Source organism: Pseudomonas sp. TH39(2020), assembly GCF_016650715.1.
Lineage (GTDB): Bacteria > Pseudomonadota > Gammaproteobacteria > Pseudomonadales > Pseudomonadaceae > Aquipseudomonas > Aquipseudomonas mandelii_C.
The window spans coordinates 56,717-112,279 of sequence record NZ_JAEKFF010000006.1 but is presented as its reverse complement, the minus strand read 5'-3'; the positions used below and the strand labels follow the sequence as shown (position 1 = coordinate 112,279).

Genomic DNA, 55,563 nt, shown 5'->3' with positions numbered 1-55,563 from the left:
CTGCGCGGCGAAAAGAACGTCGAGCTGCGGCCGTTGGCGTTGCTGGATTTCGAGCACCGTCCGGTGCTCGGTCTGTATTGCCAGCAGCACGGTCAGCTTATGCGTCTGGAAACCGCGCTGCGCAAGGCCGGCGTCGACATGTTCGAAGCCGATGTGCGTCCGCCGGAACGCTACATGATGGAGCGTTTCATCACCGCTCCGGTCCGGTTCAGTGGCACGCCGAACACCGAGGGCCTGCTGCTCGATGCGCAGATGAAACCCGACCCCGACTATCGCCCGAGCCTCAGGCTGGTCTCCCTGGACATCGAAACCACCGCTCAGGGCGAGCTGTACTCCATCGCCCTGGAAGGCTGCGGCGAGCGCCAGGTCTACATGCTCGGCCCGCCCAATGGCGACGACAGCGAGGTGGATTTTCAGCTCGAATACTGCGATTCCCGAACCCTGCTACTGAAAAAACTCAACGAATGGTTCGCCCGCCATGACCCCGACGCCATCATCGGCTGGAACGTGGTGCAATTCGACCTGCGCGTACTGCACGAACACGCCCGGCGCCTGGCGGTGCCGCTGAAACTGGGGCGTGGCGGTGAAGAAATGCAGTGGCGCGAACACGGTAGCCGAAACCATTACTTCGCCTCGGCCACCGGCCGGCTGATCATCGACGGCATCGAATCCCTGCGCTCGGCGACCTGGAGTTTCCCCTCGTTCAGCCTGGAAAACGTCGCACAAACCCTGCTTGGCGAGGGCAAGTCGATCGACAATCCGTACCAGCGCATGGACGAAATCAACCGCATGTTCGCCGAGGACAAACCGGCCCTGGCCAAGTACAACCTCAAGGACTGCGAGCTGGTGACGCGGATTTTCGCCAAGACCGAGCTGCTGACCTTTCTGCTGGAACGGGCCAGCGTCACCGGTTTGCCGGCGGATCGCAGCGGTGGCTCGGTGGCGGCGTTCACGCACCTTTACATGCCGCTGATGCACCGCCAGGGTTTCGTTGCGCCCAATCTCGGCGGCAAGCCCGCTGAAGCCAGCCCCGGCGGTTTTGTCATGGACTCGCAACCGGGCCTGTACGAGTCGGTGCTGGTGCTCGATTACAAAAGCCTCTATCCATCGATCATCCGAACCTTCCTCATCGACCCGGTGGGTTTGATCGAGGGGCTTAAACATCCCGATGACAGCGAGTCGGTGCCAGGCTTTCGTGGTGCGCGTTTTTCCAGAACCCGGCATTGCCTGCCCGCCATCGTCGCCCGGGTCGCCGAAGGTCGCGAAACCGCCAAACGCGAACACAATGCACCGCTATCCCAGGCCCTGAAGATCATCATGAACGCCTTTTACGGCGTGCTCGGTTCCAGCGGTTGCCGCTTCTTCGACACACGCCTGGCGTCGTCCATCACGCTGCGCGGTCACGAGATCATGCTGCGTACGCGACAGCTGATCGAAGCCCAGGGCCACACGGTGATTTACGGCGACACCGACTCAACCTTCGTCTGGCTGCGCCGGGCCCATGGTCAGCAAGAAGCCGCGCAGATTGGCGGCGCGCTGGTGGATCACGTCAACCAGTGGTGGCGCGAGCATGTGCAGCAGCAATACGGTCTGGAAAGTGCGTTGGAGTTGCAGTTCGAAACCCACTACAAACGCTTTCTGATGCCGACCATTCGCGGCGCCGAGGAGGGCAGCAAGAAGCGCTATGCGGGGCTTGTGACTCGCGCCGATGGCACCGACGAAATGGTCTACAAAGGCCTGGAAACCGTGCGCACCGACTGGTCGCCGCTGGCCCGGCAATTCCAGCAGGAGTTGTACCTGCGCATCTTCAATCGCAAACCCTATCAGGAGTATGTGCGCGACTACGTGCGCAAGACGTTGGCGGGGGAGTTCGACGATCGCCTGATCTACCGCAAGCGCCTGCGCCGCACCCTCGATGACTATCAGCGCAACGTGCCACCCCACGTGCGGGCCGCGCGAATGGCCGATGATTACAACGACCAGCAGGGCCGTCCACGGCAATACCAGAACGGTGGCTGGATCAGTTACGTGATCACCGTCGCCGGGCCCGAGCCGCTGGAAATCCGCAGCGCGCCCATCGACTACGACCACTACGTCACCCGGCAACTGCAACCGGTGGCGGATGCCATTCTGCCCTTCGTGGACGATGACTTTTCAACCTTGATGGGTGGGCAGTTGGGCCTGTTTTGAGTCCAGCAGCAACAACGTCCAGTCATCCAGGATGCCGTGGAAATACTGGTCCAGTGCTTGATGAAAGTCGCTGTTAGCGCCGGCAACCTGGGCGAACAGCGTCATGGAAGAGTGAAACTTGAGATTGTCGGGGTGACCGAAGATGGCCGCAATTGAGCTGTTTTCGATGTTCAGCACCAATTGCGTGCAGGTACGCAACCGTGAACCCAGCAGCGGATGATTGAGGTACGCCGCGGCTTCCTCTTTGGAACGTATGGCAAAGTGGCGGGACATCTCGCTGCCGCCCAATCCTGAGAGTTGCGGAAAGATGAACCACATCCAGTGACTGCGCTTGTGGCCGGCGTTCAGCTCGGCCTGGACCCGTTTGAACACCGGGTCCTGTGCCTGGATAAAGCGTTGCAGATTAAAGGAATCGTCCTGATCAGTGCTTCTCATGCCGAAGCCCTCTGACAGACTGCGATGGCTCAGACCATGGCCAACCGCTGTTTGCGTTGTGGCGCGCGAAACGCCTGGTCCAGCGCCTCCAGATCCCCAGCCTCCAATTGCAATTGCGCGGCTTGCGCGTTGAGTTGCACGTGCTCGGGTCGGACCGCTTTGGGGATGGCGATCACACCTTCCTTACGCAGCATCCATGCCAGCGCTACCTGGGCCGGCGTCACACGGTGACGGGCGGCTATTTGCTTGAGCGTTGTATGGTTCAGCATAGGCCCACCCTGACCGATCGGACAGTAGGCCATGACCGGCATTTGATGCTGATGGCTCCAGGGCAACAGATCAAACTCGATGCCGCGCTCTTCCAGGTTGTAGAGCACCTGATTGGTGGCACAGGCGGGTGAGGCCAGTTCTTCCAGGTCGTCGACATCAAAATTGGAGACGCCCCAGCGACCGATCTTGCCTTCTTCGCGCAGGCGTTCGAAGGCTTCGACTGTTTCTTCGAGGGGGTACTGGCCGCGCCAGTGCAGCAGGTAGAGATCGATGTAATCGGTATCCAGCCTCCGCAGACTGCGTTCGCACGCCTGGGGGATGCCTTTGCGGCTGGCGTTGTGCGGGTACACCTTGCTGACCAGAAACACTTCGTCTCGTCTGCCAGCGATGGCTTCACCGACCACTTCCTCAGCGCCGCCCTCGCCGTACATTTCAGCGGTGTCGATGAGGGTCATGCCCAATTCGATGCCCAGGCGCAATGCCGCCACTTCCTGGGTGTGCCGGGAACGGTCTTCTCCCATGTGCCAGGTGCCTTGACCGATGACCGGTACGTTGACGCCGGCCAGTTCGAGGGTCCGCATTCAAACCTCCATATTTTGAATCGATAAGTACTCATCGGTTGGCAACAGAATACCCCGGTGGTTCCATCGACCTGTAGCAGCTGCCGAGCCTGCGAGGCTGCGTTCGGCTGCGAAGCAGTCGCCGACTCAAACAATGAAGTGTTTCAGGAACACCGCGTGCGCAGGAATTGCGAGGACTTCGGTCGAGCGCAACCCCGGCTCGGACGCAGCCTCGCGGGCTCGGCAGCTGCTACATAGATGGCGTTGGGCCGGAATGTTTAATTGGCAGAAAACTTCATCACCGTGCTCTGGGTATAGGTCTTGCCCGGGCCCAGGCGCGTGGACGGAAAGGTCGGCTGATTCGGCGAATCCGGATAGTGCTGAGTCTCCAGCGTGAACGCGCCCCAGTGCGGATAGACCTTGCCAGCCTTGCCCTTGACCGAACCGTCGAGGAAGTTGCTGGTGTAGAACTGCACACCGGGCTCGGTGGTGTAGAGCTGCAAGCGACGACCGGATTGCGGATCGCTGACCTCGGCGGCGAGTTGACCCACATCACCCATGGCGTTCAGCACCCAGTTGAAATCGAAGCCGCCCTGTTTCGGTTCGGCAAATTTCAACTGTGGGTGATCGGCTTTGATGTTCTTGCCAATGGCGGTCGGTTGGGTGAAGTCCATCGGTGTGCCGGCCACCGGGGCCAGTTCGCCGGTCGGGATCAATTTGCCGGTGACCGGCGTGTAATGGCTGGCGTGCAGGGTGGCAAGCTGTTTCAGCACATCACCGTTACCGGCGCCGGCCAGGTTGAAATAGCTGTGATTGGTCAGGTTCAACACCGTGGCTTTGTCGGTGGAAGCCTTGTAGTCGATGCGCAACTCGTTTTGCTCATTGAGGCTGTAGGTGACCTCGGTTTTCAGGTTGCCGGGGAAGCCCATTTCACCGTCCGCCGACAGGTACGTCAGGGTCACGCCGACCGAATCCTTGCCATTGCTTGGTTGGGCTTTCCAGACGTCTTTGTCAAAACCCTGAGGGCCGCCGTGCAGCGAATTGGAACCGTCGTTGAGCGGTACCTGATAGCGCTTGCCGTCCAGTTCGAAAGCACCGTTGGCCAGGCGATTGCCGAAGCGCCCGATGGTCGCACCGAAATACGCCGTGCCGCTCTGATAGCCCTGCACGTTATCGAAACCGAGCACCACATCGTCGAACTTGCCGTGTTTGTCCGGCACTTTCAGCGACTGCAAAATGCCGCCGTAGGTAATGACCGTGGCGGTCAGGCCATGGCTGTTGCGCAAGATGTATTGCTCGACGGGCGTGCCGTCATTGGTTTTGCCGAAGGCCTTGTGTTCGCTGGACAGGCTGGCGGCCTGTGCGGAGAGGGTGGCAATCATCAGGGACAGTCCGAGGCCGCAGAGTAGGTGTCGGGATTGAAGCATGGTTGACCTTCCTTTTTGTTGTTTTTGTAAAAGTAGTCATACTAATAATCGGGTTTAAATGCGATCAAGGAAGGATTTATAGCTTATGTAGGCGATGTTGCAATTATAAAGTATGACTAATGTGGTGGCGCCTCTTAACCGGTGCCGACGCTTACGGACCGTCGGCACTGCACTTTTTCAGGATTCACGGCTCTATCCTTGGCCAGCCTGCGGCGAATCCCCACCGCCGGCCCATGCCCAAGTTCAATAACCCATGGCTCGAGTTTTACCCCGCACCACCCCGCCAATCCGCCGCCGTTGCCTGCTGTTGGCCTGCTTGTCGATGCTCGCAGCCTCCGGGTGCAGCCAGCAGCAGGGCAGCGACATCGTCAGCCAGTTCCGCGAAGGCAAACCCCAGGAATTCCTCCAGACCAGCGTCGATCGCATGGCGACCCTGACGATGCGCGACAACCTCGACAGCCTCTACCTGCTGATGAGCAAGCTCTACCTGCGCAACCCGGACGAGTTGAAAAAATCCGGCTTCCTCGACGCCCGCACCGCTGGCAAGCAAGTGCGCATGGCCATCGAACAGCAACAACCGCTGCCAACCCTGGGAGGCAAAAAAGACCTGGCAGCGCTCAGTTATGCCATGAGCCCGGAGTTTCTCGGCGACCGGGTCGGTGCTTTCATCTATGCCATTGGCAGCATGCTCGTCACCGCCCAGGGCAATCGGCTCGAGTTCTACATGACGGATGCGATCAATCCGACGTTCGTCAGCAACGCTGCCCGCAACATCGAGAAAGCCACCTGGATACTCAGCCAGCGGCAAAACAGGAACGGCGAGCCTTTACTGTTCTCCAACGAAATCTCGGAGGAGGGCAGCAACCTGAGTTTTGCCGTGGAGTTCGGCAAGATCGTCGCGCGGCTGGACCTGCTGACGCAGATGCTGGACGAACGCTACCGTCGAATCGGCTTGAATTACGCGCAGAGTTTGCTGTTCCTGAATTTCCTGCCCGTGCAGTGAACCCACCTTGTGGGAGCGAGCCTGCTCGCGAAGAGGCCGGACCGACAGCTTTGCAGTGTCTGCCAAACCGCCTTCGCGAGCAGGCTCGCTCCCACAAGGAACTGTCTGCACAGGAGATACTGCGTACTTCAGGCATAACGATAGTTCGCATCGATATAACTGGTTATAAGAAAAATCGCTATGCTGCGGGGCAGATTTTTCATGCGTTTTTTGTGGGCGTGTTAATGGAATTCGGTAATTTCGGTTTAGTCGTAGCAGGTCTGGTCGTCGGCTTTATTGTCGGGATGACTGGGGTTGGTGGCGGTTCGTTGATGACCCCCATTCTGTTGTGGTTCGGTGTCAATCCGGCCACCGCAGTGGGGACGGATTTGCTGTACGCGGCGATTACCAAGTCCAGTGGTGTGCTGGTTCATAGAAAGAACCAGAACATCGACTGGGCCATTACCGGTTGGCTGACCCTCGGCAGTGTGCCGGCAGTGGCGCTGACGTTGTGGTTCCTGAGCACCTTGCAAACGTCGCCCGAGGCGATGAACGCGGTCATCAAGCAGGCCTTGGGCTTTGTTCTGTTTGCCACGGCGCTGGCAATTTTCTTCAAGAAACGCCTGCTCGATTTCGCCCACAAGCGTGCGGGCGGTCATTACAACCCTAGCGGCAAGCGCTTGAATGTACTGACCGTGATCACTGGCCTGGTCCTCGGCACCATGGTTGCCCTGACCTCCATCGGCGCTGGTGCCCTGGGCACCGTCGCATTGTTCATTCTCTATCCGCTGCTGCCTACCCGCCGCCTGGTGGGCACGGAAATCGCGCACGCCGTACCGCTGACCCTGGTGGCAGGCCTCGGCCATGCGAGCATGGGCAACATGGACTGGCACGTGCTGGGTTATTTGCTGGTCGGTTCGCTGCCGGGGATTTACCTGGGCAGCCACCTGACTGGCCGCATCTCCGATGAAGTGCTGCGTCCTTGCCTGGCCACGATGCTGGTGCTGATCGGGTACAAACTGGCGTTCTGATTCCGCCCGTTGCAGAAACAAACCCAAAAACCCGCCGCTGATTCTCAGTGAGCTACGTACCGCCACGAAGGTTGGCTCGAGCACTGCGAGCGAGGGGCGGACGCGGCTTAGGGCCGGGTCAGAATTTCCAGCAGGTGCCCGTCCGGGTCATCGAAATAAACCCGCCGGCCACCGCCGTAATCGTTGATCTCGTTTGGTCGTTGTTTGCCGGGGTCGGCCCACCAGGGTTGCTGTCGGGCTTGCAGGCGGGCGAAGGCCGCATCGAAATCGTCGTCACCGATCAAAAACGCGTAGTGCTGGGAGGCTATCGGCGGGTCATTGTCGTAGAAGTCCAGCGACACACCGTTGTCGAACTTGACGATCAGCATCGGGCCGAAGGGTTCGGGGCTGGGCAGGCCGAGGATATCTGCCAGATAGTTGGCTGATATTTGCTTGTTGCGGCACCAGACAATGGTGTGGTTCAACTGAGCGCTCATGCAGCGGTCCTCACGGCGGATCAGGGCGTTGTTGTTCAGCGATGAGATTAGCTCAGGCTGTTGCGCAATGACCGCCCTGACCTAAGCTTGGGGCAAGGCGAGACATAATTGCGGTGCGTCACCCGGAACGAACGCCGCGATGCGCAATCATTAGAGCGTGGATATCAAAAGGAGATGCGCATGCTCATCAGGTCATTGACCCTGACTACCTTGCTGGCTTTCGCCGGCCCCTTGTTCGCTGCCGATGACGGCTCACCGCTGGATATAGACAAGGGCAGGGCCCGGCCACTGATTGTCATTGCTCCCAGCACCGCAGACCCGGTTTGGGTGGGCCTGAAAAAGTCGCTGGGCGATCCGGCCAACAAGGAAGGTATCGCCCAGCGCAATATCAGGGTGTACAGCGTGCTCAACATGTTCGGTCAGCTCGACGGCAAGGATCTCGGCCAACAGGACACGATGGCACTCATCCGCTCGCTGAAACTCGGTGCGGGGGCGTTGCCCAAAGTCATCCTGGTGGGCAAGGACGGCGAGAAGAAGTTTGAGAGTTCGGGGGATGAATCAAAATCGGTCGATTTGAAGAAAATTTTCGACACGATCGACGCCCTGCCAGCGACCGAGAAAGAAGCCGCAGCGCCGACGGTCGCGGCGCCTGTTGAAGCGGCTGAACCGGTCAAAGGGGCGAAGGGCGCCAAGGGTGCAAAACCAGGCAAACCGGCGAAGCCCGCCAAGCCGCCTGAAATGCCCGACGATTAAACGCAGTTTTTGTAGAGCAGGCTGCGCCAGCTGCTACAAGTCAGTGTTGCGCCGCATAGGCCTGGCTTTTCAGCCCCGTATGCACCAGCACCCGAGCCGGACTGCCACCGATGCGCAACCGGTCGATGACGGCCATGCCATCGAGCTGCGGAATGTCCAGGTCGAGCACGATGGCGTCAGGCTTGAGCTCGAACGCCTTGCTGAGGGCGTCCACGCCGTTGTCGCACTCGCCGACGATCTCATGGCCTTTACGGGCCAGAATCATCCCGATCGCCATGCGCACCACCGCGTGATCATCGACCAACAGCACTCTCATCGATCAGCCCTCATGCCCTGATTGAGCATAGTCCCTGAGCCAAAAGCGGTTTGGAGGGGCGGATGCGTGGCGGGGTGGGTTAAAAAGGGCGCGATCGTACGCGGTTTGTGCAGCGATGTAATGGTATCCACTGGTTACCCCATTGAAATCGACATCCAACGTAGCAGCTGCCGAGCCTGCGAGGCTGCGTTCGGCTGCGCAGCAGTCGTAAAACCTGTATCTGCGGTCTACCTGAAGCACCGCATAGTCTGATCTCACGACTGCTCCGCAGCCGAACGCAGCCTCGCAGGCTCGGCAGCTGCTACAAAAAAAACGGGGGTTCCGGGGGGAGATGTATCGGCTTCTATTGGTCTCGGAAGTTTCCTGCAAGTCCTGTCGGTTTTTATGAACTGGTTTCTGTCAGAGCGCACCGCTAGCCTTCGTCAGCCACCGCGAAATCGCGGTCGGACGTGGGAATCCGCGACACTGAGGGATCCAGGGACGAAAACACCAATGGCACAAAAAGGAGCCTCGTCTGTGAAAAAGTTCAGCAAGCATCAACCGCAAACCCTGACCGACGCCGATCATCTCGATCCCGCGAAGCCGTGTGAAACCGCAAAAGGCGCAGTCACCCCAAGCCCCAGGCGTACCGCCACAACCCAGCGGATTTTCACGGTTGCTCCTGGTGTCGACACACTAACCCTGCTAAATCAGGCCTGCGAAAACCTTGCCTCCCTGAATGTCCTGATTGCGAATTTTGCCGGGAAACTGGAAGGCTCGAACCGCGATGTGCTGCTGTCGATTCAGCAGTTGGCGACGGTCACCGAGTTGTTGGTGAATCAGGCACGGGAAAATCTTTATCCGAGAAGCGATGCACCTGACGCTCAGCCGCCGACTCGGCATTGAGCTGACGCAGTAACGACAATGGGCGACCTCAAAGGGGTCGCCCATTTTGTTTGCCCGCTAGAGATCTGTAGCAGCTGTCGAGCTTGCGAGGCTGCGTTCGGCGGCGAAGCCGTCGTAAAACCTGCAACCGCGGTCTTTCAGGAAAACCGCACTTGCCAGATCACGACCGCTGCGTCCGAACGCGGCCCGAGCCGAACGCAGCCTCGCAAGCTCGACAGCTGCTACGAAAAATCGTGTTTCTCAGCTACTTGGCCAGTGCACTCAATATCGTATGAGCAATCTTGATCCGCTCAGGGTTCGGGTAGTTTTTGTTGGCCAGGATCACGATGCCGATGTCTTTCGACGGCACGTACGCCACGTAGGCACCGAAGCCGCCCGTTGAACCGGTTTTATTGATCAGCACGTTGTCTGGTTGAGGTTGCGGCGGGGTCAGCAACTGGACTTCGTGAGCCTCCATCGTCATCTGTGTCGAATTGCCAGCAAGCAACTTATCGAGGCTGACCGGATAGTGGTAGAACTCCCAACCCAGCCCCTGAGTCATCTCGCCCACCTTGTAGTAACCGGTATGCGTCGCGGCGATTGCCCGTTGCATCGGATCTTCCAGGCGGGTCGGTTTCATGTTCGCTTCAACATAACGAATCAGGTCTGCGGCGCTGGTTTTCACCCCATAGGCCTCCGAATCCAGCGCCCCCGGCCCAACCCGTACAGGCTTGTCTTCCTTGTTGTAACCCTGAGCGTAAAGCTCCATTTGAGCTTGCGGCACCTTGAGGTAAGTGTGTTTCAGCCCGAGTTTCGGCAGCAGCGTCTTTTCCATCACCTCATCAAACGGTGCGCCCATGCTTTTGGCTGCCAGGTAACCGAACAACCCCAGGCTCGGGTTCGAATACAGCCGATGGGTGCCCGCGGCATAAGTCGGTTTCCACTGCTGGAAATAGCCGAGCATCTTGTCCGGTGCATCGGCATCGTCGGGGAATTGCAGCGGCAGGCCGCCGGCGCTGTAGGTGCCCAGTTGCAGCACGCTGATGTTATCAAACGCGCTGCCACGCAGTTCCGGCAGCACGCTACTGGCCTTGTCCGACAGGGACAGTTTGCCGGTGGCCTGAGCATAGGCGGCGAGGGTGGCGGTGAAGGTTTTGCTCACCGAGCCGATTTCGAACAAGGTGTTTTCAGTGACGGGTTGTGCGCTCTCTTTCGACGCTACCCCGTAGTTGAAGTAATACGGCTTTCCGTTGACGGTCACGGCCACGGCGATTCCAGGAACAGCCTGGGCTTGCATGACCGGTCGTACGGCAGCATTCACCACCGTCTCGATTTGATCCTGTGCGACGCATTGGCCGGTGGCGAGCAGCGCCACGCAAACGGCGAGAGTTTTCAGCCTATCCATGTTGGTTTGGTCCGTCATTGATTCGATTGCGCGCCATTTTAGAGTGTTAACCGCTACACTCCGAGCGGTTTTTAAACCCGGCCCCCTATAGGCGGGCCGGGCTGATGGTTAACAGGTCAGGCGCGACCGCTGAATCAGCGCACCAGACACGGCCGCTTGTTATCGAACTTCCAACCCAGAATCAGAAACTGCATGGCCCCGCTGTCATCCCGCGCGCCCAGTCCCATGCCTTTATACAACTCATGAGCCTTGGCCAGCTGATCCATGTCCAATTCGACGCCCAACCCAGCCTTCTTCGGCACCTGCACGCAGCCACCAACGATTTGCAACGGCGCTTGGGTCAGGCGCTGACCGTCCTGCCAGATCCAGTGGGTGTCGATGGCGGTGATTTCACCCGGAGCGGCGGCCGCGACGTGGGTGAACATCGCCAGGGAAATATCGAAGTGGTTGTTGGAGTGCGAACCCCAGGTCAGGCCCCACTCATGGCACATCTGCGCCACGCGGACCGAGCCCTGCATCGTCCAGAAGTGCGGGTCGGCCAGCGGAATGTCCACTGATTGCAACTGGATCGCGTGGCCCATTTCCCGCCAGTCGGTGGCGATCATGTTGGTGGCGGTTTTCAGACCCGTGGCACGACGGAATTCAGCCATGACTTCACGTCCGGAATAACCGTTTTCCGCGCCGCACGGGTCTTCGGCGTAAGCCAGTACGTGATGCTGATCCCGGCACAGGCGAATGGCTTCCTTGAGTGACCATGCGCCATTCGGATCAAGGGTAATGCGCGCGTCGGGGAAGCGTTCGGCCAGGGCGGTGACGGCTTCGATTTCTTCATCGCCACTGAGCACGCCGCCCTTGAGTTTGAAGTCCTTGAAACCGTAGCGGGCGTGGGCGGCTTCGGCAAGGCGGACCACGGCGTCGGCGGTCATGGCTTTTTCGTGACGTACGCGGAACCAGTCGTTGTCGGCGTCCGGTTCGCTGCGGTAGGCCAGATCGGTTTCGTTGCGATCACCGACATAAAACAGATAACCGAGCATCTTCACTTCATCGCGTTGCTGGCCTTCGCCGAGCAGGGCGGCCACCGGCACGTCAAGGTGCTGACCCAGGAGATCAAGCAGGGCGGCTTCCAGGCCGGTGACGGCGTGGATGGTGATGCGCAAATCGAATGTCTGTAACCCACGACCGCCGGCATCGCGATCGGCGAAGGTCTGGCGCACTTGATTGAGGATCTTCTGATAGGTGCCGATCGGACTGCCAACCACCAACGAGCGAGCGTCTTCGAGGGTCTGGCGAATGCGCTCGCCGCCCGGTACTTCACCGACGCCGGTGTGACCGGCGTTGTCCTTGAGGATCACGATGTTGCGGGTGAAAAACGGCCCGTGAGCGCCACTCAGGTTGAGCAACATGCCATCGTGGCCGGCCACCGGAACAACCTGCATGCTGGTGATGATCGGGGCTTTGGCGGTTTCTTGTGTGTTCATTGTTGTGTCCTTCAAAACAGATGTTCAGGCGTGGTTGGACGCTGGTTTGGCCAGTGCAACGGCAGGTGCGGATTTCGGTTTATTGCGTGCGGCGAAGACGATGATTGCGGCAATGATCGAGGTCGCGGCCAGGCCGTACAGCCCGCCCTGAATCGAGCCGGTGCGTTCTTCCAGCAGGCCGAACGTGGTCGGCGCGACAAAGCCGCCGAGGTTGCCCACCGAGTTGATCAGCGCGATTACGCCTGCCGCGATCCGTGCGTCCAGATAGGCCTGAGGAATCGGCCAGAACAGTGACGACGCCGATTTGAATCCCAGCGCAGCAAAGCAGATAGCAACGAAAGCGAAGATCGGCCCGCCGGTGGTGGACATGAACATCCCGGCTGCTGCGATCAGCAGGGCAGCGGCGACCCAGGCTTGTTGATGCTTCCATTTGGCCGACAGCGAAGCAAAGGCGTACATGCCGACGATCGACAGCAACCACGGAATCGAGTTGAACAGCCCGACTTGAATATCGCTGAGGTCGCCCATCTTTTTGATGATGCTCGGCAGCCAGAAGGTCGCGGCATAGATGGTCAATTGGATGAAGAAATAGATCAGGCAGAACAGGATGATCTGGCGGTCCTTGAGCAGCTTGCCCAACGACGGTTTGATCGGTGTTGCGGCTTCGCGGGCCAGTTGTTCGTCGTCGATGGCCTTGACCAGCGCGTCCTGTTCTTCTCGGCTCAGCCATTTGGCGTCGTGGGGTTTGGAGTCCAGCCAGAACCAGACAAACACGCACAGCCCGACCGAGAACATCCCTTCAATGAAGTACATCCATTGCCAGCCGTGCATCCCGAAACCGCTGATTTGCAGCAGTAACCCGGACAGCGGGCCGGAGATCAGCGAAGCAATCGCCGAACCGCTGAGGAAGATGGCAATCGCCTTGCCGCGTTCAACGCCAGGCAACCAGCGGGTGAAGTAATAAATCACCCCGGGAAAGAACCCGGCTTCGGCCACGCCCAGCAGGAATCGCAGGATGTAGAAGTGGGTTTCGTTCTGGATGAAGGCCATGCAAGCGGCGACCAGGCCCCAGGTCAGCATGATGCGGGTCAGCCAGATTCGCGCGCCGACTTTTTGCAGGAGGATGTTGGAGGGGACTTCAAACAGCGCGTAACCGATGAAGAACAGACCGGCGCCGAGGCCGTAGGCGGCTGCACCGATGCCCAAGTCATGTTCCATGTGGGCGCGGACGAAGCCGATGTTCACGCGGTCGATGTAGTTGACGATGAACATGATCACGAACAGCGGCAGAACATGGCGTTTCACTTTCGAGATGGCGGACTTCAGGACCGAATCGGCGCCATCGTTCATCCCGGATATGGATGTATTCACTGCGTTATCTCCCACTGATTATTTTTATGCGGGGTGTGACGGGGTGTTGCGATGTTGATAGACATCATACAACTACGTTTTTTCGTACTGCAAGAGTCTTCGCCCAACAAAATGGCGCTTGATGGCGGGTTTGTTATTCATTTTGCATTAATGGATGACCTTCGCGGAGTCTCGTCTGCCCGGTTTGTTGAGTGTTGTCATACAAGTTGATCGGCGTTTTCCTGAGATTCCCGTCCAGCGCAGTGCTACGATTCCGGTAGCCCTGCTCCGGATGATCGCCATGCAAGAAGACCTCGACGCGCCTGCCCGCAAGCGCACCCACAACCTGGCCCATGACCTGGTCGCCAAGCTGACCCAGAGCATCTTGCTCGGCCAGATGCTGCCCGGCGACAAGCTGCCGTCCGAGAACACGATTGTTCAGGAGCACGGTGTCAGTCGCACGGTGGTGCGCGAGGCGATCTCGAAATTGCAGGCGTCTGGTCTCGTGGAAACCCGCCATGGCATCGGCACCTTTGTTATCGAGCGAGCACCGGAGCAGGGTCTGCGGTTGAACGTCGATACCGCGCTGGGGGTGCGCAGCATTCTGGAGTTGCGCATGGGCCTGGAAACCCAGGCGGCCGCACTCGCTGCAACCCGTCGCACGGATCATCAATTGGTGCAGATGCGCGAAGCGCTGGACGACTATCAAAGCCTGCTGGCCAACAACGACAGCTGCGTCGAAGCCGACAAGCGCTTCCACTTGCTGATCGCCGAAGCCACCGGCAACGTGTGCTTCACCGAAATCATGCAGCACCTGGGCAGCGCCATGATCCCACGCACCCGCGTCAATGCCGCCGAGCGCGGCGCAGTGGACTTGAGCAAGCTCGGGCAACTGGCCAACCTGGAGCACGAGGCGATTCTCAATGCGATCAAACGCCAGGACCCGGATGCGGCGCGGGCGGCCATGTGGCTGCACCTGACCAACAGTCGCGACCGATTTTCGGCGGATGGCTGACCATCCATTTTGTGGGCGGCAGTTCTACCGCGTCATCGTTCTTCGTCGGAACGCCGTCCGGAGCAGGCTCGCTCCCACACTGATCTGATGAACACTGGAAATCCCCTGTGGGAGCGAGCCTGCTCGCGAAGGCGTCAGTCGCATTGGCGCTAGTCCGGATCAGGCACTGGTGACTCGAGCAACCATCGGCCTGCGCTCCAGGTTCAAGGCCAACACGCTGACCAGCACCACCAGTGCGCCCCCAACGATCATCAACGTCGGCCGCTCGCCCAGCGCAAAAGAGGCAATCGCCATGGCGGTCGGTGGAATCAGATACAGCGTCATCGTTGCACGGCTCAGATCCACATGAGTCAGCACATAGGCCCAGGCGAGATACGCAAGGGCACTTGGAAAAACGCCCAGCCCGATGACCGCAAACTGCACTTCAACCGGAGCGGTGATGACCTGGCTCACCAGCCCCGGGAGATAAACCAATAGCAGCAGCGTCCCGAACCAAACCGTGTAACACACCAGCGTCAGCCCGTCGTAGCGCCGCGAGTGATGCTTCTGCAAGGCAAAGTAGAAACTCCATGACACCGCCGCCAGCAGGATCAACAAACCATGGGCGTCGATGCTCCCCAGTCCGTGATCCCCGGCCACCACAATCACCACACCGATCAATCCCAGAAAAACGCAGCACCAGCGCCACACGCTCACCCGGTCCTTGAACACGAAACGCGCCAGCAGCGTGCTGAACAACGGCGTCGATTGCGCCAACACACTGGAGGCTCCGGCGCTGACACTTTGCTGGCCGAAATTCAGCGCGACATGGTGCAGGCTCACGGCAAAGAAACCGAGTGCGAACAGCAGCGGCAGGTCACGGCTGTTCGGCAGGCTGATGCCTCGGAACACCGCGATCACCGCCATGAATGCCGACGCGAGCAGAAACCGCAGCAAGGCCAGATGACCAGGATCATAGGCCTGCAAACCGATGTGAATGCCGGTCGGCGAGTAACCCCAGCAGGCGACAACAAATGCCATGGCCAGGATGAGTTTGACGGGAGAGCCGGGGGAGGGCGTGAGTGGCTTCATGATCGGGCACCTGTAGGCGGATGCACCCAGTATCAGAAGCCTGACTGTTCTCCACAACTGACTTATAGTGCCTCAACTCTTCACTTTTGGTGATGTATGGAGCTGGCACAGATACGCATGTTCAAGACCGTCGCCGAGGTCGGCAGCATCGCCCGGGCGGCAGAGATGTTGCATTGCGTGCCGTCGAACATCACGGCACGGATCAAGTCTCTGGAAGCGGAGCTGGGTGTCGCGCTGTTTCTGCGCGAAGGCCGAGGGCTGCGAATCAGCCCGGCGGGGCAAACCTTTCTGGCTTATGCCTCGAAAATTCTCGCCCTGACGGCTGAAGCCAAACGCGCGGTGGACCCTTCGGCCGAGCCGTCCGGGCCGTTGCGCATTGGCGCCATCGAGTCGTCGGCGACCGGTCGATTGCCGCGGTTGCTGGCGAAATTCCACAAACGTTTCCCGGCGGTGGCGCTGGAGCTGACCACTGGCGCCTGGGGCCAATTGCTCGACGACACCCTCAACCACCGGCTCGACGGCGCGATCGTCGCGGTGGATGTCGAGCGCTCACACCTCAAACGCACGCCGATGTACCGCGAGGAGCTGCTGCTGATTGCCTCGACGTCCCTGGGGCCGGTACGAAACATCGCGGACTTGCAGGACAAGACCGTGTTCATGTGGCCTCAGGGCTGTCCCTATCGGGCGGCGCTGGAGCATTGGTTGCTGCGGCAGGGGCAGGCGTTGCCGATTGTCAGCCTGGCCAGTTACGGGGCGATTGTCGGCTGCGTCAGTGCCGGGGCGGGTGTCGCGCTGGTGCCAAAAGGCGTGTTTGATCAGTACGCCAAAGGGGCGGGTTGCGCGGGGTATGAGTTCCCCGAGCTGACGGCGATCGACAACCTGTTTTACTGGCATGAAAACGCCGGGGTTCACCCGGCGCGGGAGGCGTTTGTGGCGATGTTGCGAGAAGAGTTCGCCTGAGTTCCTGTGGGAGCGAGCCTGCTCGCGAAAGCGGTTCAATATTCAACAATGATGTTGGCCGAAAGTCCGTCTTCGCGAGCAGGCTCGCTCCCACAGGTTTTGTGTCGCTTGATGATATTCAGCTCACGCTGACATCCCGCATCAACAACCCAAACTGCAAATCCACCGCATCCGGAATCGGCAAATACACCGTATGCCCATCCCCCGGTGCCACTTCGATCGGCTCGCCTTTGGCGTTTTGCAGTTGCTGCAAGTCGAATTGGAAGTTGCCCTTGGGCGTCATCAGTTCCATGTGGTCGCCCAGGCCAAATCGGTTCTTTACCTTGATTTCCGCCATCCGGTCACGCCGCTCACCGGTCAACTCGCCAACAAACTGCTGCCGTTCCGACACCGAGCTGCCGTGCTGGTAGTTCTGGTATTCGTCATGCACATGCCGCCGCAGAAAACCTTCGGTGTAGCCGCGCTGGGCGAGGGATTCCAGATCCGTCATCAGGTTGCGGTCGAACTCGCGACCGGCCACCGCGTCGTCGATCGCCCGGCGGTAAACCTGAGTGGTGCGTGCGCAATAAAAATGGGATTTGGTCCGACCCTCTATTTTCAGTGAGTGCACGCCCATCTGCGTCAGGCGCTCGACATGCTGCACCGCGCGCAGGTCCTTGGCGTTCATGATGTAAGTGCCGTGCTCGTCTTCGAAGGCCGGCATCAGTTCGTCGGGCCGATTGGCTTCCTGCAACAGAAACACCTGATCGGTCGGGGCGCCGATGCCCAGGGTCGGTTCGGGCTGGAAGGTCTGCACGATTTCGCCGAGCTGGTTTTCCGTGGCCTGCTGCGCCGAGTACTTCCAGCGACAGGCATTGGTGCAACTGCCCTGATTGGCGTCGCGCTTGTTCATGTAACCCGACAACAGGCAGCGACCGGAATAGGCCATGCACAACGCGCCGTGGACGAACACTTCCAGTTCCATGGCCGGCACCTGTTCGCGGATTTCGGCGATTTCTTCCAGGGACAGTTCCCGCGACAGGATGATCCGGCTCAAGCCTTGTTGCTGCCAGAACTCGACACTGGCCCAATTCACTGTGTTGGCCTGTACCGAAAGGTGAATCGGCATCTGCGGATAATGCCGGCGGACCAGCATGATAAGGCCTGGATCGGACATGATCAGCGCGTCCGGCGCCATAGCAATGATCGGCGCCAGGTCTTTGAGGAAGGTTTTTAGCTTGGCGTTGTGCGGGGCGATGTTCACCACCACATAGAAGCGTTTGCCTTGAGCCTGGGCCTCGTGAATGCCGAGGGCCAGATTGGCGTGATCGAATTCGTTATTGCGCACCCGCAGGCTGTAGCGCGGTTGACCGGCGTACACCGCATCGGCGCCGTAGGCGAAGGCATAACGCATGTTTTTCAGGGTGCCGGCGGGGGCGAGCAGTTCTGGAGGCAGGAGAGTCATGGCAGAGTCGGTCACAAAAGCCGCCGAGAGTAAGCGGCTTGCCCGCGGGGTTCATTGATCTGGATCTATGCTTGATGAACAAACGGATGGCACTCGCGCGAACCGTGGCGGACTAAGCATCAGGACGCGACATTGTGTCCTTGCGGACTGACATGGATCGGACATGAACGAAGAGAAGCTACAAGACAAATCACTGGTGATCTTGCTGGGGCTGGTCACCGCCGCTTTCGTCTGGATTTTGCTGCCGTTTTATGGCGCGGTGTTCTGGGCGGTGATCCTCGGCATTCTCTTCGCGCCCCTGCAGCGACGACTGCAACTGAAGTTCGGCTGGGAGCGCAATCTGACGTCGCTGCTCACCCTGAGCATCTGCCTGGTGATCGCGATTCTGCCGGTGATTGTCCTCAGTATCCTGCTGGTTCAAGAAGGGGCCGCGCTGTACAAGAGTATCGAAAGCGGCGAACTGGACATCGCCGGGTATGTGACGCATTTCAAACACAGCCTGCCGCCGTACTTCCAGCACTTGCTCGACCGGTTCGGGGTCGGCGAGCTGGACGGGCTGCGGGAGAAAATCATCAAGAGTGCGGTGACAGGCAATGAGTTTATCGCCACGCAGGTTTTCAGTGTGGGGCAGGGCACGTTCGATTTTGTGGTGAGTTTTTTCATCATGCTCTATCTGCTGTACTTCTTTCTGCGGGACGGCGCCGAACTGGCCCGTAAAGTTCGCGCTGCCGTGCCGCTGCAGGATCACCAGAAACGTCGCTTGCAGCTCAAGTTCAATCGCGTGGTGCGGGCGACAGTGAAGGGCAACCTGCTGGTGGCGATCACTCAGGGCGCATTGGGCGGGTTGATTTTCTGGTTTCTGGATATCCCGAGCGCGTTGCTCTGGGCGGTGCTGATGGCGTTTCTGTCGCTGTTGCCAGCGGTGGGGGCGGGGATCGTCTGGGCGCCGGTGGCGGCGTTTTTCCTGTTCGCCGGGGCAATCTGGCAGGGCGTGGTGCTGGGGCTGTTCGGGATTTTTGTGATCGGCCTGGTGGATAACGTGCTGCGACCGATCCTGGTGGGCAAGGATACCAAGATGCCGGACTATCTGATCCTGATCTCGACCTTGGGCGGTCTGGCGATCTTCGGCCTCAATGGCTTTGTGATCGGACCGCTGATCGCCGCGCTGTTCATGTCGAGCTGGGCAATCTTCATTGAAACCAAGCCGCGGGTGCAGCTGCCTTAAGCGCCGATCTGGCCTTGGCCGATGCGTTGCGACAGTGCGTGGGCGGCCGGCAGCGAGGTGAGCGGACCGCTGATCGGTTCGCCGTCCTGCACCAGGTACCAACAGGCGAGCAATCCTAGCTCTCTGAGCGGTGCGGGAACGGCGCTGCCGATAACGGACATAATCTGAACCTGGGACATAAGTACCTCCATCAATCTGTGGAGCTACCTTACGGACTGGACACTTGAACGGACAATCAACGCTTTCGATAGTCGTCATTGATGCCAATGAGTCATCGGTTCAGTCGACCACCAGATCCAGCATATGAACCACTTCCTGCTCGTTGAGCAGGCCTTTTCGCACCAGGTTTTCTGCCAGCAGCGAAAGAAACTTGGCGCTGCGATGGCCTTCCAGGTGCTTGAGTTCGGTCAGTGCGTTGTACACCTTGCTGGAAGTGCACAAGCCGACAATGCGGTGCGGGTTTTGCGTGGGCATGAGGTCGTCCTTGTTTTTATCAACCTGTTGTTAACGGACAGATCCAAGAGTGCGGACCCGACATGACATAAATATGACCGTTTTCCCCAACGCGGGGGAAGGATGGCGAGTCAATCTTGCCAACTTGCGCCGCAAAGACTGTCCCGACAGCGACCTTGGCGAGATTTATCCAGACCTCTGCCGACGGACGGTCACAAAAAGGCCCCGCTGTTGAGGCAGGGCCTGATGAATCCGTTACCAGCGGCCATAACCGTGGGGAGGGCCGTAGTAACCGCGCGGTGGACCGTAATAACCACGTGGCGGGCCGTAGTAAACCGGTGGCGGGCCGTAATAGACCGGTTGTTGCACGTAGACCGGTGCCGGCTGGTAATAAACCGGTGGCGGTTGCACATAAACCGGTTGTGGCTGAGCGTAAACCGGTTGCTGTACATAGACCGGGCGGTTGCTATTGATGATGGCCGAACCGACGATGGCCGAGCCAACGATCGCGCCAAATACCGCCGGCCCTTCCCAACCGTGACCGCCGTGACCGCCGCCAGCCTCTGCCTGCCCTGCGATAGCAAGAGCACCGATCAGCAAGGCTACTGTGGGGATTTTACGGATCATGATAGTTCCTCGGTTCTTCGCCCCGACGCTTGTGTCTGCAATAGACCCAAGGATTGTCGCGGGGATACTTCTAAGACAGCGTTTTTTTCAAAATCAGCACAGCCGTTGGGTAAATTTTGTGTAAGGTCTGTACTCGTTTCTTTACGGTTCAGTGAGGCCGCGCGCAGACACACCGTTATGATCGATCAGACCCGATGGATTGGCTAATCCCGTCCATCTGAAAGTGTTATTCGAGGAGATTTTTCATGCAGATGAACCCCAACAGAGACACCCAGCTGTGCATGTCGCTTTCCGCACGTCCGGGGAACTTCGGTCTGCGGTTTCACAATCATCTGTATGAGCAACTGGGCCTGAATTTCTACTACAAGGCCTTCAGCAGCCAGGATCTGCCAGGCGCCGTTGGCGGCATTCGCGCCCTGGGCATTCGTGGTTGTGGTGTGTCGATGCCCTTTAAAGAGGCCTGCATTGCCCTGGTCGATGAACTGGACGCCTCCGCAGCGGCCATTCAATCGATCAACACCATCGTCAACACCAATGGTCATCTCAAGGCTTACAACACCGACTACATCGCTATCGCCCAGTTGCTTGAAACCCATCAGGTACCGAAGGACTCGACCTTTGCCCTGCGCGGCAGCGGCGGCATGGCTAAAGCGGTGGCCAGTGCCTTGCGCGATGGTGGCTACAAAAATGGCCTGATCGTCGCCCGTAACGAGCGTGCCGGCCGGGCGCTGGCCGAATCGCTGGGCTATCGATGGCAAGCGGAGCTGGGCTCGGAGCTGGGCTCGGAGCGGCCGAAAATGCTGATCAACGTCACCCCGATTGGCATGGCCGGCGGCCCCGAGGCCGAACAGCTGGCGTTCGAGGCTGAAACCATTGCGGCGGCCGAGACTGTCTTCGATGTGGTGGCGATCCCCTCGGAAACACCGTTGATTGTGCGCGGTCGTGCCGAAGGCAAACGCGTGATTACCGGGCTGGAAGTGATCGCGATCCAGGCGCTTGAGCAGTTTGTGCTGTACACCGGCGTGCGCCCGACCGATGAGCAGTTTCACCAGGCCGTGGAATTTGCCCGCCGTTAGCCTTGCCTATACGTGCCGCCAGCCCGCGAAGACGTGCCGCCCCATCAAATCGTGACTGAGGTGACTCATGCATCCTGCCATTCTTAATCTGGATCAGGCCGCGCTTGAACCGCTGCCCGAAGCGTTTGCCCCGACGGGAGACACCGCCGACCGCTATCAGCAACGGCAGGCGCGCATCGGCCAGCAACTCGGCGCGCAGAAGCTCGGTTATCGCCTTTACGCACTGGAGCCGGGGATGCGTGGCAGCCCGTTTCACAGTCATCGGGTCAACGAGGAGATGTTTTACATCGTGGCCGGGGAAGGGGAGATTCGCTTGGGTGCCGAGCGCTTTCCCGTTCGCGCCGGTGATGTCATTGCCTGCCCGCCGGGCGGCCCTGAAGCCGCGCACCAGATCATCAACACCAGCGATGCTGAACTGCGCTACCTGGCGGTCAGCACCCAGCAATCACCCGAGATTTGCGAGTACCCGGATTCTGGCAAGTATGCGGTGATGGACGACTTCAAGGTCGATGCCGAGGGCAATACCTCGGGCTTCGTCGCCGTCGCCAGGCCGGCCGACGGCGTGGATTATTGGGACGGCGAGTAACGCAGGGTTATTCGAGGCGGGCCAGGCGCTCTTCCAGCGCCGCAATTCGCGCCTCAAGCTCTTCGATCCGCTCAACCGATACACCGCCACCCGTACCACGTTCGATCGGGTTCTGCCGTGCTGCCAGGATCACTTCGATGTCCGCCGGGTCACCCAAGGCGTGCATATAGCGGTCTTCACGCTGACCGGCCTGGCGCGGGATCAACAGCGCCAGACCTCGAGCAATCAAGCGTTCCAGCTGATGCACCACCTGCTCGGCATCTTCAAAATCGTGCATGCGGCCGCTGCGGGTCAGCAGTTCATTGACCGTTTGCGGACCGCGCAGGAACAGCAGCCCCGCAAGAATGACCTGAGCGGGCACCAGTTCCAGTGCCTTGTCGACTTTGTGTTCCCAGCGATCCGCCCGACTGCCCATCACCAGTTTGGTAAAGCCGCGTCCTTCGAGGGCGCGCAGACTCTGGCCGACCTGACCCTGGGTGAGGTTCATCACCGGTTCACGGCTGGTTTTCTGGTTGCAGGCAATCACCAGCGCATTGAGGGTCAGCGGATAGGTTTCCGGGCTGGTGGCCTGTTTTTCGATCAACGAACCCAAAATGCGGATTTCCGTGCTGTTAAGCCGCGGCTCGTCGAACGTTGTCTCTTGCTCAGTACTCATCGTTCTGCATCCTTCCCGGGGTCAATTTTTTCTCCTGCTGGCATGCACTTTAGATTGACGTGCGTCAATGGCAACTGAATTCGTCACGCCATATTGGCAATTGTCACAAAACCTAAATGAATTATTAACGCTATTTTGACAATCCGACGAGCAACGTATGCATGGCTGAGAAATGCCGGGACTCCTTGTGGGCATCTGGTAGCTCTGCCATCGACGATACTAGCCTTATTGACTGGACTATGGAGCAAAGCATGAAGCTGACGTGGGTATGGGCCAAGAACAGTGCGCTGACCGGCGCGAACTCCCTATGACTGTTCTGGTCACTGGCGCTGCCGGTTTCATCGGGTATCACACTGTCAAGCGTTTGTGCCTGGAAGGTCTTGACGTCATCGGTATCGACAACCTCAACGACTATTACAGCGTTGAGCTTAAACGCGCACGGCTCGACGAGCTTGCATCCTTGCCAGGCTTTCGTTTTCAGACCCTGGATATCGTCGACAAACCGGCACTGATGGCGTTGTTCAAAGAGCATCGCTTTACCGAGGTTGTGCATCTGGCGGCCCAGGCGGGTGTTCGCTATTCACTGGACAACCCGGACGTCTATGCGCAATCGAACATGGTGGGTTTTCTGAATGTGCTGGAAGCGTGCCGTCACTATCGCCCCAAGCACCTGATCTATGCATCAAGCAGCTCGGTGTACGGTACCAACAGCAAAATGCCGTTCAGTGTCGAAGACGCTGTCGATCACCCCATTTCACTGTACGCGGCCAGCAAACGTGCCAATGAGTTGATGGCGCACAGCTACTGTCATTTGTTTGGCCTGAGGGCCAGCGGCCTACGCTTTTTTACCGTTTACGGACCTTGGGGGCGCCCCGATATGGCGCTGTTCAAGTTTACCGAAGCGATCCTCAACGGTTTGCCGATCGATATCTATAATCACGGCCAGATGGCGCGCGACTTCACTTATATCGACGACATTGTCGAAAGTGTCGCCCGTTTGCGCCTTCGGCCGCCGATCCCGGACGGGGAGGGCGACGGCGTTAACCGGATTTTCAATATCGGGCGTGGCAAGCCGGTAGCACTGCTGGAGTTCGTCGATTGTCTGGAATCGACACTGGGGATCAAAGCGCAACGCAACTTTCTACCACTACAGCCTGGCGATGTGGTCAAGACCTGGGCTGACGTGTCGGCATTGACCCAATGGGTCGACTTCCATCCTCAGGTGACGGTGGAAGCGGGTGTAGCGGAATTTGTGAAGTGGTATCGCCACTTTTATCAGAGATGAAATGTTCGCCCTTGATAATAAGAAACCAAGGATTAAAGGGGGGACCCTATGAGTCATGAAATATTTGTATCTGTACTGATTCCGGCAAAAAACGAAGCGAACAACCTGAAGCCCTTGATTGAAGAAGTTCGCGCGGCCTTGGCCGACGAGGCGTACGAAATCATTGTTGTGGACGATGGCAGTACCGATGCCACCTTGCACGAACTGCGGCAGATCAAAAACAGTGGCCTGAGCACGCTGCGTATCCTGCGTCATGAGCGTTCGCTTGGGCAAAGCACCTCGCTTTACCATGCGGCACTGGCTGCCAAGGGGCAGTGGCTGGCCACGCTCGATGGCGATGGCCAGAACGATCCTGCGGACATCCCCGGGATGTTGGCGTTGGTGCGCGGCGAGCAGGGGCAGGCCGGCATTCAGTTGGTGGCCGGGCACCGGGTCAACCGCCGCGACAACGCGAGCAAGCGCTGGGCTTCGCGGTTCGCCAATGGTTTGCGCAGCCGTATGCTCAAGGACCTGACACCGGACACCGGTTGCGGATTGAAATTGATCGAGCGGGCGGCGTTTCTGCGCCTGCCGTACTTCGATCATATGCATCGGTTTATTCCTGCACTGATCCAGCGCCATAACGGCCGAATGATCACTCATCCGGTCAACCACCGTCACCGCACATCCGGGGTCTCCAAATACGGCAACCTCGACCGTGCCTTGGTGGGCATTCTCGACCTGATCGGCGTCTGGTGGCTGATCCGGCGCACGCGCCTGAACGCCAATGCGCAGGAAATCGAAGGATGAATCTTTCCCGTGAAACCCTGTGGCTGGTGGTCGGCTTCGCCGGCCAGATAGCCTTTACCGGTCGCTTCGTCTTGCAGTGGCTTTACAGCGAATACAAGAAACGCAGCGTGATTCCAGTGAGTTTCTGGTACCTGAGCATCGTCGGTAGCGCACTGCTGCTCGCTTATGCCATTTACCGGGAGGACCCGGTATTCATTGCCGGTCAAGCCTTCGGTTCGATCGTTTATCTGCGCAATTTGCAGTTGATTGCTCGCAGCAAACACTTAAAGGACTGAGTCATGCGCAGAACGTTATCACCCCGGGTCGAATGCCTGGGTTTGATGTTGCTCGCCCTGGTTTTGATCGGTGCCGGGCTGGGGCTACGTCAGCCGCAGAATGTCGACGAGGAGCGATTCCTTGGCGTTGCGCTCGAGATGTTGCAGCACGGCTCGTGGCTTATTCCGCACCGTGCGGCCGAGATCTACGGTGACAAGCCGCCGATTTTCATGTGGACGGTGGCGTTCTTCGCCTGGCTCACCGGGAAACCCTCCATCGCTCTGTATCTGCCGGGTCTTCTATCGGCCGTGACGGTCACCGCCGTGGTCTATGACCTGGCGCGCAGGTTATGGCATCAACGTGCCGGTCGGATGGCGGCGCTCTTGTACCTGGCGACGTATCAGACGTACAGCATCCTGCAGACCGGCCAGATCGACAGCTTTTTGATTCTGTTCACCTCCGTGGGTATGTACGGTCTGGCGCGGCACCTGTTGCTCGGGCCGGCCTGGCGCTGGTTTTACCTGGGCTGCGCCGCCATGGGCATTGGTGTGATCACCAAAGGGGTTGGCTTCGTCCCGGCCCTGATGCTGATTCCGTATGCCTACGCGGTGCGCAAAGGTTGGCCCGGTGTGGTGGCCATGCCGGGCGAGGCGCGCAAGTGGCTGCTGGGACTGTTGGTCATGCTGGGCGCCATCGCGATCTGGTTACTGCCCTTGGCCTTATCCATCGCGCTCAATGGCACTGCTGACGAGATCGCCTATGCGCGAGAGATTCTGCTGCGCCAGACCGCGGGACGTTATGCCGCCGCCTGGGACCATCGCGAGCCGTTCTGGTATTTCTTCGTTCACGTGATCCCGCAATATTGGCTGCCGCTGGTGCTCGTGTTGCCGTGGCTGGTGCCCGCTTGGCGCCGACAACTGCGCAAGCACGACGGCCGAGTGCTGGTGCTGCTGGGTTGGGTCGTGCTGGTAGTACTGTTTTTCTGTATCAGCAGCGGCAAGCGCAAGTTGTACATCTACCCGGCGTTGCCCGGGCTGGTGCTGGTGGCTGCGCCGCTGATTCCCTGGTTGCTCAAGCGCTGGTTCAGTCAGCGTCCGCGGGGTCGGCGAGTATTCCAGGCGCTGGTCGTGACCTGGTTTGCGCTTTGGATTGCCCGCGGTTTCATCGAACCGATCAAGGACGGTCCCAACCCTCATGAGGCGATCATGGCGCAGGCGGCGACCATGACCCAAGGTGCCGACCTGGTGTTGGTCAATTGGCGCGAGGGCCATTGGCTGTTCGCACGACAACCGATCGTGCACTTCGGGATGGTCGGCTCCACAGTCGAGCAGGCGGCACTGTGGTTGCGCGAACACCCTCAGGCGTACGCCTTGGTCCCCGACGAACTGTTGAGCCAGTGTTTCAATCCTCAGGCCGCGCGTGAGTTGGGCGAAACCTCCCGAGCGCACTGGTCGATCGTCGGCGCCGATGCCGATAACGGCCAATGTCATCCGGGGCAACCCGTCAATGTCTATCGATTTACTTGGGACCGAGAAAAAGTATGAGCAAGGCAAGGAAGGCTGGAATTGTTCTGATCGCGGCGCTGGTCGGCGTTAGTGGGGTTTTCGTTCATTTTGGCTGGCCCGGGCAGTTGTACGCGCACTGGCATAACAGTTGGTATGGCAATCAGGCGCCAGGCAAAAATATCTGGCTGCCAGACTACAAGGTCATGGTCGAAGCCAAGCCGATCCCGGGCATCACCGATTTGTCCGGTATCGCCTATGACCCTGATCACGACCGCATGTTGGGTATCACCAATGGTGCGCCGATGGAAATTCTGGCGCTGACCCGTGACGGCGATTTGATCGAACGCTACCCATTGATCGGTTTCGAGGACACCGAAGGCATTGCTTACCTGGGCAAAGGGCGAGTGGCCATCGTCGATGAAAGGTTGCAGCGGCTGCACATTTTCACCCTGCCGGACACCGCTGGCCCCATCCGTGCGGAGCAAACCGAGTCACTCGCCATTGAGATCAACCTGAGCGAGCATAACAAGGGGTTTGAAGGTGTGACCTATGACCCGGCCAATGACCGCATCTTCGCCATCAAGGAGCGTGATCCGCGGCAACTGTACTCAATCACCGGCATGCTCGACTCCATTGGCAACCGAATGCAGATCCGTATCAAGGACTTGACGGCCTGGGTCGACCGCGGCGTTTTCAGCAAAGACCTTTCCGAGGGTTACTACGATCCTCGGACCGGCCACTTACTGTTGCTAAGCGAACAGTCCAGCAACCTGACCGAACTGGACCAGCAGGGTAAGTTCGTCAGTATTCTCTCCCTGCGCGCCTTGGCGGGTGACCTCAAGCATACGCTGCCGCAAGCCGAAGGCATGACCATGGACAATAAAGGCGAGCTTTACATTGTGAGCGAGCCCAACCTGTTTTACCGGTTCAGCCAAACGAAGGCCGGTCTCTCGGCGAGCGCAGAAAATCACTGATAACGTTGAAGTTTTCATGCCAGCGGGGGACTCACTTACGCAGATCGTTCAGAGCTTGCGCTGCGTTCCCCCTACCGGATAAAAGACCCGCCGCAGGGGGCTGAGCATGGCTATAATCGCCCCACGTTTCCCTCCTGTCACAACACGAGACTGCCATGACTATTTCCCTGTACGCCGCTTCCGTCCCGGTTTTCAAACAAATGCTCAACGCCCTGAGCGACGTTTTGAACAAGGCCGAAGCCCACGCCACTGCCAAGAACATCGACCCAAATGCTTTCCTGCAAGCCCGTCTGTACCCGGACATGTTCCCGCTGGTCCGTCAGGTGCAGATCGCCGTTGATTTCGCCAAGGGCGTTTCCGCGCGTCTGGCCGAAGTTGAACTGCCAAAATACGACGACACCGAAACCACCTTCGCCGAGCTGCAAGCGCTGATCGCCAAAGTGCTGGCCTTCATCGGCGAGATCAAACCGGAACAGATCGACGGCAAGGAAGGCATCGAAATCATCACCCGTCAGGGCACGCCGAAAGAGAAGCGCTTCACCGGCCAGGCTTACCTGCTGAGCTACGGTCTGCCGCAATTCTTCTTCCACGTCACCACCACCTACGCACTGCTGCGTCACAACGGTGTGGAAGTAGGCAAGCGCGATTACATGGGCGCGTTCTAAACCTTCCGGATATACAAAAGCCCGCCAAGGTTCGCACCTTGGCGGGCTTTTTTTTATGAATCAAAAGATCTTTGTTACGCCAGACGCTGAGCTTTTTCGTCTTCCCCCAGGCAAGCGGCGGCAGTGAACAGCACGTCGGTGGAGGAGTTCAGCGCGGTTTCCGCCGAGTCCTGCAGCACACCGATGATGAACCCGACGGCCACCACCTGCATGGCGATTTCACTGGGGATGCCGAACAGGCTGCAGGCCAGTGGAATCAGCAGCAACGAGCCGCCCGCCACGCCCGAAGCGCCACAGGCACAGATCGCGGCGACGATGCTCAGCAGGATGGCGGTCGGAATGTCCACGGCGACGCCCAGCGTATGCACGGCCGCCAGGGTCAGCACGGTAATGGTGATCGCCGCGCCGGCCATGTTGATGGTCGCGCCCAACGGGATCGAGACCGAGTAGGTGTCTTCGTGCAGGCCCAGGCGCTTGCTCAATTCCAGATTGACCGGAATGTTCGCCGCCGAGCTGCGGGTGAAAAACGCCGTGATGCCGCTTTCCCGCAGGCACATCAGCACCAGCGGATAAGGGTTGCGACGCAGTTTCCAGAACACAATGACCGGGTTCATCACCAGCGCTACAAACAGCATGCAGCCCAGCAAAACCGCCAGCAGATGCACATAGCCGATCAAGGCACCGAAACCGGAGGTGGCGAGGGTCGAAGCCACCAGGCCAAAAATACCCAGCGGCGCAAAACGGATCACCAGGCGCACGATCAGGGTCACGCCGTTAGACAAGTCGCCGAGCACCTCGCGAGTGGTGTCACCGGCATGGCGAATGGCAACGCCCATGCCAATCGCCCACGCCAGAATACCGATGAAGTTGGCATTCATCAGCGCACTGACCGGGTTGTCGACCACACTCAACAGCAGACTTTGCAGTACTTCACTGATACCGCCCGGCGCGGTGACCGCAACGTCGTGAGTTGCCAACACCAGGCTCGACGGGAACAACGTACTGGCGACAACGGCCACCACCGCCGCCGCGAAAGTCCCCAGCAGATAGAGAAACAGAATCGGCCGGATGTGGGTTTCCTGGCCGTGCTTATGGTTGGCGATCGACGCCATGACCAGCACGAACACCAGAATCGGCGCGACAGCTTTAAGCGCCGATACGAAGACTTTGCCGATGAACGCTGTGGACTTCGCCAGCTCCGGCGCGAACAGCGCGAGGGCAATCCCGGCGATCAGGCCGATGATGATTTGTGTGACCAGGCTTGAGCGTTTCAGGCGTAACCATAGGGAAGGGGATGAAGCAGTCATAAAACGGCATCTCTGATTTTATTAGGTGCGGGGTATCGCGACATCAATGCCAATCAATGGCCGATGAACAGGGTGTACGTATCGCAGGGCGCGGACTTTATCACAGCGTAGTCTTCATCCTTCAGACCTGTGACGATCTGCCGCCTGCGGAGGCAACGAGATCGGCAGGTTCGTGCAACCCTGATCGGAAACACTCTGTTAAGATTCGCCATCCTCATTTTCAAGTCATGCCAGTGGGCCTTCGGGCTATCGCTGGTGTCGTCGTTTTCTGGAGTTCTGCATGCTGTTGCCCATCCTTCTGTTGTCTGCCGCCGGTTTCACGGTGCTGACCACGGAATTCATCATCGTCGGCCTGTTGCCGGCGATCGCTCGAGACCTTGAAGTCAGCGTCCCTCAGGCGGGGTTGCTGGTGACCTTGTTCGCCTTCACGGTCGCCGCATTCGGGCCGTTCCTGACCGCCTATTTCGCCCGGTTCGAGCGCCGCAAATTGTTCATCTCGGTGCTGATCATGTTCGGCCTGGCCAACACCCTCGCGGCGTTTGCGCCGAACATCGGGGTGATGGCCATTGCCCGGCTGATCCCCGCGTTGGGGTTGCCGGTGTTCTGGGCGCTGGCCAGTGAAACCGCGGTGGACATCGTCGGCCCGGACTATGCCGGTCGCGCCATCGCCAAGATCGGTTTCGGCATTGTCTGCGCCACCGTGTTCGGCATTCCGGTGGGCACACTGATCTCCGATGCGTTCGGCTGGCGCAGTGCCTTCGGCATTCTGGCGGTGATCGCGTTTGCCAAGGCGTTGCTGCTGTTTATCTACCTGCCGAAAACCAATCTGCATCAGCATCAGGTGAGCTTTCGCTCGCAGTTCAGAATCCTGCGCAGCCCGCTGATGGTGGGGCATGTGCTGCTGTCGATCCTGGTGTTCAGCGGCATGTTCACCGCTTATACCTACCTGGCGGACATTCTTGAGCGACTGGCCGGTTTCAACGGCACGGTGGTCGGCTGGTGCCTGATGGGCTTCGGCGCGGTGGGATTGATCGGTAACTCACTGGGCGGTCGCGCGGTGGATCGTCATCCGTTGATCGCTTCGATGATGTTCTGCGCGTTCATGATCGCCGGCCTGGTGGCGTTGGTGCCGAACATTCATTCGCCGCTGGGTCTGGCAGCGGCGATGGGGATCTGGGGCGTGACTCAGGCGGCGTTGTTCCTGGTCAGCCATGTGCGATTGATGAAGGCTGCACCCGAAGCGCCGGCGTTCGCGGCATCGCTGAACATTGCCGGAGCTAACCTCGGGATCGGCCTGGGCGCCATGATCGGCGGTAGGGTCATCGACGGTGTAGGCCTGCAAGGTCTTGGTTTTGCGGCGGCCGCTTTTATCCTCGCCTCGATCCTCCTGGCCATCGCGCTGATGACCTTCAAGCCTCGCGAAGTCTGCGCCTGACACCTCACATCTCGGTGAACAGCTCGCGTCGGGCACCTTCGGTAATGGCGACAATGCCGGGGTGCTTGACCTTGCGTTCCACCGAAATGGCGTAGAACGACTCGGTCACCGCGTCGGTCTGGCCGATCAATTCCACGCCGTATTGGCGTATTACTTCATCGGCAATCACGCTCGGGCCGATGAAGATCCCGCTGCCGGATTGGCCGAAAGCCTGCATCAAGGCGCTGTCGTCGAACTCGCCGACGATGCGCGGCTGGATCTGCTGCTCGGCAAACCAGCGCTGCAAGCGACTGCGCACCACGGTCTCCGGCCCTGGAATCAGCAGCGGTGCGCCGTGCAGGCTGCGGGGGAAATCCTGACCGTATTGCGCCGCCAGTTCAGCAGTGGCGAAGAAGCTGATCCCGCATTCCCCGAGTTTCTGGCTGTAGCCCTTGATGTCCAGGTGCGAGGGCATCGGGCTGTCGGAAATCACCAGGTCGAGCCGCTGGATCGCCAGGTCGGCGAGCAGGCGTTCGAGTTTGTCTTCGCGACAGGTGATGCGCAGCGGCTCGCTCAATTCCATGGTCGGCGCGATCAGGCGATAGACGATGGATTTGGGCACCACGTCTGCCACACCTACCCGAAACAGAATCTGCTGTTCGTTGGGCTGTGCTCGCAGCATCAGCTCCAGTTCGCCGCCCAGCTGAAACATTTGCTCGGCGTAGGGCAGGGTCTGGCGGCCGGCCTCAGTGAGTTCCAGTTGTCGGCCGACCCGGCGAAACAGCTCGATGCCATAGGTTTGTTCGAGCAGGGAAATCTGCCCGCTGATGGTCTGCGGCGTCAGGTTCAGTTGCTCGCAAGCGCGCACGATGCTGCCGGTCTTGGCCACCACCCAGAAGTAATGCAGCTGTCGATAGTTGAGCATGGCGACCTACAGTTCGTTAAAACCGAAGTATAACCGCTAAAAATACGAATTTTCCTGAAGTGTTTGCCTCCTTAGAATGCCCCGCTATCGACGGGTGGCCTTTTCGGCCCTGTCTGTTCTATCGAGGAAAGCATCATGAAGCTTAAAACCACGGCACTGCTGATCACGTCTTTACTGGTATTGGCCGGTTGTGACCAGGCCGAAAAAAGCGCTCAGCAACTGATGGGCAAGGCTGCCGAAACCGCCAAACAAGCGATTGACGACACCCACAAAGCCGCAGAGCAGGCAATCAGTGACGCCACTGGCGGGCTGATCAGCAAGAAAGAACAACCGGCCAAAGAAACGGACAAAACCGAATCTACGTCCCAGGAAATCTAAACCGTCTTAAAAGAGTCAGGACTGACCCATGGAATACCTTTTAGAACTTGCTGCAAGCCCTACCGCCTGGGTCGCCCTGGCTACGTTGATCGTCATGGAAATCGTACTCGGCATCGATAACCTGATCTTCATTTCGATCTTGACCAATAAACTGCCTGAGCAGCACCGGCAGAAGGCGCGGCGCATTGGTATCGGCATGGCGCTGATCCTGCGATTGGCGCTGCTGAGCACCATCGCGTTCATTGTCCAGTTGACTGAGCCTGTGATCGATATCTTCGGCCAGACGTTCTCCTGGAAGGACATGATCCTGATTGCCGGCGGCCTGTTCCTGTTGTGGAAGGCGACCACCGAAATCCATCACAGCATGGACCCGGCGCCGGATGATCCGACGTCGGCCACCTCGACCGTGACCCTGGGCTTTGCCGCCGCGATCGGTCAGATCCTGCTGCTGGACATGGTGTTCTCCATCGACAGCATCATTACCGCTGTCGGCATGACCGAGCATTTGCCGATCATGATCATCGCGGTGGTGGTGTCGGTACTGGTGATGTTGCTGGCGGCTGATCCCCTGGCCAAGTTCATCAACGACAACCCGACGGTGGTGATGCTGGCGCTGGGCTTCCTGATCATGATCGGCATGACGCTGATCGCCGAAGGCTTCGGTGCCCACGTACCGAAAGGCTACGTGTATGCGGCCATGGCGTTCTCGGCGACGATCGAGGGTTTGAACATGATGTCGCGACGGGCGAAGCAGAAGCGTTTAGCCGCTGAAGCTTAATCTGCGTTAAACGAAACGGCCGCCTGAGCTCGAAAGAGCCCAGGCGGCCGTTTTTTGTTTGTATACAGAAGGGTGTCGGTCAGTGCGCGGTAGCGTGCTGTTCAGCGGTTGTATCGGGTTTTGCCACTGGCGCCGACTGAGCCGGATGATGGTGCCGGCGGGTAATGCGCAGGACCCCCCATAGCATGGCGGCGGCAACGGCCAGCCAGCCAGAAATCAACATCACAATGGTCATTGTCAGGCTCATCAGTGCCTCCTCTTCGCCCTGCTGCGGGCACATACTCTTTGCACATGACAGTCTAGTCGCTGCTGTGTTTCAGACTATGGACCAAAGGTCGGCTGTCACCAATCAGTTCGCTCTATCGAATGCCATCATCTGCCGGTTAAGGCTATACCGCTGCCGCGCGGCGTCCTATGATCGACGGCCAAGCCGGGAGCGTGAATGCCTGGCGTCTAAATCAAGTGAGTGATGATGGTGCGGGTATTTTCTCGAGTTCGATCTTTTGTGCTGGTCGTTGGCTGCGTTGCTGGTCTGGCTGGCTGCGCGGGGAGTGTGGCACCTGAAATCAAGCGCCTGCCGGAGCGAGTCGAGCTCAGTGGTACGTTCTACCGTGGCGTGGCGAATCAGAGTGGGCCGCAAGTGCTGGCCAGCATGTTGTCCCAGCAAGGCATTGTGATTACGCCAGGTTTGCTCGAAAAGCCGTTGCATTTGCCGGGTGCCGAAGCCCAGTTGCAGCAGAACATGCAGAACCTCGCTCGCGAGTACGGCATGGTCGTCTATCCCCTCGACAGCAATTTGCCTGCACTGTTGACCCAGGTTGCGGCCGGTTACCCGGTAATGGTGCGTTTCACCGAAGGCTCGGCGTTCTGGGCTGAACCGCGTTACGCCATTCTTGCCGGGTACAACCGTCAGAAGCAGACAGTGCTGCTGCGCTCGGGCATGAATCGACGGGAGTTGATGGGCTTCGGTTCGTTTGAATCGGCGCTCAAGGATGCCGGTGGCTGGGCCGTGCTGATTCAGAAACCGAATCAACTGCCGGCCAATGTCGATCAGCAGCGATGGCTCAAGGCAGCGAGCGACCTTGCCCAGGCAGGTCAAGAACAGGCGGCCGCCAGAGCGAAGAAAGCGCTGAACGCGCAATAAGTCCGTTCGTCATCTGTCGGGCACCCTTGCACGTTGCCGACCTCTAACAAAGTAGGGCCCGGATTTCTCCGGGCCAGACTCAAAGGAGGCGTCCATGGCTCATTCCACTACCCCCGTCGGCCCGCACTCGTCTGAGCATTCTTCGGGTGATGAGTTGGGCTTCGATCCCGATTCGCCGGACCTCGCCGATCCTCAGGTCGACCCCATCGGACCTGCCAAGGCGCCCAGGGATGTGAAGCCGGGCGACAATCCCAAGGCTCCCGCGAAGCCTTATGATCCACTCGCCGATCTGAAACCCTAAGCCTGAGTGAGGTGCGTATGTCTACCGATTCGAGTTTCAACGACAAACGTCCGGACAGCGTTCCAACCACGCCGGAAGAGGGTATTGACCCCGTGATGGATCCGAACGATCCGTTAAGGGATCCCTTGGCGCGTCCGATGGTAGTGCCAACGGAACATCCCCACGGCACGAGAGATCCGAGTGCCGGGGACGGTATTCCAGATGACGACCAGATGCCGCTGCCCAATGACTGACGCTGGACGAAAAAAAGCCCCGAATAGTCGGGGCTTTCTTTTATCTGTAGTTAATTATTTCGACGCTTCAACCACGCCGCTTTGACGATGCTTGAGATTCTTGTCGGATTTGTACTGCAAGGCTACAGACGGCACGTCCGCGCCTCTGCCGGTTTCAACCCAGCTGCGGATGCGAGTGGCATCGGCAAAGTGTGTGTACTTGCCAAAGGCATCGAGGATGACCAGCGCAACGGGGCGATTGCCCATGCTGGTGACCAGCACCAGGCAGTGACCTGCCTCGTTGGTGAAGCCGGTTTTCGTCAGCCTGATGTCCCAGTTCGGCTTGTTGATCAAATGGTCGGTATTACGAAAACCCAGGCTGTAGTTGGGTTTACGGAACGAGACGGTTTTTTCCTTGGTGGTACTCAGCTCGGTCAACAATGGGTATTTGTGCGCAGCGATCAGCAGTTTGCTCAGGTCGCGGGCTGTGGACACGTTGCGAGGGGAGAGACCGGTGGGTTCGACGAAGTGCGTGCTGGTCATGCCCAGTGCTTTAGCTTTGGCATTCATTGCGGCAATGAACGCGACGTAGCCACCCGGATAATGATGGGCCAGGCTCGCGGCAGCGCGGTTTTCAGAGGACATCAGGGCAATCAGCAGCATTTCCTTGCGCGGCATTTCGCTGTTGAGTTTCACCCGGGAAAACACACCTTTCATTTCCGGGGTGTCGCTGATGTTGATGTTGATGTATTCGTCCATGTTCTGCCTGGCTTCAACCACGACCAGGCCGGTCATCAGTTTGCTGACGGACGCGATCGGCACAACCACGTCAGGATTGCTGGCAAAGATGACTTTGTTGGTCTGCAGATCCATCAGCAATGCGCTGCCGGAAGCGATTTTCAGTGTTGACGTATCTCGCGGCGCCGAAGTGGTGTCGGCAGCGTTGACCATTGGCGTGGTGAAAGTCCCTGTAAATGCAAAAAATAGGCTCAGGATGGAAAGACGGATTTTCACGCTGGCGAACTCATAAGGGTGGATATGCCGTTTTGTTACGGGCTGTTTCTTAAAAACGACGCATTTTAGGAGTATGAGCTACGAAAGCGCTAGGCGCCTGTATGGCGAGAGCATTATATGAAAAAAAATTTACGGTTTTTGATGCCTGCCCTCGGTGAGCAGGCGCCGGATTGACTTACTTTTGATCGTTGCGCCGTGGGTCGGGTTTACGTTTGGTCAGAGGCACCAGCATTGCGACGTTCTGCTGATAGCGTCGGTATTGCTCCCCAAACAGATCCACCAGATCTTTCTCTTCAAAATGCACCCCAATCAGGATGTAGAGAGTGTTGAGTAGCGCAAAAAGTAGATGTCCGGCTGTCATGTCGGGTGTCGCCCAGAACACCATCACAAACCCCAAGTACATCGGGTGGCGAACCAGCTTGTAGAGTAAAGGGGTTTTAAAGGCAGGGTTCTCGGGTCTGGCGGGGTAAAAGGCGTTGAGTGCCTGCTTTATGCCGAACAGTTCGAAATGGCTGATCAGGAACGTCGCGAGCACGACCAGGCCCAGGCCCAGCCAGAATAAAGCCATGAGTAATCCGTGGCCCCATACAGACGTTACGCGCCAGATGGACGTTTCCATGGGTTGCCACAGCCAGAACAGCAGCGCGAGCGGCAGGCACGTGGACAATACGTAGGTCGCGCGCTCGATGGGGGGCGGGACGAACCGGGTCCACCAGCGCTTGAAGCGCTTTCGCGCCATGCCGCTGTGCTGTACGGCAAACAGCGTAATCAGCAAGGTGTCGACGAGGATCGCCACGGGCCAGTCGAGGCTGGAGCCGGAGTTAATGTCTTTGGGCACTCCGATGCCTGAGAGAAAACCTGTCAGGTAAAGCGCGGTGAGCAGAAAACACAGGTAACAGAAGAGGCTGTAAAGCAGGCCAGCGAGTTTTCCAGTGAAAACGAAAAAGCGATGTTGAGTCAGGCCGCGGGGGCTCATAAATGATGCCTTTTCAGCGTCGCGCGTACTTCCCGATTCGCGTCTACGGTTTATGGGATGTTTCGATAATCAGTCTAGGACGATTTAAGGTTTTCGCCGTTGCTCTGTCCGGCAGTCCTTCAGGGGTATTACTTCTTCCATGGCTGAAAACAAGAAACCCCACCAGAGGCGGGGTTTCTTGTTTGTTCGGCGTGGTGTGGAATCAGCTGTGCAGTGTTTCGGCCGCATACAGCGTGTTTTCCAGCAGGCAAGCGCGGGTCATCGGGCCAACGCCACCCGGGACTGGAGTGATCCAGCCGGCGCGGGGCAGGGCGGTGTCGTAGATCACGTCACCGACCAGTTTACCGTCTTCCTGGCGGTTGATGCCGACGTCGATCACGATCGCGCCTTCCTTGATCCACTCGCCTTTGACGAGGCCCGGCTTGCCGGCAGCGACGACAACCAGATCGGCACGACCGACGTGGCCTGCCAGATCCTTGGTGAAGCGGTGGGTGACAGTCACGGTGCAGCCGGCCAGCAGCAATTCCATTGCCATCGGGCGGCCAACAATGTTGGAGGCCCCGACAATCACTGCGTCCATCCCGTAGAGATCGACACCGGTGCTTTCCAGCAACGTCATGATGCCTTTCGGGGTGCACGGACGCAGCAGCGGAATACGCTGTGCGAGACGGCCGACGTTATAAGGGTGGAAACCGTCGACGTCCTTGTCTGGACGAATGCGTTCCAGCAATTTGGAGGCGTCCAGGTGTTCAGGTAAAGGAAGCTGAAGCAAAACGCCATCAATCGCCGGGTCGTCGTTCAGGCGATCGATCAGATCGGTCAGCACTTCTTGAGTGGTTTCGGAAGGCAGGTCGTAGGCTTGGGAAATGAAGCCGACCTCTTCACAGTCTTTACGCTTGTGCGAGACATAAACCTGAGAGGCGGGATCGCTGCCGACCAGGATCACCGCGAGACCGGGCGTGCGCAGACCTTGCTGGCGACGCTCGTTGACGCGTTTGGCGATCTGCTGGCGCAGGCTGGCGGCGATCGATTTGCCGTCGATTAGTTGTGCAGTCATTGCGCGTGATTAACCATCGAGAGGGGAAAAAAAGAGAACGCATTCTCGCATGTCATGAGGTGAGGGCAAAGGCGCTTGGTCTGCAAATTCCCCTAACCCCTTTAATTAAATGAATTTTTTTTAAAAAAGAGTTGACGACCTTCAGGGTCACCTATAACATTCGTCGCACTTGTCGGGCACAGCCTAGCACTGGTTAAGAAGGTCGAGCAGAGTTGATGTTTAATTCGGTGAGACTGAAAGCACTTAGTTTGTAATCGTCCAAGAATACAGATTAACAAGGCGCCCGTAGCTCAGCTGGATAGAGCATCCGCCTTCTAAGCGGATGGTCGCAGGTTCGAGTCCTGCCGGGTGCGCCATTAGGCAGCTTTGGCACAAGTAGCAACATGGCAATATGGTGGGCGTAGCTCAGTTGGTAGAGCACGGGATTGTGACTCCCGTTGTCGAGGGTTCGATCCCCTTCGTCCACCCCATATTTAGAAAGGCGCCAGATTAACAGTCTGGCGCCTTTGCTTTAAAAGCTTGATGCGGATGTGGTGGAATTGGTAGACACACTGGATTTAGGTTCCAGCGCCGCAAGGTGTGAGAGTTCGAGTCTCTCCGTCCGCACCATTACAAGTAGCTATTTAATAGCAGAAAACGGCGCAGCACCTGAAAAGGGCTGCGCCGTTTTTGTTTTAGAAGTCTGAATTTTCAAAGCGGCCGCAGGTTCTGGGTCGAGAGGGCGGCTCGGATCGTCGGATTTATGTTTCTCGATGATGCTGATTCGTCCGTTGGTCCCCTTGTGGGGTCGACTGTCAGGGATGGATTGCCGATGCCTTCTATATATAGAAGGATTGGTACAGAGCCTTGGCATGATTGGCTGTATTTGCTAACAGGGCGAGGCACAACCGTTTGTCCCCGCCTATAAATTGCCTGCTGCTTTTTTACCCGTTTTCAGTAGGGTGACTTCTTGAGTTTGACCCACTAGAATGCATGCCCTTGATTCTGGGGTCGGAAACGGCCGGCTAACGTCTGTGCAACGAGGAATATCCATGCAAGTTTCTGTTGAAAATACTTCTGCTCTTGAGCGCCGCATGAGCATCACCGTGCCGGCTGAGCGCATCGAGACTCAGGTCAACAAGCGTCTGCAGCAGACTGCCCAAAAGGCCAAGATTGCTGGCTTCCGTCCAGGCAAAGTGCCAATGAGTGAAATCAAGCGCCGTTTTGGTGCTGATGCACGTCAGGAAGCGGTCGGCGACGTGATCCAGTCCTCTTTCTACGAAGCTGTCGTTGAGCAGAAGCTGAACCCGGCTGGCGCTCCTTCGATCGAGCCGAAATCGCTGGAAGCAGGCAAAGATCTGGAATACGTCGCGATTTTCGAAGTGTTCCCTGAGTTCACCGTTGCCGGTTTCGAAGGCATCGCGGTTGAGCGCCTGAGCGCTGACGTGGCTGATGCCGATCTGGACAAAATGCTGGAAGTGCTGCGCAAGCAGAACACCCGTTTCGAAGTGGCCGATCGTGCTGCTCAAAACGAAGACCAGCTGAACATCGATTTCGTTGGCAAGGTCGACGGTGAAGTGTTCGCTGGCGGTTCCGCCAAAGGTACTCAGCTGGTTCTGGGTTCCGGCCGCATGATCCCTGGTTTTGAAGACGGTCTGGTTGGCGCTAAAGCCGGCGAAGAGCGCGTTCTGAACCTGACCTTCCCAGAGGACTATCAGAACCTCGACCTGGCAGGCAAAACCGCTGAGTTCACCGTAACCGTGAACACTGTTTCCGAGCCAAAACTGCCAGAACTGACCGAAGAATTCTTCGCTCAATTCGGCATCAAGGAAACTGGTCTAGAAGGCTTCCGCACCGAAGTTCGCAAGAACATGGAGCGTGAACTGCGTCAGGCGATCAAATCCAAGGTCAAGAATCAGGTAATGGACGGTCTGCTGGCCACCAACCCGATCGAAGTGCCTAAGGCTCTGCTGTCCAACGAAGTTGACCGTCTGCGCGTGCAGGCTGTTCAGCAGTTCGGTGGCAACATCAAGCCTGAGCAACTGCCGGCCGAGCTGTTCGAAGAGCAAGCCAAGCGTCGCGTTGTGCTGGGTCTGATCGTGGCTGAAGTGGTCAAGCAATTCGACCTCAAGCCTGACGAAGCCCGCGTTCGTGAAATGATTCAGGAAATGGCTTCGGCTTACCAAGAGCCTGAGCAGGTTGTGTCCTGGTACTACAAGAACGACCAGCAACTGAACGAAGTCCGTTCGGTTGTGCTGGAAGAGCAAGTTGTGGATACTGTTCTGCAGAAAGCTAGCGTGACCGACAAATCGGTCTCTTACGAAGAAGCAGTCAAGCCGGTAGAAGCTCCACAAGCCGACTGATCGTTTTTGCGGTAAGAAGTACACACCATAAGCCAGCCTTCGTGCTGGCTTATGCGTATTCAAGACATAACTATTTGGGAGTGACTGCAGAGCATGTTCCGTAATTCGTATATTCAGCAGAACTCTGATATCCAGGCCGCAGGCGGCCTGGTCCCGATGGTTGTCGAGCAGTCTGCTCGTGGCGAGCGCGCCTATGACATCTACTCGCGCCTTCTCAAGGAGCGAGTGATCTTTCTGGTTGGCCCGGTAGAGGACTACATGGCCAACCTGATCTGTGCGCAACTGCTGTTCCTTGAAGCGGAAAACCCGGACAAGGACATCCATCTCTATATCAACTCCCCGGGCGGTTCGGTGACGGCGGGCATGTCGATCTATGACACCATGCAGTTCATCAAGCCAAACGTGTCGACCACCTGTATCGGTCAGGCGTGCAGCATGGGTGCGTTCCTGCTGACGGCCGGTGCTGCTGGCAAGCGTTTCTGCCTGCCGAACTCGCGTGTGATGATTCACCAGCCATTGGGCGGTTTCCAGGGCCAGGCTTCGGATATCGAAATCCATGCCAAGGAAATCCTCTTCATTCGTGAGCGTCTCAACACGCTGATGGCCAAGCATAGCGGGCACACTCTTGAAGAAATCGAGCGCGATACCAACCGCGATAATTTCATGAGTGCAGAAGCAGCGCGTGAATACGGGTTGATCGATGAAGTGATCAGCCAGCGCCCCGCTTAAAATAAGCAGCTCAAAATAGGCTTGGTCGGCGCGTCTGATCACTAGCGGGCTTGAAAAAGCCCGCAATAGCCTTCATCTTGTGTTGCAAGCCTATCGGATTTGGATCGAACGAATGACTGACACCCGCAACGGCGAGGACAACGGCAAGCTGCTCTATTGCTCCTTCTGTGGCAAAAGCCAGCATGAAGTGCGCAAATTGATTGCCGGCCCCTCGGTCTTTATCTGCGACGAGTGCGTCGACCTGTGCAATGACATCATCCGTGAGGAGGTGCAGGAAGCCCAGGCCGAAAGCAGCGCGCATAAATTGCCTTCGCCTAAAGAAATCAGCGGCATCCTTGATCAGTACGTGATTGGTCAGGAGCGTGCGAAAAAGGTTCTGGCCGTAGCGGTGTACAACCACTACAAGCGCCTGAACCAGCGTGACAAAAAGAATGACGATGTCGAACTCGGCAAGAGCAACATTTTGCTGATCGGCCCGACCGGCTCGGGTAAAACCCTGCTTGCCGAAACACTGGCCCGCTTGCTGAACGTTCCGTTCACCATCGCCGACGCAACCACCCTCACCGAGGCAGGTTACGTGGGTGAAGATGTCGAAAACATCATTCAGAAGCTGCTACAGAAGTGCGATTACGACGTAGAAAAGGCCCAAATGGGCATTGTCTACATCGATGAGATCGACAAGATCTCGCGCAAGTCTGACAACCCGTCGATCACCCGGGACGTTTCCGGTGAAGGCGTGCAGCAGGCCCTGCTCAAGTTGATCGAAGGCACGGTCGCTTCCGTTCCACCTCAAGGTGGTCGCAAGCATCCGCAGCAGGAATTCCTTCAGGTTGACACCCGTAACATCCTGTTCATCTGCGGTGGTGCGTTCTCCGGTCTGGAAAAGGTTATTCAAAACCGTTCCACCAAGGGCGGCATCGGTTTCAACGCGGAAGTGCGCAGCAAGGAAGAAGGCAAGAAAGTCGGTGAGTCCCTGCGTGAAGTCGAGCCTGACGATCTGGTCAAGTTCGGTCTGATCCCGGAGTTCGTCGGTCGTCTGCCGGTACTTGCCACGCTGGACGAGCTTGATGAGGCTGCGTTGATGCAGATTCTCACCGAGCCGAAAAATGCTCTGACCAAACAGTATGCCAAGCTGTTCGAGATGGAAGGTGTGGACCTGGAATTCCGGGCCGACGCTCTGAAATCGGTCGCCAAACGTGCCCTGGAACGTAAAACCGGTGCCCGTGGACTGCGTTCGATTCTCGAAGGTGTATTGCTCGACACTATGTATGAAATTCCCTCGCAATCCGAGGTGAGTAAAGTAGTGATCGACGAAAGCGTTATAGAAGGCAAGTCCAAGCCACTGTATATCTACGAAAACAGTGAGCCGGCTGCCAAGGCAGCGCCAGACGCCTAAGCGTCACGCTGCTGGAATAAAGAAGGGGCCTTCGGGCCCCTTTGCTTTTTGCGCGTTTTAACACCTTCTTTAAGCTTGTTTTTTTCGAAGGTAGCCCCCATCTTGGTTTCAAGCTCACTTCCATCTGTTTACGGCCTTATGGCCGCCGTAGAGGCGAAATCATGAAGACAACCATCGAATTGCCTCTCCTGCCATTGCGTGATGTTGTGGTTTATCCGCACATGGTTATCCCGCTGTTCGTGGGGCGCGAGAAATCCATCGAAGCCCTCGAGGCCGCGATGACGGGCGACAAGCAGATCCTTCTGCTGGCTCAGAGAAACCCTGCTGACGACGATCCCGGTGAAGAAGCACTTTATCGCGTAGGTACCATTGCTACCGTTCTACAGCTGCTCAAGCTGCCTGACGGCACGGTCAAGGTCTTGGTCGAAGGTGAGCAGCGGGGCGCCGTTGAGCGTTTCAGCGAAGTGGACGGCCACTGCCGTGCCGAAGTCTCATTGATCGACGAAGTCGACGCACCAGAGCGCGAGTCGGAAGTGTTCGTACGCAGCCTGCTGGCTCAGTTCGAACAATATGTGCAACTGGGCAAGAAAGTCCCGGCTGAAGTCCTGTCGTCGCTCAACAGCATCGACGAACCAGGCCGCCTGGTCGACACCATGGCCGCACACATGGCCCTGAAGATCGAGCAGAAGCAGGAAATCCTCGAAATCATCGATTTGTCGGCCCGGGTCGAGCACGTTCTGGCGTTGCTGGATGCCGAGATCGACCTGCTGCAAGTCGAAAAACGCATTCGTGGTCGCGTCAAAAAACAAATGGAGCGCAGCCAGCGCGAGTACTACCTGAATGAGCAGATGAAGGCCATTCAGAAAGAGCTCGGCGACAGCGATGAAGGCCACAACGAAATTGAAGAGCTGAAAAAGCGCATCGATGCCGCCGGTCTGCCGAAAGACGCCTTGGCCAAAGCCCAGGGTGAACTGAACAAGTTAAAACAAATGTCGCCAATGTCTGCGGAAGCGACCGTGGTGCGCTCGTATATTGACTGGCTGGTTCAGGTGCCGTGGAAGGCACAGAGCAAAGTTCGCCTGGATCTGGCGCGCGCTGAAGACATACTCGATGCAGACCACTATGGTCTGGAAGAAGTCAAAGAGCGGATCCTCGAATACCTCGCCGTGCAAAAGCGAGTGAAGAAAATTCGTGGTCCGGTGTTGTGCCTGGTCGGTCCTCCAGGAGTGGGTAAAACCTCTCTGGCGGAGTCAATTGCTCACGCCACCAACCGCAAATTCGTGCGCATGGCACTCGGCGGTGTGCGTGATGAAGCGGAAATTCGTGGTCATCGCCGTACTTATATCGGTTCGATGCCAGGAAGATTGATTCAAAAGATGACAAAAGTGGGCGTCCGCAACCCGCTGTTCCTGCTCGATGAAATCGACAAAATGGGCAGCGACATGCGTGGCGATCCGGCGTCGGCGTTGCTGGAAGTGCTCGACCCTGAGCAGAACCACAACTTCAACGATCACTATCTGGAAGTCGACTACGACCTGTCCGATGTGATGTTCCTTTGCACCTCGAACTCCATGAACATTCCACCCGCCTTGCTGGACCGGATGGAAGTGATTCGTCTGCCGGGTTACACCGAAGACGAAAAGATCAACATCGCCGTCAAATACCTTTCGCCAAAGCAGATTACTGCCAACGGTTTGAAAAAAGGCGAGCTGGAATTCGACGCCGAAGCGATCCGCGACATCATCCGCTATTACACCCGCGAAGCCGGTGTACGTGGGCTGGAGCGCCAGATTGCCAAGGTTTGCCGCAAGGCGGTCAAAGAGCATGCAATGGAAAAGCGCTTCTCGGTGAAGGTCACTGCCGAGATGCTGGAACACTTCCTGGGCGTGCGCAAATTCCGCTATGGTCTGGCCGAATCGCAGGATCAGATCGGTCAGGTCACCGGGCTGGCGTGGACTCAGGTGGGTGGCGAATTGCTGACTATCGAAGCCGCCGTCGTGCCGGGTAAAGGCCAGTTGATCAAGACCGGTTCCTTGGGTGACGTCATGGTCGAGTCGATCACAGCGGCCCTGACTGTTGTTCGCAGTCGCGCGAAGAGCCTGGGGATTCCCCTGGACTTCCATGAGAAGCGCGACACGCACATCCACATGCCGGAAGGGGCGACCCCGAAGGACGGCCCTAGCGCCGGTGTGGGCATGTGCACGGCTCTGGTGTCGGCATTGACCGGGATCCCTGTGCGCGCGGACGTCGCCATGACTGGCGAAATTACGCTGCGTGGTCAGGTGCTGGCGATTGGTGGTTTGAAAGAAAAACTGCTCGCTGCTCACCGTGGCGGAATCAAGACGGTGATCATTCCTGAAGAGAACGTACGCGATCTGAAGGAAATTCCTGACAATATCAAGCAAGATCTGCAGATTAAACCGGTTAAATGGATTGACGAGGTCCTGCAAATTGCGCTGCAATACGCGCCGGAGCCCTTGCCAGATGTAGCTCCAGAGATAGTTGCAAAGGATGAAAAACGCGAGTCTGACTCTAAGGAAAGAATTAGCACGCATTAGTACGCATTTGCCTGGGTGGCTTGTTGACAGCTTTTTAGAGCCCTTGTTATAAAGCGGCTCTTAAGTGTCTGTAGGCCATTCAGCACTCGTTTTTGCTTTCACCAAAAAACTTAGAATCATACTCAAATAGATATAAGGGGACTTAGAGTGAACAAGTCGGAACTGATTGATGCTATCGCTGCATCCGCTGATATCCCGAAAGCTGCTGCTGGCCGTGCGCTGGACGCTGTAATCGAATCCGTCACTGGCGCTCTCAAGGCTGGTGACTCTGTTGTTCTGGTTGGTTTCGGTACTTTCTCCGTAACTGATCGTCCAGCTCGCATTGGTCGTAACCCACAGACCGGTAAGACGCTGGAAATCGCAGCAGCCAAAAAACCAGGTTTCAAAGCCGGTAAAGCACTGAAAGAAGCTGTCAACTAAGTTCGATTCAGGTTTTTGCCTATCCGGGTCGGGGTCATGCCTGACCTGGCAGCGGAGCGGTAGTCCAGTCGGCGAGTCGCCGATTCGAGACGCCGAGGCTCGCAAGTTCGAGTCATCGGTCCGCTCCGCCAGTTACGAGAAGGCGCATCCTCGGATGCGCCTTTCTTCTATCCGGATTCTACCCACGCTCCACGGTTGCCTAATTTTGAAGTTCAACCGTTTCTGGGGGACGCATGCTGCAGAATATCAGGGACAATTCACAAGGCTGGATTGCCAAGACCATTATCGGGGTCATCGTTGCACTGATGGCTTTGACCGGTTTCGACGCCATCTTCAAGGCCACGACGCACAAAAATGATGCGGCCAAGGTCAATGGCGAAGAAATCAGCCAGAACGAGCTGAGCCAGGCGGTCGATATGCAACGCCGTCAGCTCATGCAACAGCTGGGCAAGGATTTCGATGCTTCCTTGCTCGACGAAAAAATGCTGCGTGAATCGGCTCTCAAAGGCCTGATCGATCGTAAGCTGCTGCTGCAAGGCGCAGAAAAATCGAAGTTCGCATTTTCCGAAGCTGCTTTGGACCAGGTGATCCTGCAAACGCCTGAATTCCAGGTTGATGGCAAGTTCAGCTCTGAGCGTTTCGACCAGGTTATTCGCCAACTCGGTTACAGCCGCATGCAATTCCGCCAGATGCTGGCTCAGGAAATGCTGATCGGTCAGTTGCGCGCTGGTCTGGCAGGTAGTGGTTTCGTCACCGATGCACAGGTTCTGGCATTCGCCCGTCTGGAAAAACAGACCCGCGACTTCGCTTCCCTGAACGTCAAGGTTGACCCGGCGGCTGTGAAGCTGACCGACGATGAAGTCAAAGCCTACTACGACGAACACGCCAAGGAATTCATGACGCCGGATCAGGTGGTCATTGATTACCTGGAGTTGAAGAAGGCTTCCTTCTTTGATCAGGTCAGCGTCAAGGACGAAGACCTGCAAGCGGCGTATCAGAAAGAAACCGCGAACCTGTCTGAACAACGCCGGGCCGCGCACATTCTGATCGAAGTGAACGACAAGGCGACCGAAGCGCAAGCCAAGGCCAAGATCGAAGAGATCCAGGCACGTCTGGCAAAAGGCGAGAAGTTCGAAGTTCTGGCCAAGGAGTTCTCCCAGGATCCTGGTTCGGCGAACAACGGCGGTGACCTCGGCTATGCCGGTCCTGGCGTCTACGATCCAGCCTTCGAAACAGCGCTGTATGCGCTGGCCAAGGATCAGGTCTCGGCGCCGGTCCGCACCGACTTCGGTTTCCACCTGATCAAGCTGTTGGGTGTCGAAGCGCCTGAAGTGCCGACGCTCGCCAGCCTGAAAGACAAGCTGACCCATGAACTGAAAACCCAGCAGGTCGAGCAGCGTTTCGTCGAGGCGACCAAGCAACTGGAAGACTCGTCGTTCGAAGCCTCCGATCTGGCTCAGCCGGCGCAGGACCTGAAGCTCACTGTTCATACGTCCAAACCGTTCGGCCGTGAAGGTGGCGAAGGTGTTGCGGCCAACCGTGCCGTGATCACTGCTGCGTTCAGCCCTGAAGTGCTGGATGAGGGTGCCAACAGCACCGCCATCGAGCTCGATCCGGAAACCGTGATCGTGCTGCGCGCCAAAGAGCACCTGAAGCCTGCGCAACTGCCGCTGGAAAGCGTTGCTGCAAGTATTCGTGCGCAATTGACCAAGGAACACGCCAGTGCCGCCGCCAAGACCAAGGCTGAAGAGCTGATTGTCAGCCTGCGCGATGGCAAAACGCCGCTGGACAAAGCGATCGACGGCCAGAACTGGAAAGTGACCCAGGCAGCTACTCGTGGCCAGGAAGGGGTTGACCCAACCGTGCTGCAGGCGCTGTTCCGCATGCCGAAGCCCGCCGCCAAGGACAAGCCGACCTTCAGCAGCGTGACCCTGGCCGATGGTAGCCTGGTGATTGTGCGTCTGAACGGTGTGAACGAAGCGGCTGCGCCGACCGAAGAAGAGAAGGCTCAATACCGTCGCTTCCTCGCTTCGCGCATTGGCCAGCAAGACTTTGCGGCCTACCGCAAACAGCTGGAAAGCGAGGCTGAGATCAAGCGCTTCTGATGCCTGACTAAGCTTTGCGCTACACAAAAAACCGGCCGAAAGGCCGGTTTTTTTATGGGTGAAACGAAAGCAGCGCGGGTTACCCGTCGCCTGAGTATTTACCGTGCGACTTTTTCCTGTAAATGACAGTCAGTACACTTGTAACTGTTTTAAGACACTAATCGATGCTCCGCTAAGCATCGATCTGTTGCACAATACGCCCCGGACCGTTTTCCTCAGGATGTTCAATGTTTAAATCATTTCCCATGCGTGTTGCAGGGCTGGCGTTGGTGCTGGCCGCCGCGGCCGGCTGCTCGTCGAAGAAAGCCCCTATCTACGAGCATGAGAATTTCGCTGACTCCGGTACGTTTTCGCGCAGCTACCCAGTGACGGATGCACAGACGTGCGAAGCCGCCCGTCGGGCGTTGCTCAGCCAGGGCTACATCATCACCAGCTCCGACCCGAAACTGGTCAGCGGACACAAAAGCTTCCAGCAGACCGGCGAGAGCCACATGGAGATCAGCTTCAGTGTGGTCTGTGCCGATGACGGCAGTGAGGGGCACCACGCGACCATGTTCGCCAACGCCCTGCAGGACCGTTATGCGCTGAAGAAGACCAACAACTCCGCCAGCGTTGGTGTGGGCGTGTTGGGCTCGGTGTCGATGCCGATCGGCTCGTCCGACGACTCGATGGTCAAGGTTGCCAGCGAAACCGTATCGTCGCCCAAGTTCTACGAGCGTTTCTTCACCCTGGTCGAGTTGTTCCTGCCGCCGGAAGCGAAAAAGGCCGCGCACATCAAGGATAAGCCGAAACCGGATCTCGGCGTGCCTGAAGCCAAGGCCGCACCGGCTCCGTTGGCACCGCCTGCGGCAGAACCTGCGCCGGCACCTGCCGAAGCTGCTCCAGCAGCCTCTGAACCTGTTGCACCGCCGCCTGAAGCCGCTCCGATTGCTCCGGCCGAGAATGCCGAACCGGCACCGACCACGGAAACCGTTACTCCACCGCCCCAATCAAGCCTGCCTCCACCCACCGAGCCTATTTCGGCCATTCCTGTTTCAGGCGAGTAATCGGGTTCCTGCACTACGGGATCGGGTCAGATGACACCGATTCCGCAGCGTCTTTAAAGATTGATCCACGTCAACCCAGGCCGTAGTCCTGCGGCCTGTATCGAAAAAATCCTGTGATAAATTCCTGACTGCCTGCTACGTTTTATCAAGTAGCTGCTGAGCGGCGTGCCTGCGTCATTTTTCTTTCACGTGGGCACTTTATGCTCGGGGCGCTGGTCATTTATTCAGGCGTTTTTTCAACGAGCTGTGGGGGATTCAAAATGGACGAATATCAAGAAGAGCTGCTCGAGTATCAGGCGTTTGAACTGGACCCGCTGGAACCGGCCGAAGACGCTACCGAGCTGTAAGCGTCAAGCGGATTGGCGATGACTGCGGCGAAACTCGCCGGGAGTCTGGCCGTTCCAGCGTTTGAAGGCCCGTTGAAAGGCTTCGGCTGAGGCAAAGCCCAGCAGGTAGGCGATTTCTCCGAACGCCAGTTCGGTATCGCGGATGTAGGTCATGGCCAGGTCGCGACGTGTGTCATTGAGGATCGCGCGAAATTGCGTGCCTTCCTCGGCGAGTTTGCGGCGCAAGGTCCAGGTCGGCAGCTTCAGGCGTGCCGCCACTTCTTCCAGGTCGGGTTCCCGGCCACCATTGAGCAATGGCCCCAGTAACTGAGTGATGCGTTCACGCAGGCTGCGGGTGCGTGTCAGTTGCTCCAGTTCCCGCTCACACAGTTGCAGCAGGTGTCGCCAGGTGCTCGGGCAGTGTTCCGGGTTGCGCTGGGCGAGGCTGGCAAGGCTCAAGCGCAGTTGATTGTGCTCGCAGCCAAACTGGATCGGGCTGTCGCCCAACACTTCATAAGCCGTGCGGTAATCCGGCTCTTCGAACTCGATCTCTATGCGTTCGGCCCGCAACGGGGCAGGGCTGACGCTGGACAATTGCTGCAGCCAGCCCGCGATGATCGAATCCACCACGAAGCGGTTGTAGGCGTTGTAAGGGCTGATGGAATAAAACCGCAGCCAAGCACCTTGGGCGTCTTCGTGAAAGCTCGATTGACCGCGATAGTTGGAGCCATACAAGGCTTCGAAGCGAATCAGGCACCGCGCGGCTTCGCGTACCGTTGGCGCCTGAGCGGCCGTGACCCCGGCCAGGCCGACCTGGCTCAGGCGACTGAGCTGACCCATGCGCAAGCCAAGTGCCGGGTTGTCGGTCAGTTGAATGGCGCTGTGGCCCAGGCGCATGTAACGCGGGATCGAGAGCCGGGCGCCCGCTTCGCTGAGGCGAGCCGGGTCGAGGCCGTATTGTTCGAGCAGCGGCTGAGGGTCTGCACCGTGGCTGCGCACGGCGTCGGCCAGGCTGTGAACAAAGCCCACCGACAGATCGCCGAGGCGCATCGGCAACGGTTTCATCGGTTACAACCAGAGGTTCAGCAAACGCGCGCCACGGGCATTGCCGTCGGCGAACTGCTGCCCGTTGCTGCTGAGAAAACTTTGACCGGCGCTACCCTTATCCCAGAACTGACCACGCAGGAACACGCTCATGCCGGCGATTGCCTGGCTGCTGGGCGGTTGAGCGGTGAGTGTCAGACGATGCCAGGCCTGGCCCTCGCTGAGCTCCCCGGCCTTGAGACTGACCGAGCCAGGCGTCGACAGCCCCTTGTAACCGCGCCACGGTTGGTCCCAGGTGCCGCGCCCGACCACAAACGCCGGGACCGCGACGAACTTCGCACCCTGGTCGTCGAGCTTGCGGTAATTGTCCGGGTACCAGCTGTCGCTGCCGATCAGCACGCCCAGGCGTCCGGCCGGGGTGTCGACGACGTTGAGCGTATGCTCGCCATTGGCGGCGATGACGTCATGTTCATCGAAAATCGGGTGCATCTGGCGCTGGGGTTGGCCGATCGGAAAGCCATCGCGACCGAACACCACGCTGCTGTTGTACAACGCGCCGCGGCCGATTTTCAGGGTGCCGTCGATGATGCTGGGCTCGGGTAGCACGATGGAGCCCGCCACCAACGTCACGTGGAATTCTTTCGCCAGACCACCAAACAGCGCCTGGTAGTCCTTGGCCATGCCTTTGGCCTTCATGCGCAGGTGCGCGTCGTCCAGACGTTTGTCGCCCTTGGCGTTGATCAGTGCGCGGACGAACTTCAAGGGATTGCTCACCGCCAGCCAGTTCATGGCCTCCTTGAGCGTGGTGGCCTGATACAGCTCATCTTTCTCGCCGCTGACCATCAACCAGGTGCCGACATGTTCGGGCAGGACGACGATGGTTTTTTCATTCAGCAGGCCCTGGTCCTGGGCCTGCTGCAAGTAAGCCGCCAGCTTGCGGTGCAGGCGCTCGGGGCTTTGATAGTCGGTGGGAAACAGCTCGGGCTGGATGCCCAGCAAATTGCCGCGATCAGCGGGTGTGCCTTGGTCGACCGCGAGGTTGATACGCAGGTCCGACAGGTAATGACCCACCGGGCGGTCCGCGGCCCACATGGCGTAGGTCGTAAGGGCGGCAATCAATGCCATGGAGAAGGTCAGGTACAGAAGTTTGCGCATGGGGAGACAGTCAACGGCCGTGTGCAGGATTCGCGACTAGGGTAGGGCGCATGCCGGCCCTTGCCAAGGGGCGCTGCACATTTGGATCAATAAGTTGTCAGTTACGGTCATTGAGTGACGGCGGCGCGACTCTTAGTCTGTCCAACATGACTGACGGGGGCCGAAGAGCTCCTGCATTTTTTCCGTGATCGCTCGATGTGGAGTTACCGATGGCCGCCGCTCATTACCCGCACCTGTTGGCCCCGCTGGACCTGGGTTTTACCACGCTGCGCAACCGTACCCTGATGGGGTCGATGCACACCGGTCTTGAGGAAAAGCCCGGCGGTTTCGAGCGCATGGCGGCGTACTTCGCCGAACGTGCCCGCGGCGGCGTTGGCCTGATGGTCACTGGCGGTATTGGCCCGAACGACGAGGGCGGGGTGTACTCCGGCGCAGCCAAACTGACCACCGAGGAAGAAGCGCTCAAGCATCGGATCGTCACTCGCGCGGTGCACGAGGCGGGCGGCAAGATCTGCATGCAGATCCTTCACGCCGGGCGTTATGCCTACAGCCCGAAGCAGGTCGCGCCGAGTGCCATTCAGGCACCGATCAACCCGTTCAAGCCTAAAGAGCTGGACGAGGAAGGCATCGAGAAGCAGATCAGTGATTTCGTCACCTGTTCGACCCTTGCGCAACAGGCCGAGTACGACGGCGTCGAGATCATGGGCTCCGAAGGTTATTTCATTAACCAGTTCCTCGCCGCCCATACCAACCACCGTACTGACCGCTGGGGCGGCAGCTATGAAAACCGCATGCGCCTGCCGGTGGAAATCGTCCGCCGGGTGCGTGAAGCGGTAGGCCCGAATTTCATTATTATCTTCCGCCTGTCGATGCTCGATCTGGTGGAAGGCGGCAGCAGCTGGGAAGAAATCGTCCAGTTGGCCAAGGCCATCGAGCAGGCCGGTGCGACCATTATCAACACTGGCATCGGCTGGCACGAAGCGCGGATTCCGACCATCGCCACCAAAGTGCCGCGCGGCGCGTTCAGCAAGGTGACGGCCAAACTGCGTGGTTCGGTGAGCATTCCGCTGATCACCACCAACCGTATCAACACCCCGGAAGTGGCCGAGCAGATTCTGGCCGAAGGCGATGCCGACATGGTCTCCATGGCGCGGCCGTTCCTCGCCGATCCGGATTTCGTCAACAAGGCCGCGGCGGGTCGTGGCGATGAAATCAACACCTGTATCGGCTGCAACCAGGCGTGCCTCGATCACACCTTCGGCGGCAAGTTGACCAGTTGCCTGGTGAACCCGCGCGCCTGTCACGAAACCGAACTCAATTACCTGCCGGTGCAACAGATCAAGAAAATCGCCGTCGTCGGTGCCGGTCCTGCCGGCCTGTCGGCTGCCACTGTGGCAGCCGAACGTGGCCATCAGGTGACACTGTTTGATTCGGCCAGCGAAATTGGCGGCCAGTTCAACATCGCCAAACGCGTGCCGGGCAAGGAAGAGTTCTTCGAAACCTTGCGTTATTTCAACCGCAAACTGCAGACCACCCATGTTGAGGTGTGCCTGAACACTCGCGTCGACGTCGCACAGCTGGTCGAAGGCGGTTACGACGAGATCATTCTCGCTACCGGCATCGCCCCAAGAACTCCAGCGATTCCGGGTATCGAGAACGCCAAGGTGCTGAGCTACCTGGACGTGATCCTTGAGCGCAAACCGGTGGGCAAGCGCGTCGCGGTGATTGGTGCCGGTGGTATCGGATTCGATGTCTCGGAGTTCCTGGTTCACCAAGGCGTGGCCACCAGCCAGAATCGCGAGGCGTTCTGGAAGGAGTGGGGCATCGATACGCATCTGCAAGCGCGCGGCGGTGTCGCGGGCATCAAGGCTGAACCTCACGCACCGGCGCGTGAAGTGTTCCTGCTGCAGCGCAAGAAATCCAAGGTCGGCGATGGTCTGGGTAAAACCACGGGCTGGATTCACCGCACCGGTCTGAAAAACAAGCAGGTACAGATGCTCAACAGCGTCGAGTACCTGAAGATCGACGACGAGGGTTTGCACATCCGCATCGGCGAAACTGGCGAGCCGCAAGTGCTGCCGGTGGACAACATCGTGATCTGCGCCGGACAGGATCCGCTGCGTGAATTGGAGGAGGGTCTGGTGGCGGCTGGGCAGAACGTGCATTTGATTGGCGGCGCGGATGTGGCGGCGGAGCTGGATGCCAAGCGCGCGATCAACCAAGGGTCCCGGTTGGCTGCTGAGTTGTAATAAGCAGGCTCAGCGTGCCAATGGCTTTCGCGAGCAGGCTCGCTCCCACACTCGATCCATGTCGCACTGAAGATCTACTGTGGGAGCGAGCCTGCTCGCGAAGGCGTCCACAGAGCGACTAGAATGCCGGCTCTTCACCCAGAGCCGGTATCGATGCTTCTCCCGCCCAACGAATGGCTACCCCAAGCCCCCCTCGAACCCCTTCATCTTGATTGGCTCACCCGATCAAGCATCGAAGTCGCGATCCTGCGCCTCGACCAAATCGACCCACTGATCAGTGGCAACAAGTGGTTCAAACTCATCGAGCACCTGAAAGCCGCTGACCAGATCGGTGCCAAAGGCATCATCAGTCTCGGCGGTGCCCACTCCAATCATCTGCATGCACTGGCGGCGGCGGGTAAACGTTTTGGTTTTCGCACCGTTGGCCTGCTGCGTGGACATCCACAAGAAACGCCGACGGTGAAAGACTTGCTGGCGTTCGGTATGCAGCTGCATTGGCTCGGTTATGGCGGTTATCGAGCGCGGCACGAGCCGGGTTTCTGGTTGCCATGGCAGGCGCAGAATCCCGATCTGCATCCGGTGCCGGAAGGTGGCGGCGGTTTGCAGGGAGCAAAGGGCTGCATGCCGCTGAGGACAATGGTCTGTGAGCAGCTGAACGGTCTGGGCTGGAACGGCTACGACGGCTGGTGGCTGGCCTGCGGAACGGGTACCACCCTGGCTGGCCTGGTGCTGGCCGAGGCGGGTGAACACCCGGTGTATGGCGCACTGGCCGTGCCCGACGATCATGGTGTGGCGCAGCAAGTCGAATCAATTGTGCAAGAGGCGGGTTTACAGGATCGCGCTTATGAATGGTTCGACGCCAGCCGTGGTGGCTTTGCCAAAGTCGATCCGCTGTTACTTGAATTCATCGATCAGGCCGAACAGGCCAGCGGCGTTCCCCTCGAACCGCTGTACACCGGCAAAGCACTGTTGGCACTCCAGCAGCAAGTAGAAGCGGGAAAATTCGAAAAGGGCACGCGCTTGATCTTCGTCCATACCGGTGGTTTGCAGGGCCGCCGGGGTTTCCACTGAGCGGCGGGATTCACCCGCGCTTGGGCATCATCCGCAGCAAGGTGTCATCACCCACCACATAGTGGTGATAAATCCCCGCCACGGCGTGCAGGCCGATCAGCCAGTAACCAATGGTGCCGCCGAGTTCGTGCCAACCCTGAATCTGCTTGGCCAACGCCTTGTCCTCCGCGATCAGCAACGGCAAGTCGAAGCCGAAGAACATCACTTGGTGACCCTTGGCGCTGGTGACCAGCCACCCCAGAATCGGCATGGCGATCATGAAAATGTACAGCGCCCAGTGCATCAATTTGGCCACCACGATCTGCCAGTGAGGCGAAGCCGGGAAGATTTTCGGTGCCGGGCCCAAGCTGCGAGCGAACAGCCGCAGCCAAACCAGAACAAACACCAACAAACCCAGCATGAAGTGCGATTCGGTGATCAGCGTCCGGCCGCCACTGCCTTTTGGAAAGACCCCGCGAAATTCGATACAGGCATAAACCAGCGCCAGCAGGACCAGCATCAACCAATGCAGCGCGATCGATACGGTGCTGTAGCGTGAATCGGAATTCTTCCAGGGCATACGGTGTTCCTCACAGGTCAGGTCGAGCACCGTTCTTGTCCGACGGTGTGCTTTAACTGTAATCCGCTTACTTTCTTTCTGCTTGACTGAGTCAGTTTTTTTTATCAGATGTCGTCAGTGATGTGCGGACATTGCATCAGTGTTTGCTGGGTGAACCTGGATTCACCCATGCAATGGTTGTAAGTAAGTTGTAGATGAATTAGCGGTAATGAGGGGGTGTTTAATGGGGGGTGTAACGGCTTGTTGTTTATGTTTTGTATTTAGGCGGACGTTGCGCTGGTAAAAAATTTGTTTATTGTTGGGTTGTAAAGTTTGTCAGGGAGACAAACTAATAAGGCTCGAAAATCATAGTGTTTGTCGAGCAGCTAAAGGAGTTTTTATGAGTGTTAAAATGACAAGTAATAACAAGATCTATGCCGGTGTTGTAAAAAAGATGATGGCTAAAGCGCCGATCCCCAAACCCAAACCAACGACCAAACCACCCGTGACCAAGCCTCCTGTCAAGCCACCGGTAAAACCGACAGTGCCCGTCAAGCCACCGGTCAAACCGACAGTGCCTGTCAAGCCACCCGTAAAACCGACCGTTCCCGTTAAACCACCGGTCAAACCTGTCTTGCCCCCCGTGAAGCCGCCAATCCCGCCTACCAAACCCGTGGGGCCTGTCAGGCCGCCGCTGCAGTGGCCAACCCTCAACATCAACATTGATCCGATTGCCCTCATTAACCTGCTGAACACCCTGGGCAGCATTCGAAACGGTGACGGGACGACTTCCTTGCCCGATGGCAGTCTGATCAGCGCCGATAAAAACTCGGTGAAACGCCCGGACGGCATTATCCAGCACGCGGACGGAAGGGTAGAGTACCCGGACGGTCGCATCGTATGGCCGGATGAAACGATTGAGTATCCGGATGGTCGCCTGGTCTGGAAGGATGGCA

At 58.2% G+C, this 55,563-nt stretch carries 55 protein-coding genes, 3 tRNA genes and 1 pseudogene (2 of these 59 only partly in view); 36 read left to right on the top strand and 23 right to left on the bottom strand.

What is annotated here, in order from left to right; genetic code table 11:
- Positions 1-2,190 carry the 3' portion of a DNA polymerase II gene (locus tag JFU47_RS08380; RefSeq protein WP_201182448.1) on the top strand. Its footprint begins 171 nt before the window's first position, so the window shows 2,190 of its 2,361 coding nt (coding positions 172-2,361); its start codon lies beyond the left edge, outside the window; its stop codon occupies positions 2,188-2,190.
- Here JFU47_RS08380 and JFU47_RS08375 read toward each other — a convergent pair.
- The 3 genes from JFU47_RS08375 to JFU47_RS08365 form a co-directional block, all read right to left on the bottom strand.
- Positions 2,155-2,625: a DUF1810 domain-containing protein gene (locus JFU47_RS08375; RefSeq protein WP_140680223.1), complete on the bottom strand. Its 471-nt coding sequence runs from the start codon at positions 2,623-2,625 to the stop codon at positions 2,155-2,157. The two genes, JFU47_RS08380 and JFU47_RS08375, sit on opposite strands and share 36 nt — an antisense overlap.
- Positions 2,626-2,654: 29 nt before the next feature.
- The gene (locus tag JFU47_RS08370) at positions 2,655-3,476 is read right to left on the bottom strand and encodes an aldo/keto reductase (RefSeq protein ID WP_201182447.1); all 822 of its coding nucleotides are present in this window, start codon (positions 3,474-3,476) and stop codon (positions 2,655-2,657) included.
- Between the two features lie 257 nt (positions 3,477-3,733).
- Positions 3,734-4,882: an aldose epimerase family protein gene (locus tag JFU47_RS08365; RefSeq protein ID WP_201182446.1), complete on the bottom strand. Its 1,149-nt coding sequence runs from the start codon at positions 4,880-4,882 to the stop codon at positions 3,734-3,736.
- Positions 4,883-5,135: 253 nt separating this feature from the next.
- Between JFU47_RS08365 and JFU47_RS08360 the strand changes: the two genes are divergently transcribed.
- The gene (locus JFU47_RS08360; protein ID WP_201182445.1) at positions 5,136-5,885 is read left to right on the top strand and encodes a hypothetical protein; all 750 of its coding nucleotides are present in this window, start codon (positions 5,136-5,138) and stop codon (positions 5,883-5,885) included.
- Between the two features lie 224 nt (positions 5,886-6,109).
- On the top strand, positions 6,110-6,895 hold the full coding sequence (locus JFU47_RS08355) for a sulfite exporter TauE/SafE family protein (protein ID WP_201182444.1): 786 nt from the start codon (positions 6,110-6,112) through the stop codon (positions 6,893-6,895).
- Between the two features lie 107 nt (positions 6,896-7,002).
- Here the strand turns inward: JFU47_RS08355 and JFU47_RS08350 are convergent, their stop codons facing one another.
- Positions 7,003-7,371, bottom strand: coding sequence for a VOC family protein (locus JFU47_RS08350; protein WP_123366135.1), 369 nt, complete (start codon positions 7,369-7,371; stop codon positions 7,003-7,005).
- A gap of 180 nt (positions 7,372-7,551) precedes the next feature.
- Between JFU47_RS08350 and JFU47_RS08345 the strand changes: the two genes are divergently transcribed.
- Positions 7,552-8,124 carry a DUF4174 domain-containing protein gene (locus JFU47_RS08345; RefSeq protein WP_123366136.1) on the top strand — a complete coding sequence of 191 codons (573 nt, stop codon included), beginning with the start codon at positions 7,552-7,554 and terminating at the stop codon, positions 8,122-8,124.
- A 40-nt stretch (positions 8,125-8,164) separates the two neighbouring features.
- Here JFU47_RS08345 and JFU47_RS08340 read toward each other — a convergent pair whose 3' ends face one another.
- Positions 8,165-8,440 carry a response regulator gene (locus tag JFU47_RS08340; protein WP_242485109.1) on the bottom strand — a complete coding sequence of 92 codons (276 nt, stop codon included), beginning with the start codon at positions 8,438-8,440 and terminating at the stop codon, positions 8,165-8,167.
- 516 nt (positions 8,441-8,956) lie between these two features.
- On the opposite strand from JFU47_RS08340, the gene JFU47_RS08335 reads away from it, so the two are divergent.
- Positions 8,957-9,325, top strand: a complete 369-nt coding sequence (locus tag JFU47_RS08335; protein ID WP_201182443.1) for a DUF6124 family protein — start codon at positions 8,957-8,959, stop codon at positions 9,323-9,325.
- 244 nt (positions 9,326-9,569) lie between these two features.
- Here JFU47_RS08335 and ampC read toward each other — a convergent pair whose 3' ends face one another.
- The 3 genes from ampC to JFU47_RS08320 all read right to left on the bottom strand — a co-directional run bounded on the left by ampC (position 9,570) and on the right by JFU47_RS08320 (position 13,558).
- Entirely contained in the window at positions 9,570-10,727 is a 1,158-nt protein-coding gene (ampC, locus tag JFU47_RS08330) for a class C beta-lactamase (protein ID WP_446739631.1), read from the bottom strand.
- Between the two features lie 116 nt (positions 10,728-10,843).
- Positions 10,844-12,187, bottom strand: a complete 1,344-nt coding sequence (gene gudD, locus JFU47_RS08325; RefSeq protein WP_201182441.1) for a glucarate dehydratase — start codon at positions 12,185-12,187, stop codon at positions 10,844-10,846.
- A gap of 24 nt (positions 12,188-12,211) precedes the next feature.
- Positions 12,212-13,558 (bottom strand): MFS transporter, encoded by a 1,347-nt coding sequence (locus JFU47_RS08320; protein WP_201182440.1) that lies wholly within the window; start codon positions 13,556-13,558, stop codon positions 12,212-12,214.
- Between the two features lie 280 nt (positions 13,559-13,838).
- Between JFU47_RS08320 and JFU47_RS08315 the strand changes: the two genes are divergently transcribed.
- Positions 13,839-14,552: a FadR/GntR family transcriptional regulator gene (locus JFU47_RS08315; protein ID WP_123366140.1), complete on the top strand. Its 714-nt coding sequence runs from the start codon at positions 13,839-13,841 to the stop codon at positions 14,550-14,552.
- A 159-nt stretch (positions 14,553-14,711) separates the two neighbouring features.
- On the opposite strand, the gene JFU47_RS08310 is transcribed toward JFU47_RS08315, so the two are convergent.
- Positions 14,712-15,623, bottom strand: coding sequence for a DMT family transporter (locus JFU47_RS08310; RefSeq protein ID WP_201182439.1), 912 nt, complete (start codon positions 15,621-15,623; stop codon positions 14,712-14,714).
- A 96-nt stretch (positions 15,624-15,719) separates the two neighbouring features.
- Between JFU47_RS08310 and JFU47_RS08305 the strand changes: the two genes are divergently transcribed.
- A complete protein-coding gene (locus JFU47_RS08305) occupies positions 15,720-16,583 on the top strand; it encodes a LysR family transcriptional regulator (protein WP_201182438.1) in 864 nt (287 codons plus the stop codon).
- 118 nt (positions 16,584-16,701) lie between these two features.
- On the opposite strand, the gene trhP is transcribed toward JFU47_RS08305, so the two are convergent.
- Positions 16,702-18,027: a prephenate-dependent tRNA uridine(34) hydroxylase TrhP gene (gene trhP, locus JFU47_RS08300; protein ID WP_201182437.1), complete on the bottom strand. Its 1,326-nt coding sequence runs from the start codon at positions 18,025-18,027 to the stop codon at positions 16,702-16,704.
- Between the two features lie 163 nt (positions 18,028-18,190).
- On the opposite strand from trhP, the gene JFU47_RS08295 reads away from it, so the two are divergent.
- Positions 18,191-19,252, top strand: coding sequence for an AI-2E family transporter (locus JFU47_RS08295; RefSeq protein ID WP_201182436.1), 1,062 nt, complete (start codon positions 18,191-18,193; stop codon positions 19,250-19,252).
- Here JFU47_RS08295 and JFU47_RS08290 read toward each other — a convergent pair.
- The 3 genes from JFU47_RS08290 to JFU47_RS08280 all read right to left on the bottom strand — a co-directional run bounded on the left by JFU47_RS08290 (position 19,249) and on the right by JFU47_RS08280 (position 20,332).
- Positions 19,249-19,431, bottom strand: a complete 183-nt coding sequence (locus tag JFU47_RS08290; RefSeq protein WP_201182434.1) for a hypothetical protein — start codon at positions 19,429-19,431, stop codon at positions 19,249-19,251. The genes JFU47_RS08295 and JFU47_RS08290 overlap by 4 nt on opposite strands.
- Positions 19,432-19,531: 100 nt before the next feature.
- Complete coding sequence (locus tag JFU47_RS08285) at positions 19,532-19,726, bottom strand: hypothetical protein (RefSeq protein ID WP_003179723.1); 195 nt, start codon at positions 19,724-19,726, stop codon at positions 19,532-19,534.
- Between the two features lie 234 nt (positions 19,727-19,960).
- Positions 19,961-20,332 carry a hypothetical protein gene (locus JFU47_RS08280; protein WP_123366146.1) on the bottom strand — a complete coding sequence of 124 codons (372 nt, stop codon included), beginning with the start codon at positions 20,330-20,332 and terminating at the stop codon, positions 19,961-19,963.
- A 245-nt stretch (positions 20,333-20,577) separates the two neighbouring features.
- Between JFU47_RS08280 and JFU47_RS08275 the strand changes: the two genes are divergently transcribed.
- Positions 20,578-21,408: a shikimate 5-dehydrogenase gene (locus JFU47_RS08275; RefSeq protein WP_201182433.1), complete on the top strand. Its 831-nt coding sequence runs from the start codon at positions 20,578-20,580 to the stop codon at positions 21,406-21,408.
- A 67-nt stretch (positions 21,409-21,475) separates the two neighbouring features.
- Positions 21,476-21,994, top strand: coding sequence for a cupin domain-containing protein (locus JFU47_RS08270; RefSeq protein ID WP_201182431.1), 519 nt, complete (start codon positions 21,476-21,478; stop codon positions 21,992-21,994).
- A 7-nt stretch (positions 21,995-22,001) separates the two neighbouring features.
- On the opposite strand, the gene JFU47_RS08265 is transcribed toward JFU47_RS08270, so the two are convergent.
- The gene (locus JFU47_RS08265) at positions 22,002-22,649 is read right to left on the bottom strand and encodes a YceH family protein (protein ID WP_140680202.1); all 648 of its coding nucleotides are present in this window, start codon (positions 22,647-22,649) and stop codon (positions 22,002-22,004) included.
- A gap of 307 nt (positions 22,650-22,956) precedes the next feature.
- On the opposite strand from JFU47_RS08265, the gene JFU47_RS08260 reads away from it, so the two are divergent.
- The 6 genes from JFU47_RS08260 to JFU47_RS08235 all read left to right on the top strand — a co-directional run bounded on the left by JFU47_RS08260 (position 22,957) and on the right by JFU47_RS08235 (position 28,122).
- Complete coding sequence (locus tag JFU47_RS08260) at positions 22,957-23,934, top strand: NAD-dependent epimerase (RefSeq protein WP_201182429.1); 978 nt, start codon at positions 22,957-22,959, stop codon at positions 23,932-23,934.
- A gap of 48 nt (positions 23,935-23,982) precedes the next feature.
- A complete protein-coding gene (locus JFU47_RS08255) occupies positions 23,983-24,723 on the top strand; it encodes a glycosyltransferase family 2 protein (protein ID WP_201182427.1) in 741 nt (246 codons plus the stop codon).
- Complete coding sequence (locus tag JFU47_RS08250) at positions 24,720-24,998, top strand: lipid-A-disaccharide synthase N-terminal domain-containing protein (protein WP_008148397.1); 279 nt, start codon at positions 24,720-24,722, stop codon at positions 24,996-24,998. The genes JFU47_RS08255 and JFU47_RS08250 overlap by 4 nt, the downstream gene beginning before the upstream one ends.
- Before the next feature lie 3 nt (positions 24,999-25,001).
- Positions 25,002-26,522: an ArnT family glycosyltransferase gene (locus JFU47_RS08245; protein WP_140894679.1), complete on the top strand. Its 1,521-nt coding sequence runs from the start codon at positions 25,002-25,004 to the stop codon at positions 26,520-26,522.
- Complete coding sequence (locus JFU47_RS08240) at positions 26,519-27,457, top strand: SdiA-regulated domain-containing protein (protein ID WP_201182424.1); 939 nt, start codon at positions 26,519-26,521, stop codon at positions 27,455-27,457. Before JFU47_RS08245 ends, JFU47_RS08240 begins: the two co-directional genes overlap by 4 nt.
- A 155-nt stretch (positions 27,458-27,612) precedes the next feature.
- The gene (locus JFU47_RS08235) at positions 27,613-28,122 is read left to right on the top strand and encodes a DUF1993 domain-containing protein (RefSeq protein WP_008148402.1); all 510 of its coding nucleotides are present in this window, start codon (positions 27,613-27,615) and stop codon (positions 28,120-28,122) included.
- A gap of 74 nt (positions 28,123-28,196) precedes the next feature.
- Here the strand turns inward: JFU47_RS08235 and sstT are convergent, their stop codons facing one another.
- Positions 28,197-29,429: a serine/threonine transporter SstT gene (sstT, locus tag JFU47_RS08230; RefSeq protein ID WP_201182422.1), complete on the bottom strand. Its 1,233-nt coding sequence runs from the start codon at positions 29,427-29,429 to the stop codon at positions 28,197-28,199.
- Positions 29,430-29,709: 280 nt separating this feature from the next.
- Between sstT and JFU47_RS08225 the strand changes: the two genes are divergently transcribed.
- Complete coding sequence (locus JFU47_RS08225) at positions 29,710-30,864, top strand: MFS transporter (protein ID WP_201182420.1); 1,155 nt, start codon at positions 29,710-29,712, stop codon at positions 30,862-30,864.
- Between the two features lie 4 nt (positions 30,865-30,868).
- On the opposite strand, the gene nhaR is transcribed toward JFU47_RS08225, so the two are convergent.
- Positions 30,869-31,768 (bottom strand): transcriptional activator NhaR, encoded by a 900-nt coding sequence (gene nhaR, locus JFU47_RS08220; RefSeq protein WP_008148408.1) that lies wholly within the window; start codon positions 31,766-31,768, stop codon positions 30,869-30,871.
- Positions 31,769-31,903: 135 nt separating this feature from the next.
- Here nhaR and JFU47_RS08215 point away from each other — a divergent pair, with 135 nt between their 5' ends.
- Both JFU47_RS08215 and JFU47_RS08210 read left to right on the top strand, forming a co-directional pair.
- Positions 31,904-32,146, top strand: a complete 243-nt coding sequence (locus tag JFU47_RS08215) for a hypothetical protein (RefSeq protein ID WP_046047583.1) — start codon at positions 31,904-31,906, stop codon at positions 32,144-32,146.
- Positions 32,147-32,174: 28 nt separating this feature from the next.
- Positions 32,175-32,924 carry a TerC family protein gene (locus tag JFU47_RS08210; RefSeq protein ID WP_123366156.1) on the top strand — a complete coding sequence of 250 codons (750 nt, stop codon included), beginning with the start codon at positions 32,175-32,177 and terminating at the stop codon, positions 32,922-32,924.
- 79 nt (positions 32,925-33,003) lie between these two features.
- Here the strand turns inward: JFU47_RS08210 and JFU47_RS08205 are convergent, their stop codons facing one another.
- Complete coding sequence (locus tag JFU47_RS08205; protein ID WP_201182418.1) at positions 33,004-33,204, bottom strand: hypothetical protein; 201 nt, start codon at positions 33,202-33,204, stop codon at positions 33,004-33,006.
- Positions 33,205-33,338: 134 nt separating this feature from the next.
- Between JFU47_RS08205 and JFU47_RS08200 the strand changes: the two are divergent.
- The 3 genes and pseudogenes from JFU47_RS08200 to JFU47_RS08190 all read left to right on the top strand — a co-directional run bounded on the left by JFU47_RS08200 (position 33,339) and on the right by JFU47_RS08190 (position 34,602).
- Positions 33,339-34,068 (top strand): annotated as a pseudogene (locus JFU47_RS08200) (peptidase C39 family protein).
- Between the two features lie 94 nt (positions 34,069-34,162).
- The gene (locus tag JFU47_RS08195; RefSeq protein ID WP_027925384.1) at positions 34,163-34,369 is read left to right on the top strand and encodes a DUF6021 family protein; all 207 of its coding nucleotides are present in this window, start codon (positions 34,163-34,165) and stop codon (positions 34,367-34,369) included.
- Positions 34,370-34,386: 17 nt separating this feature from the next.
- Positions 34,387-34,602 (top strand): hypothetical protein, encoded by a 216-nt coding sequence (locus JFU47_RS08190; protein ID WP_140680193.1) that lies wholly within the window; start codon positions 34,387-34,389, stop codon positions 34,600-34,602.
- Between the two features lie 54 nt (positions 34,603-34,656).
- Here the strand turns inward: JFU47_RS08190 and pbpG are convergent, their stop codons facing one another.
- The 3 genes from pbpG to folD all read right to left on the bottom strand — a co-directional run bounded on the left by pbpG (position 34,657) and on the right by folD (position 37,628).
- Complete coding sequence (pbpG, locus tag JFU47_RS08185) at positions 34,657-35,595, bottom strand: D-alanyl-D-alanine endopeptidase (protein WP_140680191.1); 939 nt, start codon at positions 35,593-35,595, stop codon at positions 34,657-34,659.
- Between the two features lie 175 nt (positions 35,596-35,770).
- Positions 35,771-36,571 carry a methanethiol S-methyltransferase gene (gene mddA, locus JFU47_RS08180; RefSeq protein ID WP_140894684.1) on the bottom strand — a complete coding sequence of 267 codons (801 nt, stop codon included), beginning with the start codon at positions 36,569-36,571 and terminating at the stop codon, positions 35,771-35,773.
- Between the two features lie 202 nt (positions 36,572-36,773).
- Entirely contained in the window at positions 36,774-37,628 is an 855-nt protein-coding gene (folD, locus tag JFU47_RS08175; protein WP_140680189.1) for a bifunctional methylenetetrahydrofolate dehydrogenase/methenyltetrahydrofolate cyclohydrolase FolD, read from the bottom strand.
- Between the two features lie 279 nt (positions 37,629-37,907).
- Here folD and JFU47_RS08170 point away from each other — a divergent pair.
- The 11 genes from JFU47_RS08170 to JFU47_RS08120 all read left to right on the top strand — a co-directional run bounded on the left by JFU47_RS08170 (position 37,908) and on the right by JFU47_RS08120 (position 48,571).
- Positions 37,908-37,984 (top strand) — tRNA-Arg (locus tag JFU47_RS08170).
- A 38-nt stretch (positions 37,985-38,022) separates the two neighbouring features.
- Positions 38,023-38,098, top strand: a tRNA-His gene (locus tag JFU47_RS08165).
- A 54-nt stretch (positions 38,099-38,152) separates the two neighbouring features.
- Positions 38,153-38,237: transfer RNA gene (locus JFU47_RS08160), tRNA-Leu, on the top strand.
- A gap of 422 nt (positions 38,238-38,659) precedes the next feature.
- Entirely contained in the window at positions 38,660-39,970 is a 1,311-nt protein-coding gene (tig, locus tag JFU47_RS08155) for a trigger factor (RefSeq protein ID WP_046047576.1), read from the top strand.
- 93 nt (positions 39,971-40,063) lie between these two features.
- Entirely contained in the window at positions 40,064-40,699 is a 636-nt protein-coding gene (gene clpP / locus JFU47_RS08150; protein ID WP_008148423.1) for an ATP-dependent Clp endopeptidase proteolytic subunit ClpP, read from the top strand.
- A 112-nt stretch (positions 40,700-40,811) separates the two neighbouring features.
- Positions 40,812-42,095: an ATP-dependent Clp protease ATP-binding subunit ClpX gene (gene clpX / locus JFU47_RS08145; protein WP_007946893.1), complete on the top strand. Its 1,284-nt coding sequence runs from the start codon at positions 40,812-40,814 to the stop codon at positions 42,093-42,095.
- Between the two features lie 161 nt (positions 42,096-42,256).
- The gene (lon, locus tag JFU47_RS08140; RefSeq protein ID WP_008148424.1) at positions 42,257-44,653 is read left to right on the top strand and encodes an endopeptidase La; all 2,397 of its coding nucleotides are present in this window, start codon (positions 42,257-42,259) and stop codon (positions 44,651-44,653) included.
- Positions 44,654-44,800: 147 nt separating this feature from the next.
- The gene (locus JFU47_RS08135; RefSeq protein WP_002552737.1) at positions 44,801-45,073 is read left to right on the top strand and encodes an HU family DNA-binding protein; all 273 of its coding nucleotides are present in this window, start codon (positions 44,801-44,803) and stop codon (positions 45,071-45,073) included.
- 233 nt (positions 45,074-45,306) lie between these two features.
- A complete protein-coding gene (locus tag JFU47_RS08130; RefSeq protein ID WP_201182416.1) occupies positions 45,307-47,178 on the top strand; it encodes a SurA N-terminal domain-containing protein in 1,872 nt (623 codons plus the stop codon).
- Positions 47,179-47,405: 227 nt separating this feature from the next.
- Positions 47,406-48,224 carry a DUF2242 domain-containing protein gene (locus JFU47_RS08125; RefSeq protein ID WP_201182414.1) on the top strand — a complete coding sequence of 273 codons (819 nt, stop codon included), beginning with the start codon at positions 47,406-47,408 and terminating at the stop codon, positions 48,222-48,224.
- Between the two features lie 200 nt (positions 48,225-48,424).
- On the top strand, positions 48,425-48,571 hold the full coding sequence (locus JFU47_RS08120) for a hypothetical protein (RefSeq protein ID WP_240050527.1): 147 nt from the start codon (positions 48,425-48,427) through the stop codon (positions 48,569-48,571).
- Between the two features lie 3 nt (positions 48,572-48,574).
- On the opposite strand, the gene JFU47_RS08115 is transcribed toward JFU47_RS08120, so the two are convergent.
- Complete coding sequence (locus tag JFU47_RS08115; RefSeq protein ID WP_140680184.1) at positions 48,575-49,615, bottom strand: AraC family transcriptional regulator; 1,041 nt, start codon at positions 49,613-49,615, stop codon at positions 48,575-48,577.
- 3 nt (positions 49,616-49,618) lie between these two features.
- Positions 49,619-50,749, bottom strand: a complete 1,131-nt coding sequence (locus tag JFU47_RS08110; protein WP_140680183.1) for a nitrilase-related carbon-nitrogen hydrolase — start codon at positions 50,747-50,749, stop codon at positions 49,619-49,621.
- Between the two features lie 209 nt (positions 50,750-50,958).
- Between JFU47_RS08110 and JFU47_RS08105 the strand changes: the two genes are divergently transcribed.
- Both JFU47_RS08105 and JFU47_RS08100 read left to right on the top strand, forming a co-directional pair.
- Positions 50,959-52,998 (top strand): NADPH-dependent 2,4-dienoyl-CoA reductase, encoded by a 2,040-nt coding sequence (locus JFU47_RS08105; RefSeq protein ID WP_201182412.1) that lies wholly within the window; start codon positions 50,959-50,961, stop codon positions 52,996-52,998.
- Between the two features lie 153 nt (positions 52,999-53,151).
- On the top strand, positions 53,152-54,069 hold the full coding sequence (locus JFU47_RS08100; protein ID WP_201182410.1) for a 1-aminocyclopropane-1-carboxylate deaminase/D-cysteine desulfhydrase: 918 nt from the start codon (positions 53,152-53,154) through the stop codon (positions 54,067-54,069).
- Positions 54,070-54,079: 10 nt separating this feature from the next.
- On the opposite strand, the gene JFU47_RS08095 is transcribed toward JFU47_RS08100, so the two are convergent.
- Entirely contained in the window at positions 54,080-54,628 is a 549-nt protein-coding gene (locus JFU47_RS08095; RefSeq protein WP_201182408.1) for a cytochrome b, read from the bottom strand.
- A gap of 379 nt (positions 54,629-55,007) precedes the next feature.
- On the opposite strand from JFU47_RS08095, the gene JFU47_RS08090 reads away from it, so the two are divergent.
- On the top strand, positions 55,008-55,563 hold the 5' portion of the coding sequence (locus JFU47_RS08090) for a hypothetical protein (protein ID WP_201182406.1). The gene runs 83 nt beyond the window's last position; only the first 556 of its 639 coding nucleotides appear in the window; it begins with the start codon at positions 55,008-55,010; its stop codon lies beyond the right edge, outside the window.

Excerpts from the sequence above, each read along its gene's own strand:
- JFU47_RS08375 (WP_140680223.1), bottom strand. The coding sequence starts at position 2,625 with ATGAGAAGCACTGATCAGGACGATTCCTTTAATCTGCAACGCTTTATC.
- JFU47_RS08370 (WP_201182447.1), bottom strand. The coding sequence starts at position 3,476 with ATGCGGACCCTCGAACTGGCCGGCGTCAACGTACCGGTCATCGGTCAA.
- JFU47_RS08365 (WP_201182446.1), bottom strand. The coding sequence starts at position 4,882 with ATGCTTCAATCCCGACACCTACTCTGCGGCCTCGGACTGTCCCTGATG.
- JFU47_RS08360 (WP_201182445.1), top strand. The coding sequence starts at position 5,136 with ATGGCTCGAGTTTTACCCCGCACCACCCCGCCAATCCGCCGCCGTTGC.
- JFU47_RS08355 (WP_201182444.1), top strand. The coding sequence starts at position 6,110 with ATGGAATTCGGTAATTTCGGTTTAGTCGTAGCAGGTCTGGTCGTCGGC.
- JFU47_RS08350 (WP_123366135.1), bottom strand. The coding sequence starts at position 7,371 with ATGAGCGCTCAGTTGAACCACACCATTGTCTGGTGCCGCAACAAGCAA.
- JFU47_RS08345 (WP_123366136.1), top strand. The coding sequence starts at position 7,552 with ATGCTCATCAGGTCATTGACCCTGACTACCTTGCTGGCTTTCGCCGGC.
- JFU47_RS08340 (WP_242485109.1), bottom strand. The coding sequence starts at position 8,440 with ATGAGAGTGCTGTTGGTCGATGATCACGCGGTGGTGCGCATGGCGATC.
- ampC (WP_446739631.1), bottom strand. The coding sequence starts at position 10,727 with ATGACGGACCAAACCAACATGGATAGGCTGAAAACTCTCGCCGTTTGC.
- gudD (WP_201182441.1), bottom strand. The coding sequence starts at position 12,187 with ATGAACACACAAGAAACCGCCAAAGCCCCGATCATCACCAGCATGCAG.
- JFU47_RS08315 (WP_123366140.1), top strand. The coding sequence starts at position 13,839 with ATGCAAGAAGACCTCGACGCGCCTGCCCGCAAGCGCACCCACAACCTG.
- JFU47_RS08310 (WP_201182439.1), bottom strand. The coding sequence starts at position 15,623 with ATGAAGCCACTCACGCCCTCCCCCGGCTCTCCCGTCAAACTCATCCTG.
- JFU47_RS08305 (WP_201182438.1), top strand. The coding sequence starts at position 15,720 with ATGGAGCTGGCACAGATACGCATGTTCAAGACCGTCGCCGAGGTCGGC.
- trhP (WP_201182437.1), bottom strand. The coding sequence starts at position 18,027 with ATGACTCTCCTGCCTCCAGAACTGCTCGCCCCCGCCGGCACCCTGAAA.
- JFU47_RS08295 (WP_201182436.1), top strand. The coding sequence starts at position 18,191 with ATGAACGAAGAGAAGCTACAAGACAAATCACTGGTGATCTTGCTGGGG.
- JFU47_RS08290 (WP_201182434.1), bottom strand. The coding sequence starts at position 19,431 with ATGTCCCAGGTTCAGATTATGTCCGTTATCGGCAGCGCCGTTCCCGCA.
- JFU47_RS08285 (WP_003179723.1), bottom strand. The coding sequence starts at position 19,726 with ATGCCCACGCAAAACCCGCACCGCATTGTCGGCTTGTGCACTTCCAGC.
- JFU47_RS08280 (WP_123366146.1), bottom strand. The coding sequence starts at position 20,332 with ATGATCCGTAAAATCCCCACAGTAGCCTTGCTGATCGGTGCTCTTGCT.
- JFU47_RS08275 (WP_201182433.1), top strand. The coding sequence starts at position 20,578 with ATGCAGATGAACCCCAACAGAGACACCCAGCTGTGCATGTCGCTTTCC.
- JFU47_RS08270 (WP_201182431.1), top strand. The coding sequence starts at position 21,476 with ATGCATCCTGCCATTCTTAATCTGGATCAGGCCGCGCTTGAACCGCTG.
- JFU47_RS08265 (WP_140680202.1), bottom strand. The coding sequence starts at position 22,649 with ATGAGTACTGAGCAAGAGACAACGTTCGACGAGCCGCGGCTTAACAGC.
- JFU47_RS08260 (WP_201182429.1), top strand. The coding sequence starts at position 22,957 with ATGACTGTTCTGGTCACTGGCGCTGCCGGTTTCATCGGGTATCACACT.
- JFU47_RS08255 (WP_201182427.1), top strand. The coding sequence starts at position 23,983 with ATGAGTCATGAAATATTTGTATCTGTACTGATTCCGGCAAAAAACGAA.
- JFU47_RS08250 (WP_008148397.1), top strand. The coding sequence starts at position 24,720 with ATGAATCTTTCCCGTGAAACCCTGTGGCTGGTGGTCGGCTTCGCCGGC.
- JFU47_RS08245 (WP_140894679.1), top strand. The coding sequence starts at position 25,002 with ATGCGCAGAACGTTATCACCCCGGGTCGAATGCCTGGGTTTGATGTTG.
- JFU47_RS08240 (WP_201182424.1), top strand. The coding sequence starts at position 26,519 with ATGAGCAAGGCAAGGAAGGCTGGAATTGTTCTGATCGCGGCGCTGGTC.
- JFU47_RS08235 (WP_008148402.1), top strand. The coding sequence starts at position 27,613 with ATGACTATTTCCCTGTACGCCGCTTCCGTCCCGGTTTTCAAACAAATG.
- sstT (WP_201182422.1), bottom strand. The coding sequence starts at position 29,429 with ATGACTGCTTCATCCCCTTCCCTATGGTTACGCCTGAAACGCTCAAGC.
- JFU47_RS08225 (WP_201182420.1), top strand. The coding sequence starts at position 29,710 with ATGCTGTTGCCCATCCTTCTGTTGTCTGCCGCCGGTTTCACGGTGCTG.
- nhaR (WP_008148408.1), bottom strand. The coding sequence starts at position 31,768 with ATGCTCAACTATCGACAGCTGCATTACTTCTGGGTGGTGGCCAAGACC.
- JFU47_RS08215 (WP_046047583.1), top strand. The coding sequence starts at position 31,904 with ATGAAGCTTAAAACCACGGCACTGCTGATCACGTCTTTACTGGTATTG.
- JFU47_RS08210 (WP_123366156.1), top strand. The coding sequence starts at position 32,175 with ATGGAATACCTTTTAGAACTTGCTGCAAGCCCTACCGCCTGGGTCGCC.
- JFU47_RS08205 (WP_201182418.1), bottom strand. The coding sequence starts at position 33,204 with ATGTGCCCGCAGCAGGGCGAAGAGGAGGCACTGATGAGCCTGACAATG.
- JFU47_RS08195 (WP_027925384.1), top strand. The coding sequence starts at position 34,163 with ATGGCTCATTCCACTACCCCCGTCGGCCCGCACTCGTCTGAGCATTCT.
- JFU47_RS08190 (WP_140680193.1), top strand. The coding sequence starts at position 34,387 with ATGTCTACCGATTCGAGTTTCAACGACAAACGTCCGGACAGCGTTCCA.
- mddA (WP_140894684.1), bottom strand. The coding sequence starts at position 36,571 with ATGAGCCCCCGCGGCCTGACTCAACATCGCTTTTTCGTTTTCACTGGA.
- folD (WP_140680189.1), bottom strand. The coding sequence starts at position 37,628 with ATGACTGCACAACTAATCGACGGCAAATCGATCGCCGCCAGCCTGCGC.
- tig (WP_046047576.1), top strand. The coding sequence starts at position 38,660 with ATGCAAGTTTCTGTTGAAAATACTTCTGCTCTTGAGCGCCGCATGAGC.
- clpP (WP_008148423.1), top strand. The coding sequence starts at position 40,064 with ATGTTCCGTAATTCGTATATTCAGCAGAACTCTGATATCCAGGCCGCA.
- clpX (WP_007946893.1), top strand. The coding sequence starts at position 40,812 with ATGACTGACACCCGCAACGGCGAGGACAACGGCAAGCTGCTCTATTGC.
- lon (WP_008148424.1), top strand. The coding sequence starts at position 42,257 with ATGAAGACAACCATCGAATTGCCTCTCCTGCCATTGCGTGATGTTGTG.
- JFU47_RS08130 (WP_201182416.1), top strand. The coding sequence starts at position 45,307 with ATGCTGCAGAATATCAGGGACAATTCACAAGGCTGGATTGCCAAGACC.
- JFU47_RS08125 (WP_201182414.1), top strand. The coding sequence starts at position 47,406 with ATGTTTAAATCATTTCCCATGCGTGTTGCAGGGCTGGCGTTGGTGCTG.
- JFU47_RS08120 (WP_240050527.1), top strand. The coding sequence starts at position 48,425 with ATGCTCGGGGCGCTGGTCATTTATTCAGGCGTTTTTTCAACGAGCTGT.
- JFU47_RS08115 (WP_140680184.1), bottom strand. The coding sequence starts at position 49,615 with ATGAAACCGTTGCCGATGCGCCTCGGCGATCTGTCGGTGGGCTTTGTT.
- JFU47_RS08110 (WP_140680183.1), bottom strand. The coding sequence starts at position 50,749 with ATGCGCAAACTTCTGTACCTGACCTTCTCCATGGCATTGATTGCCGCC.
- JFU47_RS08105 (WP_201182412.1), top strand. The coding sequence starts at position 50,959 with ATGGCCGCCGCTCATTACCCGCACCTGTTGGCCCCGCTGGACCTGGGT.
- JFU47_RS08100 (WP_201182410.1), top strand. The coding sequence starts at position 53,152 with ATGCTTCTCCCGCCCAACGAATGGCTACCCCAAGCCCCCCTCGAACCC.
- JFU47_RS08095 (WP_201182408.1), bottom strand. The coding sequence starts at position 54,628 with ATGCCCTGGAAGAATTCCGATTCACGCTACAGCACCGTATCGATCGCG.